The sequence below is a fragment of the Mycobacterium sp. SMC-4 genome, from assembly GCF_025263265.1.
Lineage (GTDB): Bacteria > Actinomycetota > Actinomycetes > Mycobacteriales > Mycobacteriaceae > Mycobacterium.
The window spans coordinates 4,571,779-4,629,449 of the sequence record NZ_CP079869.1; the positions used below are offsets into that span (position 1 = coordinate 4,571,779).

The window sequence follows — 57,671 nt, forward strand, 5'->3', positions numbered from 1 at the left end:
CGTCGGGCTGCCCGCCGGTCTGCGGCTGGCTGTGGACAACGCGATCGCCAACGCGGTCAAGCACGGCGGCGCCAACCGGGTGCAGCTGTCGGCGGTCAGCTCTCGTGCCGGTGTCGAGATCGCGGTCGACGACGATGGTGTCGGCGTTCCGGAGGAGGAACGCCAGGTGGTCTTCGATCGGTTCTCCCGCGGTTCCACGGCATCGCATTCGGGATCCGGGCTGGGCTTGGCGTTGGTGGCTCAGCAGGCCGAGCTGCACGGCGGAACCGCGTCGCTGGAGGCCAGCCCGCTGGGTGGGGCCAGGCTGCTGCTGCGGCTACCCGGGCATACCTAGCTAGCGGGTGGCCAGCAGGTCGATGACAAAGATCACGTCATCGGGTGGCCAGCAGGTCGATGACAAAGATCACGTCATCGGGTGGCCAGCAGGTCGATGACAAAGATCACGTCATCGGGTGGCCAGCAGGTCGATGACAAAGATCAGCGTCTTACCGGACAGCCGGTGCCCGCCGCCCGCCGGGCCGTAGGCCAGCGCCGGTGGCACGACCAGCTGGCGACGACCACCGACCTTCATCCCTGGAATGCCGTCCTGCCAGCCTTGGATGAGCCCGCGCAGCGGGAACTCGATCGACTCACCGCGGTTCCACGAGCTGTCGAACTCTTCGCCGGTGTCGTACTCCACGCCGACGTAGTGCACCTCGACATTGGCGCCGGCGACGGCCTCGGGACCGTCGCCGACCACCAGATCGCTGATCACCAGTTCGGCGGGTGGCGGGCCGTCGGGAAACTCGATCTCGGGCTTCTGCCCGGATGGGGAAGTCATCAGGTCAGCCTACGTGTGTTCGCGAAAGTGCCCTCACGCTAGTTGTGGTCGCTCGGTGGCGACGCTGAGTGCACTCTCGCGGCGGCGACGAGGTGTCGAGATCGCGGTACCGGGGCAGACTGCAGGTGTGGTCAAAGACGAAGACATCCTCGCCCGGGTGAACGAGCTCGTCGCCGAGGAACAAGAACTGCGGTCCAATCTCCAGCACGGCGAGGCCGACCAGTCCGAGGAGAACCGGCGGCTGCGCGCTGTGGAGGTCCAGCTCGACCAGTGCTGGGACCTGCTGCGCCAGCGGCGGGCATTGCGCGATGCCGGCGGGGATCCGCGCGAAGCGCAGGTACGGCCGGCCGACGAGGTCGAGGGTTACTTGAACTGACCCGCTACTGCGAACCGTCGGGCGGGCAGTTGATCGACACGTAAGCCGCCGGCGGTGCAGCGGTGTCGATGCTGGTGACGGTGCACTGGGACAGCGGGATGTTCGACGGTGTGCCGGCCACCCAGTTGATGTGCACGTTGAATCCCTGATTGGTCAGATCGCGGATGGTGTCACCGGGGGATTCCGATCCGGCCGCCGGTTGTGCCAGCGCACCCGGTGCGACCATGGCCGAACCCACCCACAGGGCCGCGACCAGCAGGACAACGATGCGTCGTGTGGTGATTGCCATCGTGCTCCTCGTCGAAGACCTGCGCTGATCGTCGTGTCTTTTCTTCGTGGCAGTCGTCCCGGCCGTTACCCACCTGGCGGAACAGCGGGAGCGGGGGGCTCCAGCGGCTGGTTCAGCGTGGTCAACGGGCGCTGGCCCAGTAGTGCACCGTCCAGTCCCCCGGCTTGGTAGGTCTCCCAGAGCCGCCGGAGGTAGTCGGCTGCTCCGACGTCGGCATGCTCGCGCCCCGGTTCCACGCCGAACATCTCACCCTCGCCCGGCGCGGAGGGCACAAGATGCTGGGGCAACAGGTATTGATTGTTGAGCGGGTTGAGGTTCGGCGGCGCAACAGGGGCCGTGCCGGGCGCGGACGGAACGGGGTGCTGGCCCAACGCGAGTTCGGCGCCGGGGGGCCCGAACGGCGTCAGCCCCGGCGGCAGCCCGCCGACGCCGACGGGTGATCCGCTCTGCGCCAGGGGAAACAGGGGGTGCGCCGGCGGGGGTGGTGGTGCGGCGACCGGCGGCGGCGCGGGCGGGGGGTCGACGGGCGGTACCGGTTGGGCCGCGGCCGTTGGCACCAACGCCAGGATGGCCGACAGCGGGACGAGCATGGCCAGGATCGCAATCGGAGCCACGTCACACCGCCTTCGCCACGCCGTAATAGGCGACGATGTCATCTGCGGTGTCGGTCGAGCTCGTCAAGATCGCATAAGAGCGCAGAAACGACTGACCGATACAACCGTCGATCTTGATGTGCGCGTCTTTGACGGTGACCCGCGGGTCGGTGCCGGTAAAATCCTTCTGCGTGAGCTGGACGGTGATCACCTCACCGGGCTGGGGGAACACCTCGATCTGGGCGGTCACCGGGGTCCGCACAGAGTCGAGTAGGCCGATCGCATTCAGTGACGGCCAAAGGCCTACCGAGCCGTTCAGCTTGACCACATTGAGGCTGATCCCGCATCCGATCTGGTAGCCCACCTCAAGCGTTCCACCACTCAGTTCCTCGCTGCCGGAACCCTTCACGCTGCCGGTGAAGGTGCCGGCGACGAGGTACTCCCGCGACGACAGCGCTGTCGTCAACGGAGCCACGGCGACCTGGACCTCGTCCCGCGCGGCGACCGTGAGTTCCCACCCGTCGGGGGTGACCACGGTTCCGGGCGCAGCGGAGGGCACCGCGCCGTCCGGTGGTGTCGCCAGGCCGGCCACCGGCGCCACGCCGGCATCGGGTTGCGCGCCGGTGTCGGGCTGCGCACCGGCATCCGGCTGCGCCGCCACGGTCGGCATCGGAAGAACGAGTACGCACACGGCGGCAATGAGGCTCAATACTCGTGAGGTCACCGACATCTCACACCACCGTGATCTGACCGGCGTAGGTGACGATGTCGGAGGTATCGGCGGTCGAACTGGTGAAGGTGGCATAAGACTGCATGAAGGACTGGCCGACGCACCCGTCGACCCGAACCCGGAATCCGTTCACGGTGACGCGCGCGTGATCACCTGTGAAACTCTTCTCCCCCACCGGGACCAGTGTGACGGTGCCCGGCCGCAGGTTCACCTTGACCTGGCCGGTCAACGGGAACTCGACATTCGGGTCCAGACTGAGCCGCGGAGTGGTGCCCGCGATGCCGAGCAGCTCTACCGGGCCACCGATGATGCCGCAGCCGATCCGGTACCCGACCACCAGCGAACCGCCCGACAGTTCGGTCCTGCCCGTGCCGCTGACCTCGCCGGTGAACGTGCCGCCCACCAGGTACTCGCGGGAGGTCAGTGCAGTCGTCAACGGGGGCACCGGTTCGTGGGTCTCGTCCTTGGCTGCGACTGTCAGGTTCCACCCTTCCGGGGTTTCCAGATATCCCGGGGGTGACGACGGCACCGCTGAGGCCGGCGGGGCCGACTCCACCACCGATTCCGTCACGACGGGCCCGGTATCGGGCGCCGGCTGCGCAACCCCGTGCGCCGTCACCCCGAACGGGGCCAACACGCCGGCGACCGTCAGCACGACCGACAACACTCGCATGCACCCAACGCCTTTCGACACACCCATTGCATAGCCGATCAAAGGGTACGGTGTCCTGGCAGCTAATGCCGGGGAACGAGGGGGCAGTTTGTCGTGTGCCGAAACGTCATTCGCCGGTCGCGGCCAGGAGGACCGCTCGTCATCGCCGCGTCCGGTTTCGCGATGGCCTCGCTGATGGCGGGGCCTTCGGCGTCGGCCCAGCCCGAGCCCGCGGCCCCCGAGGCAGTTGCGGCGTGCACGCAGTTCGCCCGCGCGCTCGACATGGCCGCGCTGAGTTACTCCGATTTCGCCAACGCACTCGCACTCGGCGACGTTCGCCCGGACTATTCCGACCCCGTCGTGTCCTCCAGCAATGTGTACGGTCGCACCGGACTGCGCGAAGCGGTGAGCACGGCGGCGAGCGCGTCGCGAACACCTGGACTGGCACCGCAGATCGCGGCGCCGATGCGGTCCTGGGTGTTGAGCGCGACCAAGCTTGTGGTGCTGATGGGGCTGCATGTCGGCGTCGACCGGTTCAACAGCAACGCTGCCGAGATCAACGCAGACACCGAGGCCGTGCAACAAGCCTGCGCCGACGCCGGCACACAGGCTTAGCCGACCACCACCGACATGGCGCAGCCGCACCTCGACGCCGTCATCATCGGCGGGGGACACAACGGTCTGGTCGCGGCCGCATATCTGGCCAAGGCGGGACTCAGCGTCCGGGTGCTCGAACGTCTCGACCAGGTCGGCGGCGCAGCGGTGTCCGCCAACGCGTTTGAGGGCGTCGACGCCCGACTGTCGCGCTACTCGTATCTGGTGAGCCTGCTGCCCGCACGCATCATCGAGGACCTCGGCGCCCGGGTCGACCTGGTTCGCCGCCGTTACTCGTCCTACACGCCCGACCCCGCCACCGGCGGTCGCACCGGGTTGCTGATCGGACCGTCGTCGACCTTCGACGCCATCGGCGCCGCCGAAGACCATCCCCGGTTCGTCGAGTTTTACCGCCGCTGCGGCAGCGTCACCGAGCGACTGTGGCCCACTCTGCTGGAGCCCCTGGGCACCCGCAGCCAGATCCGCGCGTCGATGCCGGACGAGCGCGCGTGGGCGATGCTGGTCGACGAACCGATCGGGTGGGCGATTATCGATGCCGTACACAGCGACCTGGTCCGTGGCGTCATGGCAACCGACGCGCTGATCGGGACATTCGCCCGGATGGATGAGGCGTCGCTGAAGCAGAACATCTGCCTTCTGTATCACCTGATCGGTGGCGGCACCGGCGACTGGGATGTGCCGATCGGCGGGATGGGCGCGGTCAGCGGCGCGCTGGGTGCGGCCGCCGCAGGATTCGGTGCCGAGATACTGACCGGTGCAGAGGTTTACGCCGTCACACCGGATGGCGAGGTGCATTACCGCCACCGCGACGACGACCACCGTCTGACCGCCGAGCACATCCTGGCCAATGTGACGCCCGCTGTGCTGGCCGGGTTGCTCGGCGAACCCGAGCCCGAGCCCGCGCCGGGCTCACAGGTCAAGGTCAACCTACTGTTGCGTCGACTGCCACGGCTGCACGATCCCTCGGTCACCGAAGAGCAGGCTTTCGGCGGCACCTTCCACATCAACGAGAACTACCACCGGCTCGACACCGCCTACCGGCAGGCTGCCGAAGGTCACGTTCCCGATCCGCTGCCGTGCGAAATCTATTGTCACTCACTGGCCGACCCGACCATCCTGTCTGATGCACTGCGCCGGTCAGGCGCCCACACCCTGACGGTGTTCGGGCTGCACACTCCACACCACCTGGTGTCCGCACACACTCCCGAACGGTTACGGGATGCCCTCACCGCCGCGGCACTGGCATCGCTGAACTCGGTGTTGGCCGAACCCATCGAGGACCTGGCGATGAGAGACTCCGCCGGGCGGTTGTGCATCGAAACCAAGACCACCGCCGACCTGGAACAGACGTTGGGTATGACCCGCGGCAACATTTTCCACGACGCCTTGTCGTGGCCGTTCGCCGAGGATGACGACGAGTTGGTGACGCCGGCCCAGCGGTGGGGTGCGGCCACCGCCCACGAGCGAATCCTGTTGTGCGGATCGGGCTCCCGCCGCGGTGGGGCGGTATCGGGAATCGGTGGCCATAATGCGGCCATGGCGGTGCTGGAGGGTTAACAGCCGAGCATTCTGTCCAGGATCCGGCGCAATGTCCTCAATTCGTCGGTCGCGAGGTGTGATACGACTGCCGGTGCCGGATCGTGTACGGCGTCGACGGCGTCGAGCACCGCCCGCCCCGACGCTGTCAGCGACACCTTCTTGCACCGACGGTTGTCCGGGTCCACTTCGCGGACCACCAACCCGCGGTCCTGCAGGTCGTTCACCGCCACCGTGGCAGCCGGCGCGTCGATGGCCGCGGCTGCGGCGAGCTCCTTGACCGTCATGGACGAGGCGCGCAACCGCATGAGAATGCGAATCCTGCTGAACGGCAGGCCGGCTCGTTCGATGACAGCACGCTTCCATCCGTCGCGGTGGTTGTGCACGAATGCCGCGAGGTCGCGCCATACCTCGTCGGCGAGCGGCTTACCGGACATGGGCACCACTGACCGGATCCACCGTGCCGGACACCAACGGTGCCAGCCGTTCGGCCGAGCGCACGGCGCGGCCCGAGGTGGAGAACACACCGAGCGCGAGGATGACCCCACCCAGAGCCGTGCAAACCAACCACAGGGGCCGCGATGCCGCGGCGAACCCGGCTCCTCCGGCATCCATCGCCGGACCGGCGACAGCACCGCACAGCGCGACCCCGATACTCACCCCGACCTGACGGCTGGTCGAGGTCACCGCCGATGCCGCCCCGGCACGATCGGTCGGCATACCGCTGACCGCGGCATTGGTGATCGGGGCGTTGACCATGGCGAAACCGACTCCGAAAACTGCGAATACGATCGTCAGTGACCACACCGGAGTCGTGGCGCTGAGGAACACCAGCATCGTCGACGCCACGGCGATCAACGTCCCCGAGACCACCAGTGACGGCCGCGCACCGAAGCGGGCCACCAGGCGTCCCGACAACGGGGAGAACAGCACTGCTCCCACAGCGATCGGCAGGTAGATCAGCCCGGTGTGCATTGCCGAGTATCCGCGCTCCTCCTGCAGATACAACGACATCATGAACAAGAATGCGCCCCATGCCGCGAAAGCGCTGACCGCGGTGACCGTCGCCGAGCTGAACGGGATACTGCGAAAGAAGCGTAGGTCCAGAAACGGGTCGGTGCGGCGTGACTCGTAGGCTACGAAAGCGACGAACGCGACCGCGGCGGCGACGGCCACACCGAGCACCCGCGGGTCACCCCAGCCGAGCACCGGCCCTTCGATGAGCGTGTAGACCGTGCCGAACAGGAACACCACCGCCAGCCCCTGGCCGACCGGGTCGACCGAACGCATGGTGACCGACCGGCTCTCCGGCACGAACACTGCGGTCAGCACCAGCGCCGCCGCGCAGATCGGCAGATTGATCCAGAACACCGATCGCCAACCGACCGAGTCGATGAGCAGGCCACCGACGATCGGGCCGAGCGCCATCGAGATGCCGACCACGCCACCCCAGATGCCCAGCGCCCGCGCGCGTTCCTGACGACCGGTGAAGATCTGCGAGATGATAGACAGCGCAACGGGATTGAGCATCGAACCGCCGATACCCTGAAGCAGTCTGGCAGCGATCAGCGTCTCGACCGTCGGCGCCAGGCTACAGGCCAGGGAACCGAGCGCGAAGATCGTGAGGCCGGTCTGAAAGACGCGCCGACGGCCCAACCGGTCTCCCGCTGCCCCCGAGAGCATCAACAGCGAAGCCAGGACCAGCGTGTAGACATCGACGACCCACTGCATCTGGGCGGTCGACGCCGACAGGTCGCTGCGGATGGTCGGGATCGCGATGTTGACGATGGTCGCGTCCATCGACACGATGAGCAGGCTCATGCAGCACGACGCCAGGATGATGACCTTGCGCCGGGGTGTCATCGCGGCGACCGTCTCCGTCACCCAATGATTGTGAAACTACAACTGTTGAGCGGGCAAGCACCGTGGGCTGTGACGTTCAGCGCACAACAGGGTGTTTCTGCAGCCGCGGATCAGCGGGTGTCGACGTCGGCGTAGTCGCGCTCGGTGTAGCCGGTGTAGATCTGCCGCGGGCGGCCGATCTTGTTCGGTTCGCCGTGCATCTCCCGCCAGTGCGCGATCCAACCCGGCAGCCGGCCCAGGGCAAACAGCACCGTGAACATCCGCGTCGGGAAGCCCATCGCCCGGTAGATCACGCCGGTGTAGTAGTCGACGTTCGGGTAAAGCTTGCGCTCGATGAAGAAGTCGTCGGTCAGCGCAATCTCTTCGAGCTCCTTGGCAATGTCGAGAAGCTCATCCTTGACGCCGATCTTGCCCAGGATCTTGTCGGCCTGCTCCTTGACGATGCGCGCCCGCGGGTCGTAGTTCTTGTACACGCGGTGGCCGAAGCCCATGAGCTTGACGTTGTCCTCGCGGTTCTTGACCTTCTTGACGAAGGTGGCGACGTCGTCGTCGCCCTGCCGGATCTTCTCCAACATCTCCAGCACCGCCTGGTTGGCGCCGCCGTGCAGCGGGCCCCACAGCGCGTTGATCCCGCCCGAGACCGAGGTGAACAGGTTGGCCTGCGAGGAGCCGACCAGGCGCACCGTCGAGGTCGAGCAGTTCTGCTCATGATCGGCGTGCAGGATGAACAACATGTCCAGTGCCCGCACGATCTCGGGATCGACCTCGTAGGGCTCGGCAGGGAGGCCGAAGGTCATCCGCAGGAAGTTCTCGACCAGCGTCAATGAGTTGTCCGGGTACAGGAAGGGTTGCCCCTCGGACTTCTTGTAGGCATAGGCCGCGATGGTCGGCAGCTTGGCCAGCAGCCGGATCGTGGACAGCTCGACCTGTTTCGGATCGAACGGATCCAGCGAATCCTGGTAGTAGGCGCTCAGGGCGTTGACCGCACTGGAGAGCACCGGCATCGGGTGCGCGTTGCGGGGGAAGCCGTCGAAGAACCGCTTGAGGTCCTCGTGCAGCAGGGTGTGCCGCTGGATCTGGGTGGTGAACTTCTCCAATTCCTCGGCGGTCGGCAGCTCACCGTAGATCAGCAGGTAGCTGACCTCGATGAACGTCGACTTCTCGGCGAGTTGCTCGATGGGGTAACCGCGGTAGCGCAGGATGCCGGCGTCACCGTCGATGTAGGTGATCGCGCTTTTGGTCGACGCCGTGTTGACGAAACCGCCGTCGAACGTCGTGTAGCCGCTCTTGGCCAACAACGAGCCGAGCGCGATGCCGTCGGCGCCCTCGGATGCGTTGACGATGTCGAGTTCGAGCTCCCCACCGGGATACTTCAGGGTGGCGTGCTGCTGCCCGGCTTCGGCGTTATCGGCCACTGCGGTCCCTTCACATGTCTCTGGTTCAACGCGAAATCTCGGAGTCTGACTACAGAAGGTAGTCCCATTGCCGCGGTCCCGCCCGCGGGGGTGCGGGCAGACGGTCAGACGGGTTGCCCGATCGCGGCCATTTCATTCGTGAACTCGGCATATGTCGCCTCGAACGCCTCGACGACGTCGTCGATGGTGATGCTCCTCGCCGTCGGCGCGGCATCGATCACGCCCTCCAGCGCTGTCATCAGCATCGCGCGCCACACCGATGAGACCAGCTTGACCCGACGATCCGCGGTGGCCACGCCCATACGCCGAGCCAGCGCCACCTCGATCGGGTTGGTCCGGTACTCCGCCGACGCCAGACGCAGAGTCGGCGAGGTCATCACGATCCGCAGGATCTGCAGCAGACGCTCCGAGCACAGTCCGTCGGGGCGAGCCAGCTTGGTGGCCTGGGCCATCTCTATCCAGGCGCGCCGCATCGCTTCGAAGTGCCCGAGGTGCAGTGGCTGGTGCATCAGTTCCGCGGCGGCCATGTCGAGAACTTCGTCGATGAGCGCCATCGCGACGGCGTCCTTGGTGGCGAAGTAGCGACTGAAGGTCCGTGGCGAGACATCGGCGACCGCGGCGATCTGGTCGACGGTGGTGCCGTCGAATCCCTGGCTGTCGCACAGTCCCACTGCTGCATTGATCAGCGTGGCGCGCGTCTGGCGTTTCTTACGCTCCCGCAAACCCAGCGTGCGTTCCCCCCGGCTGTCGATCATGCCCCCGATGTTATCGGGCAGGGATATGAAATCAGTGAGAAACCGGCGGACACCGACATTTGACATCGCCTGTAACCACTCAGCACGCGCGGCCTCGCTCCCGGGTGTGCGGACTAGGGCTGCAGTCGTTCGACGATCGTCCCGCGGACCCGAATTCGGTTGTGCACACGGTTCTCTCGACCCTGCCAGAATTCCACCACGTCCGGCGCGATCAGATATCCGCCCCAATTCGGAGGCACCGGAACCTCGGCGACGTCGGCGAACCTCTCGGTCACGTCGGCCAGCTGCTCGAGCAACGCGGCCCGCGACGCGATCGGTGAGCTCTGTGCCGAGGCCCAAGCGCCCAGCTGCGAACCACGCGGGCGTTTGGACCAGTAGTCCGCAGTCACGTCCTGCGACACCTTGGTCACCGGGCCGCGCAGGTGCACCTGGCGGCCCAAACCGAACCACGGGAACGTCGCCGACGCATACGGCACCGCCGCCAGCTGCCGGCCCTTGTCCGAGTCGTAGTTCGTGTAGAAGGAGATGCCCGAATCCTCGACGCTCTTGCACAACACGCTGCGTGTGACAGGGCGGCCGTCACCGTCGACGGTGCCGACCACCATCGCGTTGGGCTCGGCCAGGCCAGCGGCCTGCGCGTCACCGATCCAACTGTTGAGCAGCGCCACCCACCCGTCGGCGAGCCAGTCGGTGTCGAGGTCGATGCTGCCGTCCTTCTCCACCGATCCGTACTCGACGCGCATCCGTGCCAGATGATCAGAATCAACCACGTGACAAACGCTACGCCGGCGGTTGGCCGGTCCGGGTCTCAGCGGCCGCGGCTCGGTGTAAGAATCTGGCCATGACTGCGGTGCCGACGGACTTCACACCCGGCCTCTCCGGTGTGGTGGCATTCGAGACCGAGATCGCCGAACCCGACAAGGACGGCGGGGCGCTGCGCTACCGCGGCGTCGACATCGAGGACCTGGTCGCGCAACGAGTCACTTTCGGTGACGTGTGGGGGTTGCTCGTCGACGGCCGGTTCGGCGACGGTCTGCCGCCCGCCGAACCGTTTCCGCTACCCATCCACAGCGGCGACGTGCGGGTCGACGTGCAGGCCGGACTGGCGATGCTGGCACCGATCTGGGGTTACCAGCCGATCCTCGACATCGACGACACGACGGCTCGCGACCAGCTGGCCCGGGCCTCGGTCATGGCGCTGTCCTACGTCGCGCAGTCAGCACGCGGCATCTACCAGCCGGCGGTCCCCCAGCGCACCGTGGACGAATGCGACACCGTCACCGCGCGCTTCATGACCCGCTGGCAGGGCGACCCCGACCCGCGGCATGTCGAGGCCATCGACGCGTACTGGGTCAGTGCGGCCGAGCACGGCATGAACGCCTCCACCTTCACCGCCCGCGTCATCGCATCGACCGGGGCCGACGTCGCCGCGGCGCTGTCGGGAGCGATCGGCGCCATGAGCGGTCCGCTGCACGGTGGCGCACCTGCCCGGGTCATCCCGATGATCGAGGAGGCCGAGCGCACCGGCGACGCCCGAGCGGTGGTCAAGGGCATCCTCGACCGCAACGAGAAATTGATGGGCTTCGGGCACCGCGTCTACCGCGCCGAGGACCCGCGCGCGCGGGTGCTGCGCGCGACTGCCCAGCGGCTGCAAGCACCCCGGTACGAGGTGGCCGCGGCGCTCGAGCAGGCCGCGCTGGCCGAGTTGCGCGAACGCCGGCCGGACCGAGCCATCGAGACCAATGTCGAGTTTTGGGCTGCGGTGATCCTCGACTTCGCCCACGTACCGGCGACGATGATGCCCGCGATGTTCACCTGTGGACGCACGGCCGGGTGGTGTGCCCACATCCTGGAGCAGAAGCGGCTGGGCAAGCTGGTCCGACCGTCGGCGATCTACGTCGGCCCGCAGCCACGTAGCCCGGAATCCGTCGAGGGTTGGGAGCTGTTGACCCGGCCATGACCGCCGAACGTGCAGTATTCGGCTCCGCCGCGAACGATTTCGTCGACCTGGTACGCACCATCCCACACCAGCGGTGGGGCGACCCCGGGCTGGGCGAATGGACCGTACGCGATCTGATCGGCCACGCCTCGCGCTCGCTGATCACGGTGTACACCTACCTGAGCACACCAGCGCAGCGCGAGGACATCGTCGATGCCACAAACTATTACGTCACCGTCGCGTCCATCTCTGCCGAGATGGGTGCGCAGGCGATCGTCGACCGTGGCCGCCAAGCGGGTCGTGACCTGGGTGCAGATCCCGCCGGCACGGTCGCGGCGCTGGCATCCCGGGCAGTGGCCGCGGTGGCCGCAGTCGAGGACGACCCGCTCATCGAAGTGATCGGCGGCCACGGCATACGGCTGAGCAGTTATCTGCCCACCCGGACCTTCGAGCTCGCCGTGCACGGGTTGGACATCGCGCGCGCCGTCGGGATCGACCACACTCCGCCCGCCGCCGTGTTGGCCGAGACCGCCGCATTGGCCGCCCGGATCGGCGTCGCTCTCGGACAGGGGCCGGCCGTGGTGCTCGCACTTACCGGCCGCGCCGACCTACCGACCGGATTCTCGGTCGTCTGATGCGATGACGGCGATGAGTTTCTGATCGCATCGGTGTCAGTACCGTCGATCCCAACGTCGAAGGAGTGACCGTGACCGTCAATGCCGAAGCCAACACCCCCATGCTGGTACCGCACCTGGTCGTCGATGATGCCGCCGCCGCGCTGGACTTTTATGCCAAGGCCTTCGGCGCCGAGGAGATGGTGCGCATGCCCGGCCCCAGCGGCAAGCTGATCCACGCTGCCATGCGCGTCAACGGTGCCATGGTGTTCCTCAACGACGATTTCCCGGAGTTCAACGGGGGCAAGGCGAGCACCCCCACTGCCCTGGGCGGCGCCTCGGTGACCATCCATCTGCACGGCCCCGATGTCGACGGCCGTTTCCAGCGCGCACTGGAGGCCGGCGCCACCGTGGTCAACCCGCTGGAGGACCAGTTCTGGGGCGACCGTTACGGAGTTCTGCGCGACCCGTTCGGCCACCACTGGTCGCTGGCCGAGACGGTCCGCGAGGTCGACATGAACGAAGTGCTCGTGCAGATGAACGCCGGCGGCTGACTGACCGGGAGGTGGCTGCGCGCACGGCCGTGCGCTACGTGGGACCTTCGCCTCTAGAGACACCTCGGGCCACGGCTCACGCTGAATGAGGTGAAGACGCAGTCGATGGACCCCGGCGACAGCGCCGTGATCGACCGTGCCGGGCTGGACCGCCTGATCGCCGTGCTGCGCGAAGGCGGATACCGGGTCATCGGTCCGCAGCTGCGTGACGACGCCATCGTCCTCGACGAGCTGCATGACGGCGACCAACTGCCCGCAGGCTGGGGCGTACACACCGCGCCGGGAACCTACCGGCTGCAGCGCCGCGACGACGCAGCGGTCTTCGCCCATTCCGCCGGTCCGGGTTCGTGGAAGTCGTTCGTGCATCCGCCGCGCCGCAAGATCGCCGCGCTCGGACCGGACCTGCAGCCACAGGCCTGTGACGACGTCGTCACACCGACCGCCTTTCTCGGAGTACGCGGCTGCGATCTCGCCGCGATCGCCACGTTGGCCCGTGTTCTCGGCGGTGGCTCCCACCCTGAGCCCGCGTTCACCGCCCGGCTTGGCGCACTGTTCGTCGTCGCGGTCAACTGCACCGAGCCGGGTGGTGTGTGCTTCTGCTCCTCGATGGGAACGGGACCCGGTGTCGCCGCGGGTTACGATCTCGCGCTGACCGAGAGCATCGACACCGATGGGCACCGCTTCGTCGTCGACATCGGCAGCGACGCCGGCGCTTCGGTGATCGCCGCGATTGCGGCTCAGCCCGCAGAGCCGGCCCAGGTCGAGTCCGCCCGCGCCGCAGTGGCGGATGCAGCCGGCCGGATGGGCCGTGCCATGCCCGACGTCGACATCCCGGCGGTGCTGCGCGACGCGCGTGAATCCCCGCTCTGGGAGGACGTTGCCGCCCGCTGCCTGACGTGCGCCAACTGCACGATGGTCTGCCCCACGTGCTTTTGCACCACCACCGAGGACGTGACGGACCTGACCGGCGACCACGCCGAACGCTGGCAGCACTGGGCGTCGTGCTTCGAGCTGGACTTCTCCTATCTGCACGGCGGCAGTGTGCGGACCTCGGGAGCACACCGCTACCGGCATTGGCTCAGCCACAAACTGGGCACCTGGCACGACCAGTTCGGCAGCTCCGGCTGCGTCGGATGTGGCCGATGCATCGCGTGGTGCCCCACCGGAATCGACCTCACCGCCGAAATGGCCCGGCTCGCCGAGGAAAGGATCACCGATGATCGACAGCGGTGAGCTCGACCATTTCACGATCACGGCGTCGTTGAACCCGGCCACCCGCCAAGCCCTGGCCAGCGCCGGCCGACCGGTGAGCTACCCGTGCGGACAGCGCCTGTTCTCCGAAGGTCAACCCGCCGAACGGCTGTGGCTGATCCGCAGCGGCCAGGTCATGCTCGACAGCTGTGTGCCCGGACGCGGCGCCGTCGCGGTGCAAACCTTGGGTCCTGGAGATCTGCTGGGCTGGTCGTGGCTGGTGGCGCCATATCGGTGGCAGTTCGGCGCCCGGACCACCCAAGCGGTCGAGGCCATCGAGTTCGATGCGGCAACCCTGATCGAGCTCGCCGAGGCCGACCCGGAGATCGGCCATGCGATGACCCGGATGTTGCTCGGCGTCGTACTCGATCGGCTCCAGGCCACCCGGGCGCGCCTGCTCGACCTGTACAGCTCCCCCACCGAGCACGCCGACGGGAGTCGCCGATGACCCTCGCCGTGCCGACCGGCCGGACCGCCCACGCCGACACGATGCTGCCCCACCGGGTTGTCGGTCGGGTGGTCCATACCGCCGATACGGTGACGCTGCTGCTCGAACCGACCCGGCAGCCGACGCCGCCCTTCCAGGCCGGGCAGTTCATGATGCTCTATCGTCACGGCGTCGGCGAGATCGCCATCTCGATCAGCGGAATCCGCGCCGACGACGGGCTTTTGGAGCACACCATCCGGGCGGTCGGGGCGGTCAGTCGGGCTCTGCACGACACCCCCGTCGGCGAACTGATCGGCGTGCGGGGGCCATTCGGCACCAGCTGGCAACCGGAGTCGGTGACCGGGCGCGACCTGGTGATCGTCGCCGGCGGTGTCGGCCTGGCGCCACTGCGGCCAATGGTGCTCAGCGCGCTGAGGGCGCGCGCGGACTACCGGCGCATCGTGCTGATCACCGGGGCCCGGAGCCCGGCCGACATACTGTTCCGGAACGATCAAACCCGTTGGGCTACAACAGGGCTTGAACTACACCAGACTGTCGACCAACCCACGCCCGAGTGGCCGGGCTCGGTCGGATTCGTCACCGAGCCGCTGGCCCGCGTGAGCCTGGATCCCGTCCGCACCACGGCGTTTCTGTGTGGGCCCGAACCGATGATGCAGTTCTGCGCCCGAACCCTGATAGCCAAAACCGTTGCACCAGAGGACATTCTTATTTCACTGGAACGCAATATGCAATGCGGTGTCGAGCGCTGCGGCCACTGTCAGCTCGGCCCACTGCTGCTGTGCCGAGACGGCCCCATCGTCGACTACGCCACGGCGCAGCCGCTGCTGTCGGTTGCGGGGTTGTGATGGGCGCCCCCACCCTGGCCGTATGGAAGTTCACCTCCTGCGACGGTTGCCAACTCAGCCTCCTGGACTGCGAGGACGAGCTGCTGACATTGGCCGAAGAAGTTCACATCGCGCACTTCCTGGAGGCGTCCAGCGCGGTGACACCGGGGCCCTACGAGGTGTCGCTGGTGGAGGGCTCGATCAGCACACCCGAGGAGCAGCAGCGCATCGCCGAGATCAGGGAGCAGTCCGCCATCCTGGTGGCCATCGGCGCCTGCGCCACCCACGGGGGGATCCAGGCACTGCGCAACTTCGCCGACGTCGCCGACTATCTGTCGGTGGTCTACGCTTCACCGCAATACATTTCGACGCTCGAAACCTCCACCCCGATCTCGGCGCACGTGCCGGTCGACTACGAGCTACGCGGCTGCCCGATTGATCGTCACCAGCTCCTCGGCACCCTGGCCGCGCTGCTGGCCGGCCGCAAACCCGACCTTCCCGACACCAGTGTCTGCACCGAGTGCAAACGCAGAGGCACGACCTGCATCACGGTGTCCCAGGGCATCGCCTGCCTGGGTCCGGTCACCCATGCCGGCTGCGGAGCGCTGTGCCCGACCTACGGGCGCGGCTGCTTCGGTTGTTTCGGACCCATGACCGCGCCCAATGTGGGTGCCCTGCTGCCGATCCTGCGGATCAACGGCATGCCGACCGACGCCATCGACCGCGCCTTCGCCACCTTTGCCGCGGCGGCCCCCGAGTTCGCCGAACGCAGTCGCGATGAGTGACCGCAGTAGACGACTCCGGGTCAACGCGCTGGCTCGGGTCGAAGGCGAAGGGGCGCTTCGGGTGGTGATCTCGGGTGACACTGTCGAACGCGCCGAACTCGCCATCTACGAACCACCGCGGTTCTTCGAGGCGTTCCTGCGCGATCGCGCCCACACCGAGCCACCCGACATCACCGCCCGCATCTGCGGCATCTGCCCGGTCGCCTACCAAGTCAGCGCCTGCAACGCGATCGAGCAGGTGTGCGATGTGGCACTCGACCCGCCGCTCGCGGCGCTGCGCAGGTTGCTGTACTGCGGTGAGTGGATCTCCAGTCACACCCTGCATATTCATCTGTTGCACCTGCCCGACTTCCTCGGCTACCCCGATGCCATCGCGCTGGCCGCCGAACACCGCGAACTCGTCGAGCACGGACTGGCGGTCAAGAAGGCTGGCAACGCGATTCTCGAACTGATCGGCGGCCGCCCGATCCACCCCATCAACGTCCGCGTCGGTGGCTTCTACTCGACACCGGCTCCCGCAGATCTGGTGCCGATTACCGAGCAGCTCAGCCGCGCCCGTGATTACGCGATCGACACCGCGCGCCACCTGGCCGGCCTGGAGTTCCCCGACAGCGATCTCGACCACCACCTCGTCGCACTCACCCAGCCCGACCGGTACGCGATCGAGGGCGGCGATGTACACACCACCACCGGCCTCACCTTCCCCGCCGACCAGTTCTGCGAGCATGTCGTCGAACACCAGGTGGCGCACTCCACCGCGCTGCATGCCCGACTCGACGGAGACCGCTACCTGACCGGTCCACTGGCTCGGTACTCCCTGAACTCCGAGCACCTTTCACCGCTGGCCCGGCAGGTCGCGACCGACGTCGGGCTGGGGCCGCAATGTCGCAACCCGTTCCGCAGCATCCTGGTTCGCGCGGTCGAAGTCGTCTACGCCCTCGACGAGGCGCTGCGCCTGATCGCCGACTACGAGCGTCCCGCACGGCCCGCCGTCCCGGTGGCTCCGCGGGCCGGCATCGGACACGGTGTCAGCGAGGCCCCCCGTGGCCTGCTCTACCACCGCTACGAACTCGACGAGGCCGGAATCATCCGCGCCGCCGCCATCATCGCACCGACGTCGCAGAACCAATCGGTCATCGAAGACGATCTACGCCGGGTCACCCAGGCCAACCTGGTACTCGACGACGCTGAGCTGATCCGGTTGTGCGAGCACACCATTCGCAACTACGACCCGTGCATCTCCTGTGCAGCACACTTTCTCGAGCTGGAACGGATCCACCTATGAGCCGACCGCGCGCGGTGGTGATCGGTATCGGCAACCGCTTGCGCAGCGACGACGCGATAGGCCCCATCGTCGCGGCGCGCCTCGACGCGCTGGAGTTGCCCGGACTGCTGGTGACCGTCTGCGACGGCGAGCCTGCAGGGCTGATCGACACCTGGGCCGGTGTCGACCTGGCGGTAATCATCGACGCCATACGATGCGACCCACCCACCCCGGGCCGGATCCGGCGCGCCACCGTCGAGATGTTGCGCGGTACCCCGGCAGCCACCGGCTCACACGCCGTGAACATCCCCGAGGCGTTCCGGTTGGGCCGCGCACTCGGGCAGCTTCCCGGTGAACTCGTGATCATCGCTGTCGAAGCCGGCAGTCTCGCTCGCGGCTGCCGGCTCACCCAGCCGGTCGCGGCCGCCGCGCCCGGGGTTCTGCGCGCGGTGTTTCAGGAGATCGCGCGGGTGGGGATTGCCGAACCTATCGGCGCAACAGGCCGGCCAGCAGACGCTCATGCAATGGCGGGTCCGACGCAGTTGCCGCCACCGCGACCAGATCGGTGATCGAGGTGAACTTGTCCCGTGGACGCCGCCCGCCGCCCCGGGTCACTTCGGCGTCGTCGATCGCGCGCCAGCCGCGCGCGTCGATCATCTCCGGGTGTCGGGCGCGCACCGCACGCTCGAGCGCGGCAGGCTTGTGGACCGGATCCACCAGCACCCCGCTGTTGTAGTCGTCGACCAGGGTATGCACCGTCTGGGCAGCGCATGACTTGTTGGTCCCGATGAAACCGGTGGGTCCGCGTTTGATCCAGCCGGCCACGTAACTGCCTAGGACCGGGTGACCGGTGGCGGGATCGACGACGCGGCCCCCCTCATTGGGCACCACGGCGGCTTCTTTGTCGAAGGGCAGACCGTCAATCACCTTGCCGCGGTATCCGATCGAGGTCAGCGCCATTGCCGCAGAGATGTCGGATGTCTGATCGGTTCCGGTCACGCTGAACCGGACGCCGGTCACCTTGTGCTCACCCAGCACGCGCTGTGGAGTCAGGTGATAGGCCAACCGGATCCGCGGGCGAGTGGCCGGTCCGGCCGAGTCGCCGAGCTTCGAGAGAACCTCGAGTTTGTTGCGGGTCAACGGATCCGTGGTCTCGGCCAGTGCGGCGAGCACGAGCTCACGGTCTGCCGCGTCGAGAACCACCTCGCAGGTTGAGGTCAAACCGATCAGCTCGGGCAGCGTGAACGCCGACGCCGCCGGGCTGCGACGGGCGGCGATCACGACCTCCCGAACGCAGGACTTCCGCAGGGCGAACAGCGCGTGATCGGCGATATCGGTGCGGGCCAACAGGTCCGGATCGGTGGTCAGGATCCGCGCGACGTCGAGCGCAACGTTTCCGTTGCCGACGATGACGATGTGTTCACCGCTCAGATCCATCGCCAGGTCGGTGTAGTCCGGGTGGCCGTTGTACCAGGCCACCACCTCCGTCGCGGTCGCGGTGCCGGCCAGGTCGATACCCTCGATGTCGAGTCGGCGGTCATTCGGCGCGCCGACCGCGTAGAGCACTGCGTGGTGATGCTCGAGCAGTTCCTGGTGGCTGATGTGCTCGCCGACCTCGACATTGAGGTAGAACGCGAAGCCCGGTGACCGCGAGATCCGATCGAAGAGCCTGGTGACCCCCTTGGTGTACTGGTGGTCCGGGGCCACCCCGGCGCGCACCAACCCGTAAGGAGTGGGGAGCTTTTCGAACACGCTGACCTGAACACCACGCTGGGTCAGCAGCTCGTCGGCGGCGTACATCGCCGCGGGTCCGGATCCGACGATCGCGACGCGCAACGAACCACCGGCGCGCCGATGGACCACCGGCGCCTCCTGCACAGGTGCAAGTTTGGACGTCGGCGGCAGTTTGCCCTCGCGTTTGGGGTAGAACGCAGCATTCAGTTCGACGAACGGCAGCTGCGACGGCGCCAGTTTGGTGTCCGGCGCGATCGCCCCCACCGGGCAGGCCGAGACGCAGGCCCCGCAGTCGACACACGCGTCGGGGTCGATATAGAGCATCTCGGCGGTCGCGAAGCCGGGCTCGTCGGGTGTGGGGTGGATGCAGTTCACCGGGCAGGCGTAGACACAGGACCCGTCGCTGCAACACGACTGGGTGACGACGTGGGGCACTGGTAGATCCCGCCCTAGGCTGCGCTGACGACGTGCTGGCGGGCCGGTTCGCTGCGGTAGCGACTCGGCGGTCCGTCGATCTTGCAGATCCGCCACATCAGTTTCGCCAGTGGATTCATCAGCCCGGTGTCGTGACAGAGCATCCGGACATCGCCGAACATGTCACGCAGGAACTGCCGGGCAGCGGGCGTGCCGAAGAAGATCTCCTTCTTGACCGAGCGCGGAATGTCGAACTCGCGCCAGAACGACTTCGGCGGTACCACGATCGCCTGGCACAGGATCCGCATGATGACCGGAACATAGAGCGACAACATGAACCGCTCCGCACGACCCAGGTGAGGCACCCGCTTGCGCAGATACTCGTGGGCGAACGAGATGTGGCGGGCCTCCTCGGCCACGTGGATGGCCATCACGCGCTCCATGATCGGATGCAACGACTTGCCTTCGCGCAGCACGGCTTTCTGGGTGTGGTCGATGGGCTCTTCGCCGGCGAGCACACCGAAGAAGAACGGGACCGGCCTGGGACCGGCCACCAGCGGGATCACCTGGGACAGCCACTTGAGCACGCGGGGCATGCCGGGTACATCGACACCGATGCGGTTGACCATCTCCTGGAACATCATCGTGTGGTTGCACTCTTCGACCGACTCGTGCAGGCAGTACCGGTACTCGGGTGACCCGTTGGGAACCCAGAACGCGTAGTTCATCAAGCCGCGGATCAGGATCGACTCGAAGTGCAGACCGACCTTGGCAACGTTGGATTGGCGCCACATCCCGATCTCGATCTGACGCTCGACCGGTTGGGCCTGGTACCACGGGTGCCGGCCGATCGGGTCCGTCGCGGGCAGGATCCACCGCTCGTCGTTGGGGATCACGGAGAACTCCGGTGAATCCCAGTCGATGTCGGTGTACGGATTGAAATTGCGCCGCACCGACCCTTCGGACAGGGTCTGCAGGGTCTCGGCATACGCTCGGTCCTCCGGACCGTCACCGATTTCCATGTTCTTTCGCCACCGGCGCACGAGGCGCGTACGTGCGGTCTTGACTGCCATGGGGTGGCCTCCCGTCACTCGGGGCTGGTTTACATTCGTCGGGTTGATGTCTAGTAACAGTACCCACGGTCCCAGGAATTAACCAGGCTTTTCTCGACGCTGTGCCCCAACCGGGTAATCCGCATCACATGTGACGCACATCACTGGGTTGTGTGCGTCACGCCGATCGCCGGCCACGTCGGATGCGTCGATCGGTGGCGATTCGCAACCGCCTGACCGTCGGTTTTAGGCTGACCACCATGGCCGAGAAACTGACCATCCCCGCCGACCTCAAACCCGCCGACGGCCGCTTCGGCTGCGGACCGTCCAAGGTGCGTCCCGAGCAGCTCCAGGCGCTGGTCGCCGCCGGTCACCTGTTCGGCACCTCGCACCGGCAGGCGCCGGTCAAGAACCTGGTGGGTCGGGTTCGCGACGGACTACGTCAACTGTTCTCACTGCCCGAGGGCTACGAGGTGGTCCTCGGCAACGGCGGCTCCACCGCGTTCTGGGATGCCGCCGCGTTCGGCCTGGTAGACCAGCGCTCCCTGCACCTGACCTACGGAGAGTTCAGCGCGAAGTTCGCCTCGGCGGTGGCCAAGAACCCGTTCGTCGGCGATCCGATCGTCGTCAAGGCCGATCCGGGCAGCGCACCCAGTCCGCAGTCCGACCCTTCGGTGGACCTGATCGCCTGGGCACACAACGAGACCTCGACAGGTGTGGCCGTTCCGGTGCAGCGACCCGACGGGTCGGGCGAGGCGTTGATCGCGATCGACGCCACCTCGGCGGCCGGCGGCCTGCCCGTCGACATCACCCAGGCCGATGCCTACTACTTCGCGCCGCAGAAGAACTTCGCCGGTGACGGTGGCCTCTGGATCGCGATCCTGTCGCCGGCCGCGCTGGCCCGGGTCGACGCGATCGCCGGCTCCGGACGCTGGGTTCCGGAGTTCCTGTCGCTGCCGATCGCGATCGACAACAGCGTCAAGAACCAGACCTACAACACGCCGGCGATTGCGACCCTGCTGCTGCTCGCCGAGCAAATCGACTGGCTGCTGGACAACGGTGGGCTGGACTGGGCGACCGCCCGCACCGCCGACTCGTCGTCGCGGCTCTACACCTGGGCCGAGTCGTCGACGTTCGCGACCCCGTTCGTCACCGACCCTGCGCTGCGCTCCCAGGTCGTCGGCACCGTCGACTTCGCCGACGACGTCGATGCGGCCGCTGTCGCCAAGACGCTTCGCGCCAACGGCGTCGTCGACACCGAGCCGTACCGCAAACTCGGCCGCAACCAGCTGCGGGTCGGCATGTTCCCGGCCGTCGAACCCGACGACGTCAGCGCGTTGACCGCATGCATTGATTGGGTCGTCGAGCGGCTCTGAAAGACGCGGCGGCATCGCCGCGTGTCACCGCCGGTTACGGATCGGTAACGCAGTAGGGTGACCTGGATATCGGGCTAGGCGCCAGCCCGGAGGAGGTCGCAATGAGAGAGCTCAGAGTCGTCGGACTCGATGTCGACGACACCCGCGGCACGCGGATCATCTGCGAAACCGATGAGCCCGCGGAGAAGTTCATCCTGCGTTCCGATGAGCGTCTGAGGGCTGCCGTGCGCGGCGACCGCGCCGCGTCGAATCAAACCACGATCAATGTCGAGGTCCCGAACATGCTGCGACCCAGGGAAATCCAGGCGAGGATCCGGGCCGGCGCCTCGGTCGAGCAGATCGCCTCGGCTGCCGGGGTGGACCCGGCCCGGGTCGAACGGTTCGCTCACCCTGTGCTGCTGGAACGCGCCCGCGCTGCCGAACTGGCCACCGCCGCACACCCGGTGCTGGCCGACGGCCCCTCGGTGCTCACCCTGCTGGAGACTGTCACCGCCGCGCTGATCGCACGGGGCCTGGACCCCGATTCCACCACCTGGGACGCCTGGCGCAACGAGGACAGCCGCTGGACCGTGCAGCTGGCCTGGACGGTGGGCCGCTCTGATCTGCAGGCCCACTTCCGCTACGCGCCCGGCGCGCATGGCGGCACCGTCACCGCCTTCGACGAGAACGCCGCCGAGCTGATCGACCCGAACTTTACCCGCACGCTGCGCCCGATCGCGCCGGTTGCCCAGCTCGCACTCGAAGAGCCCGAGGCACCACCCGCGCCGGTGGCCAAGCCCGAGCAGCCGGCACCGGCACAACAGCAGACACCCGACCCGCAGCCGCCCAAGACGGTGGCCAAGGCGCGCCCCCGCAAGGCCCGGCCGGCGGTGCCGGCATGGGAAGACGTGCTGTTAGGCGTTCGCTCCAGCGGCGGCGAGCGCTAACAAGGCCACCCACGCGCCCGCCACGCCGACACCGCCGCCGAGCACGAACCACCGCCACACCGGGCGCCGACGCCAGCCCCAGACCGTCGGCGCCAGCCCCCCGACGGCGACAAGATTGAGACCAGCGGCCAACAGCGGATGCACCCGTGCCAACCCGATGCTGAGCACGATGACCGCGGTCGCAATGACCGCCGCGACGAACGCGGCAACCGTGAGCCCCGTAGCCCACGGCGTCGAGTCTTCGCTCACGGGGTCACCGTAGCCCGGAGCCGGTCGCGCTCGTAGAACGCCAACGCCGCGGCGGTCGCGACGTTGAGCGAGTCGGTTCCCCGCGACATCGGGATCCGCACCCGCACGTCGCTGGCGCGCATCGTCGACTCCTGCAGCCCCGGGCCCTCGGCGCCGACCAGAATCGCCACCGGTCGGTCCGCCCGCAGTGGCATCGCCTCGGCCAGGGTCGCCGCGCGCGGATCAGGCGTCATCGCCAGGATCGCGAAACCCTTCTCGCGCAACAACTCCACATCGGCCGGCCAGTTCGCCGCACGAGCAAAGGGCACCAGCAGTGCATGCCCCATCGACACTCGCACCGCACGCCGGTACAACGGATCGGCGCATCCGCTGCCGAATACCACCGCGCCCACCCCCAGCCCCGCGGCATTGCGGAAGATCGAGCCGAGATTCTCGTGGTCGTTGACGCCTTCGAGCACCACGACGGTGTGCGCACCGGCAACCACCCGAGCGACCGTCAACTCGGGCGCCCGCGACGCCGACGCGAGCACACCGCGGTTGAGGTGGAAGCCGACCACGTCGGCCATCACCTCGGCGCTGACCCGGTAGAACGGCACATCGACGCCGTCCAGACCGGATCCGAGTTCGTTCAGCCGTCGGTCGGTGCCCAGCAACGCGCGCGGGCTGAACCGTGAGGCCAGCATGCGTTGGACCACCAGAACGCCTTCGGCGATCACCAGGCCCTTGCCGCTGGGCAGGTCGGGACGACGATCGACGCTGTTGAGGTCCCGGAAGTCGTCGAGGCGGGGATCTGTCGGATCCTCGACGTCGATGATCTCAATGGCTTTGCCGGTCATGCCGTTTCGTGTCCCACCGGCGCTCCTTCACGGCGTCGAGACTACCCAGGCCCGACGCGGGATCCGATACCGTGGTCGACAATGGACGAAACCGTGCAGCCGCCCGCACTGCCGGCGCCGCTACTGTCGCCGTGGCCGATGATCGCGGTGATCGGCCTCGGCTGGGTGGTCGCTGCGGTGCTGGCGTTCACGGTCGACGCGTTACACAGCTGGCGACCGGTCACCCTGGCCGGGCTCGGTGTGACAGTGGTTGGCACATCGATTTTTCTGTGGCAACGTCACGCCGTGCGCCGCGGATCGCGCGGCGCCCAGCGCGGCTTGACCTGAACGACACGAAGGAGAAAGCGCCATGCCAGCGCCCAAACTGCAAGCCCAGATCGACATCAACGCCCCGGTCGAGAAGGTCTGGAACCTGGTGTCGGATGTCACCAAGATGCCGCAGTGGAGCCCCCAGTGCCGGTACATGAAGGCGCTCGGCGGCGTACGCCCGGGTGCCCGGACCATCAATTTCAACCGGCGCGGTCTGCTGTTCTGGCCGACGACCTCACGCATCACCGAAGTGGTTCCGGAGCAGAAGCTGGCTTTCCGGGTCAACGAGAACAACACGGTGTGGACCTACGAGCTGGAACCCACCGAAGCCGGGACCCGGCTGATCGAGACCCGGCACGCCGAGAACGGCACGTCGGCGATGTCGAATTTCCTGATCAACCGGCTCATGGGTGGTGTGCCCAGTTTCGAGGACGAGCTGGTCGACGGGATGAACGCGACGCTGACGCGGATCAAGAACGCCGCGGAAAACTAACTGTCGCCCGGGTTGACGAAGTCGAGCACGCCGTCGTCGAAAGGGTCGTGCAGCGGCGAACCGGCCCCCTGCGGGACCGGGGTGTCGGAGTGCGCTCCGCACCCGTACTCAGCGTCGACGACGTGGCCGTCGGCGGCGAGCTCGTTGGCACACACCCCGAACAGAACGCCCAGTGCGCCGCCGAGCGGCACGTAGAACCCGCAGTCGCGGCACACCCGCCGCGTGGAGCGGGCCATCGCCGAACCGGGCCCGAATTCGCCGTCATGCCAACGCTGTGCGGCGTCGTTGCGTCCCCACAAGCTGAGGACCTGACGACGACCCAGCCCGACTTCCAGCGCGACGTCGTCGACCAGCGGATCGCCGGTGGCGACGTAGCCCGGTGACAGGCGGGGGTCGTCTGCGGGCGGAGCGAGCAGGTCGCCCGGGCTGAGGTCGCCGGGACGGACGCGCTCCTCCCAGGGCACCCACTTGGGCGCCAGCAGCGCGGTGGGCCCGGGTACCAGCACGACCTCGCTGATGGTGGCGTACTGGGCGCCGGGACAGGCAGCCACCACGACCGCCCACTGCCATCCCCGGTAGCCAGGCATCTCGGCCAGGAACCGGTGGGTGGCCGAGGTGGGATCCTCGAAGCTCGCGCCGAGATATTCGCCGACGGTCTGCTCGCCGCTACCCTCCACGATCGCGGAGCGTGCATCGTCGACCGCCCCCAGGAGTACCGCCGCCACATCGGGGGGCACGTCCTGGGCCGGTGCCACGTCAGGCTGAGACTCGGTCACGCTGTCCATCGCCCCCAATACTGCCCGAAGACGACCCACGGAAGCCACACCGGTCGGCTGCGCGCCGACAGTCGGCGGTATGGGGGAGAATCGATGCGTGAGCGCCGATCGACCCGACCAGCACGACCCCGAAGGTCGGTACGGCGCCCGCTACTACCCCCCGCGACCGCCGGCCGGCGAACATCCCGGGATGGCCAATTACCCCAGCGACCCGGCTCCGGGACCCGCTGCACCGCGGCCGCACAGCTCGACCGGCGCGAACGGAAACCGCTGGCTGCCACCGCTGAACGACCGGGGCGAGCACCGCGGCGGCGGCCGCCGATTCGACACCGAACCGGATCGTGCGCGTCCCGGATCGGCCGAGCGGGTGACCGTGACGCGGGCCGCCGCCCAGCGCAGCCGCGAGATGGGCTCGAAGATGTATGGCCTGGTGCACCGGGCCGCCACCGCCGACGGTGCCGACAAGTCCGGATTGACCGCGTTGACGTGGCCGGTGGTCGCCAACTTCGCCGTCGACGCCGCGATGGCGGTGGCACTGGCCAACACGCTGTTCTTCGCCGCCGCCACCGGGGAGAGCAAGAGCCGGGTCGCGCTCTACCTGTTGATCACCATCGCGCCGTTCGCCATCATCGCGCCGCTGATCGGCCCGGCACTGGACCGCCTGCAGCACGGTCGGCGGGTCGCGCTGGCCGCGTCGTTCGTGTTGCGCACCGTGCTGGTGCTGGTACTCATCGCCAACTATGACAGCGCCACCGGCAGCTTCCCGTCGTGGGTGCTTTACCCGTGCGCGCTCGGGATGATGGTGCTGTCGAAATCGTTCTCCGTACTGCGCAGCGCTGTCACCCCCCGCGTCCTGCCACCGACCATCGATCTGGTGCGCGTCAACTCCCGGCTGACCATGTTCGGCTTGCTCGGTGGCACTTTGGTCGGCGGCGGTGTGGCCGCCGCCGCCGAATGGGGGTTCCAGCTCCTCCAGATGCCGGGAGCGCTCTACGTCGTCGTCGCGGTGTCGGTGGCCGGCGCAGCACTGGCCATGCGCATCCCAAGGTGGGTCGAGGTCACCGAGGGTGAGGTGCCCGCCACCCTGAGCTACCACGGTCACTCGGCCGGTCACTCGGCGGGCCGCTCCGGTGACCTCCGCCGCGATGCGGCCGACCCCGTCACGCAGAAGGCCCGCCAGCCGCTGGGCCGCAATGTCATCACCGCGCTGTGGGGTAACTGCACGGTCAAGGTGATGGTCGGCTTCCTGTTCCTCTATCCGGCGTTCGTGGCCAAGGCGCACGACGCCAGCGGGTGGGAACAGCTGCGCATCCTCGGGTTGATCGGGGCGGCCGCGGCGATCGGCAACTTCATCGGAAACTTCACCGCGGCCCGCCTCCAGCTCGGGCACCCGGCACAGATGGTCGTGCGCTGCGCGGTCGCGGTGACGGCCATGGCGCTGGCTGCCGCGGTGACCGGCAACTTGCTCGTCGCCGCGGCGGCCACCCTGATCACCTCCGGCGCCAGCGCCATCGCGAAGGCCTCCCTGGACGCGTCGCTGCAGGACGATCTGCCGGAGGAGTCGCGGGCCTCGGCCTTCGGCCGATCGGAGTCGCTGCTCCAGCTGGCGTGGGTCGCCGGAGGAGCCACCGGGGTGCTGATCTACACCGACCTGTGGGCCGGATTCACGACGATCACCGCAATCCTGATCCTGGGCCTGGCCCAGACCGTCCTGAGCTATCGCGGGGAGTCTCTGGTTCCCGGATTCGGCGGCAACCGTCCGGTGCACGCCGCCCAGGAAGGTGTCCGGGCAGACCCGGCGGCGGTGTCCCGCTCATGAAACGCGTGCTGGCCTCGCTGATCGCCGTCGCGGTGGTCGCGTCGGTGGCCACCGGGGCACTGGTACGGCAGCTCTCCCGCCACCACGCTGCTCATGGGTCGGACCTGCCGCAGATCTCGGCATATTCTCACGGCAATCTCACCCGGGTCGGGCCCTACCGGTTCTGCGAGGTGCTCAACCCCACCGACTGCATCGTGCCCGCTGAGCAGGGCGAACTGCCCGTCACCGGCCGCTACCCCGTGCAGTTGTCGGTGCCGTCGGGGATCGCCCAGGCACCGTGGGTGCTGCTGCGGGTCTATGAAGACGACGCCATCACCGAGGAGTTCCGTCCCGGGACCCGGCTGGCAGCGACCATCCCGACCCTGGACCCCTTCTTGGGGCGACTGACAGGTATCGCCGTGCATCTGCCCACGCTGGTCCGCGACGAGGAGGGCAACGAGTTCCCGGTGCCCCACGCCGAATGGTCGGTGCGCACCGTCTGGTCTTAGCCGGCCGAATGCTCGAGGGGAACACGTTCGCCCTCGAGCGTCGGACCGGGGGCCGTGCCCTCACCGAACGGCTTGCCGCCCAGCGCCTCCCGACCGTGCGGGGTCAGCCAGTCGGACAGGTCCGGGCCCTTAGGGACCACGCCGGTGGGATTGATGTCCGAGTGCACGATGTAGTAGTGCTGCTTGATCTGCACAAAGTCGATGGTGTCGCCGAATCCCGGCGTCTGGAACAAGTCTCGGGCGTAGGCCCACAACACCGGCATCTCGGTGAGCTTGCTGCGGTTGGTCTTGAAGTGACCGTGGTAGACGGGATCGAACCGGGCCAGGGTGGTGAACAAGCGCACGTCGGCCTCGGTGATGGTCTCACCGACCAGGTAACGACGATCGGCCAGTCGTTCGCTGAGCCAGTCCAGGGCGGTGAACAACCGGTCGTAGGCCTTTTCGTAGGCGCCTTGGGAACCCGCGAAACCGCACCGGTAGACGCCGTTGTTGACCTCGGTATAGATGCGCTGCGCCACCTCGTCGATCTCGTCGCGCAGGGGTTCGGGGTAGAGCTGCGGCGCCCCCTGCCGCTGGTAGTCGGTCCACTCTGTGGACAGGTCAAGAGTGATCTGGGCGAAGTCGTTGGTCACCACGGCACCGCTGGGGATGTCCACGATCGCCGGCACCGTGACCCCTTTGGGGTAGTCGGGGATGCGTTTGTCGTAGGCCTCGCGTAGGTACTCGATGCCCAGGACCGGGTCCCGGCCGCCAGGGTCCAGGTCGAAAGTCCAGCTGCGGTCGTCATGAGTCGGGCCGCAAAAGCCAATCGAGAGAACATCTTCGAGGCCCAGCAGCCTACGCACGATGATCGCGCGGTTGGCCCACGGGCAAGCGCGCGCGACGATGAGCCGGTAACGGCCCGGCTCGACCGGGTAATGGTCGCGCCCGTCAGCGGTGATCCGGGTGGTGATGTAGTCGGTGTCCCGATTGAACTCGCCGTCTGAGGACGAGTCGGCAACGTAGCTCATGGACCACTCATACCCCGCCCGTGCTCCGGTGACCCGCGAAAGTGCTGACCGGGTAGTGACAAGCGAAACCCGACGACGACCAGTGCACTCTGGCGACTTCGGACAGTCAGCTGTCCAGTTCGCTCGCCACGGCTCGGACAACCTCCGACACCCGGCGGGCCACCTTGCGATCTGGGTAGCGCCCCTTGCGCAGCTCCGGTTGCACAGCACTCTCCAGCAGCGTGATCATGTCCTCGACCATGCCGTGCAACTCGTCGGGAGTGTGCTTCTTCTTCTCCGCGGCCGCGGCTTCGCGGCGGGTCCGGCTCAGGCTCGGGGGTGGATCGATCAGCTTGACGCTGAGCGCCTGCGGACCACGCCGCCCGGCGGCCACACCGAATTCGACACGCTGCCCGGCCTTGAGTCCCTCGACACCGGCGGGCAACGCCGAAGAACGCACGTAGACGTCCTCGCCGTCTTCCTGCGAGAGGAACCCGAAGCCCTTCTCCGCGTCGTACCACTTCACCCGGCCGGTCGGCACTGCACTCACCTGCTGTCTGTCTGCTGTCAACACTTCGTACCTGACGGGTACATAAAGTAAGCGTCCCGCATTCCCGGGACGCGTCGTGCAAGATCCTACTCGGACGCCCGCACGGCAAGCACCCCCTTATGTCGGTAGGCTGCTGGCACCGCCGGAGGAAGATAATGCGCCTGATACTCAACGTGATCTGGTTGATCTTCGGTGGACTGTGGCTGGCTTTGGGCTACCTGCTCGCCGCCCTCATCTGCTTCGTCCTGATCATCACGATCCCGTTCGGGTTCGCGTCGCTGCGCATCGCGCTCTACGCTCTGTGGCCGTTCGGCCGGACCATCGTCGACAAACCAGGCACCCGCCCCGGTGCTTTGATCGGCAACATCATCTGGATCATCGTTGCCGGAATCTGGCTGACGATCGGGCACATCGTCAGCGCGGTGGCCATGGCCATCACCATCATCGGAATCCCGCTTGCCCTGGCCAACCTGAAGATGATCCCGGTCTCGCTGATGCCGCTGGGCAAGGAGATCGTCCCCGTGGGCACTGTGAATCCGGCCGACGACCGGTACTTCGGAGCCGCCCGGTGACCGTCGTATCGCTGGGAGTGCCGTCGGTCCACCGACCTGTGGGCCCCGCACCCGTTGACGGCCCACTGGTCGACACCTACGGCCGCGTGGCCACCGACCTGCGCGTGTCGCTGACCGACCTGTGCAACCTGCGGTGCACCTACTGCATGCCCGCCGACGGCCTGGACTGGCTGCCGGCCGACCAGAAGCTGCACGCCGACGAACTGGTTCGTCTGCTGCGCATCGCGGTCACCCGCTTGGGCATCACCAGCATCAGGTTCACCGGCGGCGAGCCGCTGGTGGTGCCACACCTGGAGGACCTGGTGGCCGCGACCGCCTCGTTGCGTCCGCGCCCGGAGATCACGCTGACCACCAACGGAGTCGGGCTGGCCAAGCGGGCCGGCCCGCTCAAGCAAGCGGGTCTGAACCGTATCAACGTGTCGTTGGACACCGTCGATGCGGCGCGGTTCGCGGCCATCACACGCCGGGACCGGCTGACTGACGTGGTGGCAGGGCTGCGAGCGGCCAAGGGCGCCGGTCTGGACCCGGTCAAAGTCAACGCCGTCCTCGACCCGACCTCCGGGCTCGACGACGCGGTGTCCCTGTTGCGTTTCTGTCTGGACCACGGGTATCAGCTGCGCATCATCGAGCAGATGCCCCTCGATGCCGGCCATTCGTGGCAGCGCGACCGGGTCCTGACCGCCGAGGCGATTCTGAACGCTTTGCGCCGGCACTTCGCGCTGCAACCGGACTCTGCTCCGCGTGGTTCGGCGCCCGCCCAGTTGTGGCAGGTCCTCGATGGAACGACGGTCCTGGGCAAGGTCGGGATCATCGCTTCGGTGTCTCAGGCTTTCTGCGCGACCTGTGACCGCAGCCGGCTCACCGCCGACGGGCAGGTGCGCAATTGTCTGTTCGCGCGGGACGAGACCGACCTGCGTGCGCTGCTGCGCTCGGGGGCCGACGACGCGGCCCTGGAGGCCGCCTGGCGCGAAGCCATGTGGACCAAGGCCGCTGGGCACGGAATCAACGACCCGGACTTCGTTCAGCCGGCCCGGCCGATGAGCTCGATCGGCGGATGAGAGTGCGATCAGATGTCTCGGTGCGGGTCACGGTGCGCTATTTCGCGGCGGCCCGCGCAGCGGCCGGCGCCGAGGCCGAGCGTATCGAGTTGCCTCCCGGGTCGACCGTCGCCGATTTGGTGAGCCTGCTGTCCGACCGCGATCACCAGTTGGCCACGGTGTTGCGGCGCTGCTCGTATCTTTGCGATGGATTGGCGGTCCGGGACACCTCGACCGAACTCGGCGCAGGCCAGACCGTCGACGTGCTTCCACCGTTTGCCGGGGGTTGATGCCCCGACCGCCGCAGTCTATTCCGTGATTTACATCACATAACAGCACGGTCACGGGATGGCTACGACGGGACGAACTCACCGCGCACCTGCAGGAACGACGATCCGTCCTGCGTATTTAGAGTTTTTTTAGTATTTGCCCGGGTCGTGGACACGGCGCCGAGCAAAAGGTGACGGCGTCTGAACCAGCCGTTACCGTCTTCACCGGGCCATCGATCCCCACATTTCGATGGACCTGCCGCACACCGATTGCGCCGAGCTCCATCCGTCGGCGTGCGGGACCCCAGACACACCATGGATGGAGGCGGGGGACCCACCGGTCCACCGAGATACGGGACCAGGAGCCGATTTCGGCTCCTTGGGGTGAAGCCGGCAGCACGCCGGCCGGGCTACCTCTTGAGTCCGAACCCGACAGCTGACCTCGCGGGCGCTCAACGAGAGGACCACACGCACATATGAGTGGACGGCATCGCAAGCCCGCCCCTTCTGCTGTCAACGTCGCCAAGATCGCCTTCACCGGCGCTGTGATCACCGGTGGCGGCCTGGCCCTGTCCGGGACGGCCGGCGCGGCCACCGACGCCGAGTGGGATCAGGTTGCCCGCTGCGAATCTGGCGGCAACTGGGCGATCAACACCGGCAACGGCTACCACGGCGGACTTCAGTTCGCGCCCGGCACCTGGTCCGGCCACGGCGGCGGCGAGTTCGCCCCGGCCGCGCACATGGCCACCAAGGAAGAGCAGATCGCCGTCGCTGAGCGCGTGTTGGCTACCCAGGGCAAGGGAGCCTGGCCGTCATGTGGCGGGCCGCTGTCCGCGGCGACTCCGCGCAACGTGGTGGCCGAAGAGCCGGCCCCGATCCACCCGCTGGGCCTCGACGGCGTGGTGCTGCCCGCGTCGCATACCGATCCGTTCGCACCGCCTCCCCCGCCGCCTGCACCAGAGATGGCACCACCGCCGGCCGCGCCGCTGGACGCGCCACTGCCCCCACCACCGGCCCCCGACATGGCACCGGCACCGATCGACCCCTTCGCACCACCGCCGGCCGCCCCCCTCGACGCGCCACTGCCCCCACCACCGGCCCCCGACATGGCACCGGCACCGATCGACCCCTTCGCACCACCGCCGGCCGCCCCCCTCGACGCGCCACTGCCGCCCGTCGAACCGGATGTCGTGACGATCGCCGACTGGGACACCCAGAGCCCGGCACCGGCCGATCAGCCGCAGCTGTGGTCGGTGCAGGCCGGCCAGGTCGGCAACGTGCCGCTGCAGCCCGCGCCGGCCAACCCGGCACTGCCGCCGCTTCCACCGGCCCCCGCGCCCGCCCCCGCCGTCGCAGCCCCCGCGCCGACCGACCCGTTGGCCCCGCTGTCCGCCGTCGAGGTGCCCGCTGCCGCGTATGACCTCGCCAACCAGGCCGTCACCGGCAACGTGACACTGCCCGAGGGCGTTCCGCACCTGGCCAGCCCCGACAACCTTCCCCCGGGCACCACGATCGACCGGGCGCAGGTGCCGGGCGACAGCGCCAATGTCACCTACCTGCGGGAGATTTGGCACGCAATCCAGACCCAGGAGATTTCGGGGAGGGACGCCCTGCTGGCGCTCACGCAGCGACCGCTGACGACGCCGGATCCGGGTGGGCTGCCGCCGAACCCGCCGGCACCGGTGGTTCCGCCGGCAGGTGCTCCGGCACCGGTGCTGCCGGCGCCGGTTCTGCCGCCTGCCTGATCAGGCCGCTGCCTAACCGCCTTATCAGGCCGCTGCCTAACCGCCTTATCAGGCGGAGTTGACCCACTCGTCGGTCCCGTCGGCGAAGAACTGGTGCTTCCACACCGGCAGCCGTTCTTTGACCGCGTCGACCAGCCGGGCGCAGGTGACGAACGCGGCGCCGCGATGATCCGCGGCGACCGCTGCCACCAGGGCGGCGTCGCCGATGTGCAGCTCTCCGACCCGGTGACTGACGGCGATCGCGCGCACCCCGTCAGATTCGGCAGCCACCTCAGCGGCGACCTGCGCCAGCGTCTGCTCGGCCGATGGGTGGGCCGAATACTCGAGCCGGGTGACCGGGCGTCCGCCGTCGTGGTCTCGCACCACCCCGGCGAACGTCACCACCGCGCCGGCCGCATCGTGAGCGACCAGGGCCTCGTGCTCTGTGGTGGCGATCGGCCGCTCGGTCAGTACCGCGCGCAAGACGGTGGTCATTGGCTGTGGTCCTTACCGTGGAGCTGGTCGAGAGCGTGGTCGAGCACGTCGGCCAACACCGACAGCCCGTCGCGGACGCCGCCGAGGGAACCGGGAAGGTTCACGATCAGAGTGCGGCCGGCCACCCCGCAGACACCGCGCGACAGCACAGACGTCGGCACCTGCGGCAGACCGGAGCGCCGGATCGCGTCCGCGACGCCGGGGATCTGGTAGTCGAGCAGCGCGGCGGTGACTTCCGGGGTGGCGTCGGTGGGCGAGATACCGGTCCCACCTGATGTCACGATGACGTTGGGGGTGGCATCCAGCGCGCCGCGCAGGGCGTGGGCGACGGCGTCACCGTCGGCGACAACCACCGGTGGTCCGGTCACGATGCCGCGCTCGTTGAGCCAGTCGACGATCACCGGTCCACATCGGTCCTGATAGATCCCCGCCGAGGCCCGAGTGGAGGCGATGATCACCGCTCCGGACCGCGTCACGCGTCCCTGACCCAGGTGCCGGTCTTGCCGCCCTCTTTGCGCACCACCTGGATCTCGTCGATCCGGGCCGCGCGGTCGACAGCCTTGATCATGTCGTAGAGCGTCAGCGCCGCTACGCTCACCGCGGTCAGCGCCTCCATCTCCACGCCGGTGCGGTCGGTCGTGCGTACCGACGCGGTGATGCCCACCGCACCTGGATCGTCGTGCACCCCCACGACGAAGTCGACATCGACGCCGGTGATCGCCAGCGGGTGACACAGCGGCACCAAGTCACTGGTCCGTTTGGCGGCCAGGATCCCGGCGATCCGCGCGGTGGCCAGCGCATCGCCCTTGGGCAGGCCGTTGGCGGTGATCAGATCCACGACGTCGGGACGGGTGCGCAACACGCCCGCAGCCACCGCGACGCGCTTGGTGGCGTCTTTGGCGGTGACGTCGACCATGTGAGCCGCGCCCGTCTCGTCGAGATGGGAGAGGCCCTCACCCACCGTCAGCGCCCGCTACCGGTTGATGACGGTCGAAGACTGGATGAACGGCAGCTCTTCAGCGGGCAGCGGGAAGGTCACCTCGCCATACGGCGACAGGGCGCCGGTGCGATCGGCGGCCAATTCGCTGACCGCGTGGTCGTCGGGATCCACCGTGGGCCAGCCTGGGTCGACATATCGGGTCTTCTTGTCATCAGCCACACTGCCATTGTGGCAAACGACTCGTCGTCAGGCGAGGTCGGGCAGCTGCTTTACGCTGGTCAGCAATGAGTGCGAACGCTCCAGGCGTGCCGTTGGGCCCCTGGTTGGCCGATCTTGAGGACGAGCGGCTGATCCGGCTGCTACGGCTTCGACCCGACCTCACCCAGCCCCCGCCAGGGACGATAGCTGCCCTGGCGGCCCGCGCAGCGGCACGCCAGTCGGTGAAAGCCGCCACCGACGATCTGGACTTTCTGCATCTCGCCGTGCTCGACGCGCTGCTGACGCTGGGTGCTGACTCCGGAGCGGTCCCGGTGAACACTCTGACCGAACGCCTCGGCGAACGTGCCGGCGCAGACGAGGTGGCCGGCGCCGTCTCCGCGCTCCAGGAACGCGCCCTGGTATGGGGATCAGCGACCGAGATCCGCGTCGTCGCCGAAGTCGCCGCCTGCCTGCCGTGGTACCCGGGCCAGGCCACCCTGGAATCCGGTGCGCTCCCGCCGACCGACCTCCGGGCTGCCCTTGACGACGCGGACGACACCAGCCGCGACCTGCTCGACAAGTTGCTGGAGGGCTCCCCCATCGGCCGCACCCGCGATGCGCTGCCCGACGCCCCGCCCGACCGGCCGGTACAGCGACTGCTGGCGGCCGGACTGCTTCGTCGACTCGACGCGGACACCGTGATCCTGCCGCGCCTGGTGGGCCAGATTCTGCGCGGGGAGAGCCCAGGACCGATCAGCCTGTCCCGCCCCGACCCGACTCGTTCCCAGACCTCGGCGTCCGACGTGGACGCCGTGGCCGCCGGCGCCGCGCTGGACCTGATGCGTGAAGTCGAGATGATCGTCGAGGTTCTCGGCACCACACCTGTGCCCGAGCTGCGTAGCGGCGGGCTGGGTGTGCGCGAAGTCAAACGGCTGACCAAACTGACCGGCATCGGGGAAAGCCGACTGGGACTGATCCTCGAGATCGCCGCCGGGGCCGGCCTGATCGCCTCCGGCGTCCCTGAACCTGACACCACCGACGGGGCGGGCAACTCGTGGGCACCGACGGTGGCCGCCGACCGGTTCATCGAAGCGTCCTCGGCCACCAAATGGCACCTGCTGGTGTCGACCTGGCTGAATCTGCCCAGCCGGCCCAGCCTGGTCGGCACCCGCAGCCCCGAGGACAAACCGTATGCGGCGCTGTCAGATTCGTTGTTCTCGACAGCCGCGCCGCTGGACCGCCGGTTGCTGCTCGACGTGCTGGCCGAGCTGCCGGTGGGCGCCGGCGTGGATCCCGCGAGCGCATCGGATGCGCTGGTGTGGCACCGCCCGCGCTGGTCGGCACGACTGCAGCCGGGTCCGGTCGCCGACCTGCTGACCGAAGCCCACGCCGTCGGAGCGGTCGGACGAGGCGCACTGGCCGGACCGACCAGGATGTTGCTCGACGGCGGCGACGACGAAGCCGTCATCGCCGCGATGGCACGGGCACTACCCGCGCCGATCGACTATTTCCTACTGCAGGCCGACCTCACGGTCATCGTCCCCGGCCCGCTCGAACGCGAGCTCGCCGAGCAGCTGGCCGCAGTGGCAACCGTCGAGTCCGCCGGCGCAGCCATGGTATATCGCATCGGCGAGGGGTCGGTGCGCCGCGCCCTCGACAGCGGCAGGACCGCCGGCGAACTGCACGCACTGTTCGCCAGGCATTCGAAAACTCCTGTGCCACAGGCACTGACATACATGATCGATGACGTCGCCCGCCGCCACGGTCAGCTTCGGGTGGGCATGGCGGCGTCGTTCGTCCGGTGCGAGGACCCCGCACTGCTGGCCCAAGCCGTCGCCGCGCCGGCGACCGAGTCGGTGGAGTTGCGGCTGCTCGCCCCCACCGTCGCGGTGTCCCAAGCCAGCATCGCCGAAGTTCTGAATGCGTTGCGGGACGCCGGTTTCGCGCCGGCGGCCGAAGACTCCACCGGTGCGATCGTCGACCTGAGCGCCCGGGGGGCTCGGGTACCGACGCCGGGACGCCGGCGGGGCTATCGTCAGCACACCCCGCCGACCGACCAAACCCTGGCTGCGATCGTGGCGGTCCTGCGCAAGGTCGCGGCGGCACCGTCGTCGGGGATACGGATGGATCCCGCCGTGGCGATCTCGGAACTGCAGCACGCCGCCCACCACCAGGAGTCGGTGGTCATCGGCTACGTCGACCCGGCCGGCGTGGCCACCCAGCGGGTGGTCGCCCCGATGAATGTGCGCGGTGGACAGCTCACTGCCTACGATCCGGCCTCCGGCCGGGTACGCGAGTTCGCCATCCACCGCGTCACATCAGTGGTGTCGGCCGACCCCGGCTGATCACTTCCAGATCGTCACCAGCACCGTGCCCGGGATCAGATTGCTGACATTGGAGTCGTCGGTGACGTAGACCTCCAGAGCGCGAGTCTTGCTCAACTCAAGGAAGCCCGCGCCCGACGACGTCGCCCGGAACGTCACGGCCTCCAGCGCCGCCCGGTACTGCGCGATCGTGGCGGTGCCCGACAGCGTGAGCGTGCGGGTGCCCGCGTCGTAGTTCCCGGTGATCGGATTTCCGTTGAGACCCGCGAAGCTCAGGGTGTCACCGCTGATGAATCCGCTGCTGATCCTGACCGTGGCACCGGTCATCACGCTGGAGTCCAGATCGGTGATCGTCGCCAACGCGATCGGATTGACGTTTGTGTTCGCCTTCGGGAATCCCGGAAGCAGCGGTCCGCTGACCGTCACGAACGGGCGTTCGGGGTTCTTGACGAACACCTCCGCCGAGGCGGGAAGCACCGAGCTGACCCCGGAGTCGTCGGTGATGTCGATGGACACGAAGCGGGTGAGCAACGCACCGCCGGTGGCCTCGAATCGCACCGACTGCAGTGCGGCCCGGTACTGATCGATGGTCGCCAGGCCTTCCAGCGTCAGAGTGTCGGTACCGTTCCACGTCGCGGTAATGGGGTTGCCGTCGATCGGGGTGAAGGTGAGCTTGTCCCCGGCTTGCCGGAGCAAGGTGATCTTCAGGGTGGCCTTCGTCATGTGCGTGGAATCGAGGTCACCGATCAGCACGGTCGGGGCAAGGATGACGCCGTTCTTGCCGATCGTGTAGGTCGGCGTGAACGACGGTGCGGTGATGGTGGGCGGCAGTGGCAGCAAGGTGTTCACGAGCACGACTCCAGGCAACAGGCTGCTTGCGCCACCGGCCGCGGTGACGTCAATCGTCACCGAACGGGTCAGACCCAGCTGAGTTGCGCTGAATCCGATGTCCTTGAACACCTGCTGGTACTCGCTGACGCTGGCAACACCGGACAGCGTCAGCGTGTAGTTGTTGGTCTGTGTCACGGTGATCTTGTCCGAACCGGCTCCCAGGTAGCTGAGCAGGTCACCCGACATCCGGGCCAGCGCCTCGATGCTCACCGTCGCGCCGGACAGCATGTCGTTGGCATTGAGGATTCCCACCGACGACACAATCCGCACCGGGGACTTACCCAGGGTGTAGAACGGCGCTCCGACGGGTAGCACGATCACCGGCATTTCCAGCGCGGGGACGACGCCGACGAGTACGAAAGTCGGCAACAGGTTGTCGACCCCGGCCTGATCGGTGACGTTGATCTCGACGGTGCGGCTGAGCAATCCGACTTGGGTCGCGCTGAAGTCCACTGCTTTGAGCGCGGCTTCGAACGCAGCGATGGAGGCGTTGGCTCCGTCCACTCCCGTCAACGTCAACGTGTAGGTCGCGGCATCCCAGCTGCCGACGATTGTCGAGCCCGGCACGTCATAGCCCAGCAGGTCCCCTGGCTGGGCGCCGACGATCTTGAGCACGACGCGACTGAGCTCGTTGGAGTCGAGGTCGACGATCTCGGCGATGGACAGCAGTTTGCTGGGGTTGCTGCCGATCTGGTACGGCAGGCCGGGCACGGCCACCAGCGACGGCGGAAGGGCGACCGCTGGCAACACCGAGGCCAACACGACGGTCGGCAGCAGCGGGGTGTTGTCGTGCTCGTCGGTGAGGCTGATGCTCACCGTGCGGGGCAGCAGACCGGCCAGGCTGGTGTCGGTGGCGCTGAACGTGACGGCCTTCAACGCGGCCTCGAAGGCGGCCAGCGATGCGCCGTCCTCGGCCAGCAGCGTCAGCGTCCGGGTGGCCTCGTCCCAGCTTCCCTCGATCACGCTGCCGTCCGGCTTGACATAGCCCAACAGATCCCCGGGCCGATAGCTGCCGAGCTCGAACTGCAGCACCGCCTGCTTGAGCAGCTGCGAATCCGGGTCGATGATCTCGGCGAGCGAGAGCAGCTTGACCGGGTTGCCACTGCCGAGTTGGTAGGGCAACGAACCGAGCGCGACCAGCGTCGGCGGCAGCTGCAGGATCGGGTTCACTTCGAACGACACCGTCTGAGTGAAGTTCTCGGCCTCGGCGAGGCCGAACGCGCGGGCGATGCTGTGCAGCAGTCTCTGCACCGCGCCGAGCGCGCCGGTGAGGTTCTCGGAGTCGTCGCGGACGATGATGTCGAACTGCACGGGCTTGGGGTCGCCAGAGATTATCGTCGTCGGGGTGTAGATGAACTTCCCGGTGATGATGTCGCGGAAGACGAATCCGCCTGCGGGCTGGATGATGTCGTAGGTCAGCCGGTCACCGTTGGGGTCGTAGGCGTCGAGGTCGATGATGACCTGACCGGTGATGATCTGTTCGGTGGTGACACTGCGCACCACCGGTGTCTTGTTGAAGAACGTGTGACTGATCAGCCGCCGGACCCAGGCCAGGATTGCGTCGTTGATGGGATTGGAGACCGGGAGGTTGTTGTTGAGCACCGTGCCGACGGCGCCGGCAACGGTGAACTCGGCCACCTGCTGGACGACCCGCGATTCGGACGCGGTCAGAGAAGGCACCGCGGTTTGAGTCGCGGCCCGTCGCGGCTGAACGTCCTGGACCGTGGTGGTGACGGTCTCGGTCTCGGTGCCGGTCGGCGAAGACGCGTCATCAGTGGTCTCGTCAGCGGTGGTGTCGCCTTGGTCGGTGGTGCTGTCGGCGACCTGGGTGGCGGCGGTGTCGTCATCGGGCTCGGCGGCGGTGCTACTGAAGACCAACGTGGCCGTGCCGGGATCACCGGCACCCGACGCAGTGGTGGCGGTTTCCTCGTTCGCGTCGGTATCGACCGATGCCGCGTCCAGGTCGGCCTCTTTGAGCTTGGCCGCGGTCCGTGATCGCGTCTCGGCGCGCTCGGCCCGTTCACCGCGGACCCGCGGTCCGCTGCGCACCGACGGTTTCGAGGACTCGGATCGATCCCCGGAGGCCGACTCCGACGTCGACGTCGAGTCCGATGAAGACGATGAGGACGACGAAGACGAGCTCGACGACGAATCCGAGTCCGAATCGGCGTATGCGACCGGGGTGGCAGAGTTCGCGATGGCAAACCCGATTCCCAGCGACACCGCCAGCGCGCCAACCCGTCCGATGTGGGTCGCGTATCGGTTGGTGACCTTGCGCGCGTGCTTGGGTCGACGACCTCGCTCGGCATCGTCGAGGAGGTCACGCGCCGCCCAGAACCCGGAAGCCGAGCCGGCGGCGAGAGTGCGGTGTCGAGCTGGTTGTGCGGTCATTTGTCGTCGGCCTCCATTGGTCGCTGAATCCCCCTCAGCTGTCCCCCGCGCTACCTCCGGTCGAGGGCCGATCACAGCGAGCTCAGGCACTGGTCTCGTCATCACGTCCCCGTCGTCGAGATGTCTGTCGGTAGCCGAACGCGCGCTGGCGCTTGCGTTCGTCAAGATGAGATTAGAGCAAAATATTGACGGGATGAGTAAATCAGACAAACTTGGTTCCGTCCAGAACAAACCAGCATAACGCAGCAAGCGCTCTGGCCAGGGAATATGAGTGTGCAGCAACTCGTAGAAATATGAGACTGCGCGTAGCGAATGGGCCCGAGATTGCTCTCACGAGACGGTGCGTCGCAATGTTTGGCCGGCGTGGCCCGAGCCTCCGACGAGACTGCCGAACGTGCGGTGACGACATCGCCTGGATAATGGACCAACGTGACTCTGAACCGGTATCAGCAGCGAGGTCAAGCGTGACCGACGGACCGCTGATCGTCCAGTCCGACAAGACCGTCCTGTTGGAGGTCGATCACGAGCAGGCACAGGCGGCTCGTGCGGCGATCGCTCCGTTCGCCGAGCTGGAGCGGGCCCCCGAGCACATCCACACCTACCGCATCACCCCCCTGGCGTTGTGGAACGCACGCGCCGCCGGCCACGACGCCGAACAGGTCGTCGACGCCCTGGTGACCTACTCCCGTTACGCGGTGCCGCAGCCACTACTCGTCGACATCGTCGACACCATGGCCCGCTACGGCCGGTTGCAGCTGATCAAGCACCCCGCACACGGCCTGACCCTGGTCAGCCTCGACCGCGCGGTCCTCGAGGAGGTCCTGCGAAACAAGAAGATCGCCCCGATGCTGGGCGCACGCCTGGACGACGACACCGTCGTGGTGCACAACAGCGAGCGCGGTCGGGTCAAACAGATGCTGCTCAAGATCGGCTGGCCGGCCGAAGACCTGGCCGGCTACGTCGACGGCGAGGCGCACCCGATCGATCTGGCCCAGGACGGTTGGCAGCTGCGCGATTACCAGCAGATGGCCGCCGACTCGTTCTGGGACGGCGGGTCCGGGGTGGTGGTGCTGCCGTGTGGCGCCGGCAAGACCCTGGTCGGTGCCGCGGCAATGGCCCGGGCCGGAGCCACCACGCTGATCCTGGTGACCAACACAGTGGCCGGTCGGCAGTGGAAGCGCGAGTTGGTGGCGCGTACCTCTTTGACCGAGGACGAGATCGGCGAGTACTCGGGCGAGCGCAAGGAGATCCGCCCGGTCACCATCGCCACCTACCAGGTGATCACGCGCCGCACCAAAGGCGAATACAAGCATCTGGAGTTGTTCGACAGCCGCGACTGGGGCCTGATCATCTACGACGAGGTGCATCTGCTGCCGGCACCGGTGTTCCGGATGACCGCCGATCTGCAGTCGCGGCGCCGGCTCGGGCTGACGGCGACACTGATCCGAGAAGACGGTCGCGAGGGCGACGTCTTCTCGTTGATCGGGCCCAAGCGCTACGACGCACCGTGGAAGGACATCGAGGCCCAAGGCTGGATCGCACCGGCCGAATGTGTCGAGGTGCGGGTCACGATGACCGACAACGAGCGGATGCTCTATGCCACCGCCGAACCCGAGGAGCGCTACAAGCTGTGTGCCACCGCCCACACCAAGATCGCGGTGGTGAAGTCGATTCTGCAGCGCCACCCCGGCGAACCGACCCTGGTGATCGGCGCCTATCTCGATCAGCTCGACGAACTCGGCGTCGAGCTCGACGCGCCGGTGATCCAGGGATCGACGAAAACCGCGGAGCGCGAGGCCCTTTTCGACGCGTTCCGGCGGGGTGAGATCCGCACCCTGGTGGTCTCCAAGGTCGCCAACTTCTCCATCGACCTACCTGAAGCCAGTGTGGCCGTGCAGGTTTCAGGCACGTTCGGGTCGCGCCAGGAGGAGGCCCAGCGGCTGGGTCGATTGCTGCGCCCCAAGGCCGACGGCGGCGGAGCGGTGTTCTATTCGGTGGTGTCGCGCGACAGCCTCGATGCCGAGTACGCCGCGCACCGGCAGCGCTTCCTGGCCGAGCAGGGTTACGGCTACGTCATCAAGGACGCCGACGACCTCCTGGGGCCCGCGATCTGACCGGGCTCAGATCAGGACGAAGTTGTTGGTGATCTCGACGAGGTTGCTCACCAGACCGTACTGGTCCCACACCTCGATGGTGACCGTGCGGTTCAGCAGCCCGGTCAAAGGCGCCTTGTCGATGGCGACCTGCCGAAGCGCTGCCTGGTACTGACTGACCGTGCCCTGGCCGGTGAACGTCAACGTGCGCGTCGTCGGGTTGTACGTACCGGTCACCGGACCGACGTTCTGAAAGAGCAGGCTGTCACCGGAAGGACCCGCGGTGAGCGTCACGACCATCTCCGACAGGTAGTCCGAGTCGTCGTTGATGGTCGCCGTGGCACTGATCAGGGGCATTCCCAGGAAGATCCCGGACAGGGTGGGCGTGAAGACCGCCCACACTGTGGGCGCCGTGTTGGCGCGCACGGTGATGTACGCGCTCACCGGGGCGCTGGTGGCCCCCTGAGCATCGGTGACCGTGAATGTCACGGTCCTGAGTGCCGACTCGGCGTCAAATGGGGTCGAGAGCGACACCGACTGCAGCACCTGCGAATACTGCAGGGCCGTACCTGATCCGGTCAACGTCAACAGTCCGGTGTCGGCGTTGTAACTGCCGGTGATGTTGCCTACCGCGGTGAAGGTCAACACATCGCCGGCGGTGAAGTTGCCGGTGATCTGGGCCGTGGCACCGGACATGTGCAGTGAGTCGAGATCGATGATCGAGATCGACGTGATCGGTTCAGGCGAGTTACCCGCGGTGTAGCTCGAGCTGAACAGGCCGGTGATCACCAACGGCGGAATGCTCGTCGGCGCTGCCAGCACGGTCACTGCGACCGTGCCCGGAAGGCTGTTCGCCCCTTCGATGTCGGTCACGACGAACGACACCGTCTTGATCGAGGCCAGCGCCGACGAACCGGTGGACAACTGCACCGATCGCAGTACCTGCTGATAAGCGGCCAGTGAGGCGTCCCCGCTGAGGGTCAAGATGCCCTGGGCGGCGTCGTAGGAGCCGGTGATGCCCGACCCCGGGGTGAACGACAAGGTGTCTCCCGCGGCGAATCCTCCCGCGATCCGCACGACGGCACCGCCCAGCATCGACGAATCCAGATCCAGCAACACCAGCCCGGAATCGACGGTGACAGCGCTGTTTCCGGCGGTGTAGTTGAGGTTGACCACCGAGGTGATCACCAGCGGAGGAATACTGACCGGCCCGCTGAGGACCGTCACCGCGACCAGGCCGGGTGCGCTGTTGTTGTTCTCGACATCGGTGACGACGAACGAGATCGACTTGATCGTGGCCAGTGCACCGGAAGCCGAGGTGTAGGTGACCGAGCGCAGGATGTCCTGGTACGCGGACTTGGCTGCGGTCCCGGTGAACGTCAGGATCCCGGTCTGCGAGTCGTAGCTGCCCATGATGCCGGCCTGCTCGGTGAAGCCGAGGATCTCCCCTGCTGCCGCGCCTCCGATGATGCGCACCACGGCTCCGGAGATCTGCGCCGAATCCACATCGAACAGCAGCAGATTCGGGTCCACCGGCACAGCGGCGCCCCCGGCGGTGTAGTTCACGTTAACGACCGAGGTCACCACCACCGGGTTGGCCAGGGTCGGCAGCGACAGCACGGTCACCGCAACCACCGCGGGGGCGCTCACCCTCTGGTCATCATCGGTGATGGTGAAGGTGATGGTTCTGATCGAGGCCAGTGCCGATGATGTCGTGGAGAACTGCACCGACCGCAGCAGCGCCTGGTAATCGGCGGCCGAGGCGTCACCTTCGAAGGTCAGCACCCCGTTGTTGTAGTTCCCGGTGACTCCCGAAGGGAGCGGACCGAAGGTCAAGGTGTCACCGTCGGCGGGGTTGGCGACCGCCACCGTGGCCCCGGTCATCACCGACGAATCCGGGTCGAGAACAAGAAGATTCGGGTCGACGGCGACTCCGGATCCGCCGGCGGTGTAGCTCACGCTGACCAACGACGTCAGCACGACCGGGTCGGCCAGGGCGGGCAGGCCGAGCACGGTGACCACCGTCGCCGCAGTGACCGCATTGTCGTTGTCGTCGACATCGGTGACCGTGAAGAGAATGGTTTTCAGACCAGGCGCTGCCGAGGTCAACGTCACCGACGCCAACAACTGTTGGTAGGCGGAGAGCGAAGCGCCGCCGGTGAATATCAAGACGCCGTCGACGACCTCGGCAGCCACGCCGTCCGGCAGGGTGGCCGTGTAGCCGAGCACATCACCGGCCGCCGGGTTGCCGATGGTGATTGTCGCCGAACGGATCTGGGAGGAATCGAGATCCGAGATGAGCACGATCGGGCTGACCGTGATCGGTTGACCGACGGTTCCGGTGGTCAACGGCGTGACCAGTACCAGCGGCGGGATCTCGGTCGGCAACCCGAGCACGGTCACCACAGTTCCCGCCGGCACGGTGCTGGTATTGCCCTCGAGGTCGGTGACGGTGAAGCTCACCGACTTCAGCCCCGCAACCGTCGAGGTCAACATGACCGACTCCAGCAGAGTTCGGTACTCGGCGAGCGAGGCCGGTCCGGTGAAGGTCAGCACACCGTCGGCGTAATCGGCAAGTACCCCCTCGGGCAGCGTCGCGGTATAACTCAGCGAGTCTCCCGGCACGTAGTTGCCGATCGACACGGTCGCCGAACCCAGCTGCTCGGAGTCCAGATCGCCGATTGCGACAATCGGACTCACCCGGATCGCGGTGCCCACCGTGCCGTTGGCCACCGGTGCGACCAGGACCAGCGGAGCCACCGCGGTCTGTACCCCGACGACCGTCACCACGGTGCCCGCCGGCACCACGTTCGCGTTGTCCTGGGTGTCGGTGACGGCGAAGCTGATGGCCTTCAGACCGGGGGCCTCAGAGGTCAACGTCACCGATGCCAGCAGTGCCTGGTACTCGGCCACGGTGGCGTTGCCGGTGAACGTCAGGACACCGCCATCGAATTGCCCCACCACGGTGGGCGGCAGCAGGCCCGCGGCGAAGTCCAGAACGTCACCTGAGCTCCAGCCGGCGATGGTCACGGTCGCAGCGGCGATGTGCGAGGAGTCGAGATCGGTGATCACCACGACCGGACTCACCACGACGGGATCGCTGACGGTGCCGATCGCGGTGGGCATCACCACCACCAGCGGTGCGATCGTGACCGGCAGCGCGGCCACGGTGACCACAGTGCCGGCCGGCAGGATGCTGGCGTTGTCGTCGGTGTCGGTCACGGTGAAGCTGATCGTCTTCAGGCTGGGACCTGCGGCGGTGAATGTCACCGACTCGAGCAGTCTCTGGTAGTCGGCGATCGAGGCAGTCCCGGTGAAGGTCAGCACGCCGTCGACGAACTCCGCCTGCACATCGTCGGGCAGCTCAGCGGTGAAGCCGAGGACATCTCCGGGTGTGTAGCCTTCGACAGTCACGGTGGCCGAACTGATCTCGGGTGAATCGAGGTCGGTGACCACCACGATCGGACTCACCGTGATCGCGCTGCCGACAGTTCCGGCCGCCGCGGGTGCCACGATCACCAAAGGGGTCACCTGGATCGGGGCGCCGACTACCGTCACGATGGTGGCGGCCGGGATCTGGCCGACGTTGTCGTCGGTGTCGGTGACTGCGAAGCTGACGGTCTTCACCCCGGCACCGGTGGCAGTCAGCGTCACCGAGGCCAGCAGCGCCTGATACTCGGCCACGGTGGCGTCCCCGGTGATGGTCAGTACCCCGTCGAGGTAGACCGCTGACACACCCGACGGCAGGACCCCGGTAAGGCCCAGCACGTCCCCGGCCTGATGACCGACGAGTGTCACTGTCGCAGAGCGGATATGGCTTGAGTCCAGATCGGTGATCAGCACGATCGGGCTGACCGTGATCGCCGATCCGGCCACACCCGCGGCGGCCGGCGAGACCACCAGCACCGGGGGGATCGACACCTCGGGCAGCCCGATCACCGTCACCAGGGTGCCCGCGATCACCGAGCTCGTGATGCCCTGGGCGTCGGTGACCGCGAAGCCGACGGTCTTCACCCCGGCACCGGTGGCGGTCAGCGTCACCGAGGCCAGCAGCGCCTGGTATTCGGCGATGGTGCCGGTTCCGCTGATCGTCAACACACCGCCGGCATAGTCGGCGTCGAACCCGTCGGGCAGGGCTGCGCTGAGATCCAGCACATCTCCGGCGCCGGCACCGGCCACCGTCACGGTGGCTGATTGAAGCTGATCGGAATCCAGGTCGGTGATCACCACGACCGGACTCACTGTGATCGCCGATCCGGCCACACCCGCGGCCACCGGCGAGACCACCACCACCGGCGCGATCGACACCTCGGGCAGACCGACGACGGTCACCACAGTGGCGGCCATGATGGTGCTGGTCTGGCCTTCGAGGTCGGTGACGGTGAAGGTGACGGCTTTCAGTCCAGGGGTCTGCGAGGTCAGCGTCACCGCGGCGAGCAGCTGCTGGTAGACCGCGGTCGAGGCCGCACCGGTGAACGTCAACTCACCTGCTGCGTAATCGACGTCCACCCCGTCCGGCAGGGTGCCGTCGAAGTTGAGCACGTCTGCGACGTCGCCATTGGCAACCCTGACGGATGCCGATCCCAACTGATCGGAATCCAGGTCGGTGATCACCACGATCGGACTCACCACGATGGCCGACCCGGTCGCGCCCGCCGCCACCGGCGCGACCACCACGACCGGCGCGACGGACACACCCGGCAGGCCGACCACCGTCACCACGGTGCCGGCCGGCGCCACGTTGGTGTTGCCCTCCAGGTCGGTGACCGCGAACGTCACCGTCTTGACGCCGGCACCGGCCGAGGTCAGCGTCACCGACCGCAACAACGCCTGGTACTCGGCGACGGTGGCGTCGCCGGTGACCGTCAACACGCCGTCGGCATAGCCGGCCTGCACACCCGGGGAGAGACCGGCGGTGACATCGAGCACATCCCCGTCCTGGTAACCGTCGACAGTGACTGTGGCCGAACCGATATGGGAGGAGTCCAGATCGCTGATCACCACGACGGGGCTGACGGTGATCGCTGTTCCCGCAACTCCGGCGGCGATCGGGCTCACCACAACCACCGGGGGGTAGGTCAGCTCCGGGAGCCCGATGACGGTCACCACGGTGCCCGCCGGTACCACGTTGGTGTTGCCCTCGAGATCGGTGACCGCGAACGTCACCGTCTCGACGCCGGCACCGGCCGACGTCAGCGTCACCGACCGCAACAACGCCTGGTACTCGGCGACGGTGGCGGCGCCGGTGAACGTCAACACGCCGTCGGCGTAGCTGCCGAGAATGCCGGCGGCCAGCGCAGCGTCGAAGTCGAGGAGGACACCGTCTGCTGAACCGCCGACGGTGACTGCCGCCGAGGCGATGTGCGACGAATCCAGGTCGGTGATGACCACCACCGGGCTCACCACGATGGCCGATCCGGTCCGGCCCGCCGCCACCGGGGACACGACGACCACCGGTGCCAGCGTTGCGCCCGGCACCCCGAGCACCGTGACGACGGTGCCGGCAGGCACCGCGTTGGTGCCACCCTCGATGTCGGTGACGACGAAGGTGACCGATTTCAACCCGGGTTGCGTCGAGGTCAGCGTCACCGACCGCAACAACGCCTGGTACTCGGCGACCGTGGCGTCGCCGGTGAACGTCAACACACCGCCGACGTAACCGGCCGTCACCCCCGGCGGCAGTGTGCCGTCAAAGCCGAGCACATCCCCGTCCTGGTAACCGTCGACGGTGACCGTCGCCGAACCGAGGTGGGAGGAATCCAGGTCGCTGATCACCACGACGGGGCTGACGGTGATCGGTGTACCCGCAACTCCTGCGGCGATCGGGCTCACCACCACCACGGGCGCCAATGATGTTGCCGGAAGGCCGATCACCGTCACGACAGTGACCGCCGGGACCACACTGTCCACTCCGTCGGCGTCGATGACCGCGAAGCTGACCGCCTTCACCCCGGCGCTCTCCGAGGTCAGCGTCACCGACCGCAACAACGCCTGGTACTCGGCGACCGTGGCGTCGCCGGTGAACGTCAACACACCGCCGACGTAACCGGCCGTCACCCCCGGCGGCAGTGTGCCGTCAAAGCCGAACACATCCCCGTCCTGGTAACCGTCGACGGTGACCGTCGCCGAACCGAGGTGGGAGGAATCCACGTCGGTGATGACGACCACCGGGCTCACGGTGATCGCCGAGCCGGCAGTGCCGGCGGCCACCGGGGAGGCGACGACCAACGGAGGAAGGGACACGCCCGGTACCCCGACCACGGTCACGACGGTGCCGGCGGGCGTGAGGTTGGTCGCGCCGCCGGCGTCGGTGACCTCGAAACTCACCGTTCGGATACCGATGCTCGTCGACGTCAGGGTCACCGACCGCAACAGCGCCTGATAGTCGGCCACCGAGGCGGTGCCGCTGAACGTCAGTAATCCGTTGGTGTAGCTGCCGAGCACCCCGGGCGCCAGCGTCGCGTCGAAGTCGAGCACATCCCCGTCTTGGTATCCCGCAACGGTGACGACCGCAGATCCCAGGTGGGAGGAGTCCACGTCGGCGATGACCAGGATCGGGCTGACCGAGATCACCGAACCGGTAGTGCCTGCGGCGACCGGTGCCGCCACCACGACCGGGGCGAGCGAGGTCTCCGGCACGCCGACGACGGTCACCAGCGTGACCGCCGGCACCACGCTGGTGACGCCCTCCAGGTCGGTCACCGAGAAGGTGACTGTCTTCAGGCCCGCGGTCACGGAGGTCAGCACCACCGACTGCAACAGCGTCTGATACTGCGCCACGGTCGCGGCTCCGGTGAGAGTGAGCACACCGTCGGCGTAGGAGGCCTGCACACCCTCGGGTAGCACGGCGTCGACGCCGAGCGTGTCGCCGTCGGCAGGATCATCGAGTGCCACTGCGGCAGAACCGATGTGCGAGGAGTCAAGGTCGGCGATGACGGTGAGCGGGCTGACTCTGATGGCGCGGCCCACTGCTCCGGCGGCCACCAGCGATACCACCACCACCGGTGGGATGTCCGACACCGGCAGACCCAGCACCGTCACCGCGGTCCGTGCGGCGATGGCGTTCTCGTTGAACAGGGTGTCGGTGACGGTGTAGCTGACCGACTTCACTCCCGCCGTCTGCGAGGTCAACGTCACCGAGGCCAGCAGCGCCTCGTACTGGGCCAACGACGCGATACCGGTGAAGCTGAGCACACCGTCGGCGTAGTCGGCCTGCACGCCGGAGGGCAGCGCTGCGCTGTAGCTGAGAATGTCGCCGGAATCGGCGTCGTCGATCCTGACAGTCGCTGAACGCAGGAAGCTCGAATCCAGATCGGTGATCACCACGACCGGGCTCACCGTGATCGCCTGGCCCACCGTGCCGGCCGCCACCGGAGAGACCACCACCACCGGATCCACCGACAAGTCCAGTAACCCCACTACGGTCACGACGGTGACCGCGGGAACGATGCTGGTGATGCCCTCGGCATCGGTCAGCGCGAAACTCACCGTCTTCACTGCCCCGCTGGTCGCCGTCAGAGTGACCCGCTCAAGCAACGCCTGATAGTCAGCCACCGACGCACTTCCGGTGAGAGTGAGCACACCGCCGGTATAGGAGGCCTGAACGCCCGCAGGCAGGGCGCCGGTGACAGCCAGCACGTCGCCCAAGTTCGGATTGCTGATCGTCACGGTGGCAGAACTCATCTGGGTGGAATCGGGATCGGTGAGCACCACGATCGGGCTGACCACGATCGCCGAACCCGCGAGTCCGATGGCTATCGGCGAAACCAACACCAGTGGGGGCACGTCGGCCGACAGACCGACCATCGTGACCAGCGTGCCCGCCGACACCACATTGCTGACACCATCGAGATCGGTGACGCTGAAACTCACCGCCTTCAGTCCCGCCGACTCCGACGTCAAAGTCACCGACGCCAACAGGGCCCGATACTGCTCCACGGTGGCGCTACCGGTGAGGGTGAGCACCCCACCGGCGTAACTGGCCTGCACACCCGAGGGCAAGGCAGCATCCACGGCCAGTACGTCGCCGACACCGGCGTCGGCGAGAGTCACTGTCGCCGAACCGAGATGAGACGAATCCAGATCGGTGATCACCACAATCGGGCTGACCGTCGTCGGTGATCCGACGGTGCCGGCGGCCACCGGCGAGACCACCACCACCGGGGGTATCGACACCCCGGGCAGACCGACCACCGTCACCACCGTGGTGGCAGGCAGCACGCTGGTGGCGCCCTCGGCATCGGTGACGGTGAACGTCACGGTCGTCACGCCGGCTGCGGTCGACGTGAACGTCACCGATTGCAGCAGAGCCTGATACGCCGCCGCAGTGGCGTCGCCGGTGAACGTCAGACTGCCGGCGCCGTAGCTGACCTGCACGCCGGTGGGCAAGGCGGCCGTGAAGTCCAACACGTCGCCGACGCCGGCGTCGGCGACCGTCACGGTCGCAGAGCCCATCTGGGTGGAATCGGGATCGGTGAGCACCACGATCGGGCTGACCACAATCGCCGAACCCGCCACTCCGGCAGCTACCGGCGAAACCAACACCAACGGGGGCACATCGGCCGACAGGCCGACCATCGTGACCAGCGTGCCCGCCGACACCACATTGCTGACACCATCGAGATCGGTGACGCTGAAACTCACCGCCTTCAGTCCCGCCGAGTCCGACGTCAAAGTCACCGACGCCAGCAACGCCCGATACTGCTCCACGGTGGCGCTACCGGTGAGGGTGAGCACCCCGCCGGCGTAACTGCCCTGCACACCCGAGGGCAAGGCAGCATCTACGGCCAGCACGTCGCCGACACCAGCATCGGCGAGAGTCACTGTCGCCGAACCGAGATGAGACGAATCCAGATCGGTGATCACCACAATCGGGCTGACCCTGACCGGTGATCCGATCACACCCGCCGCCACCGGCGAGACCACCACCACCGGCGCGATCGACACCCCGGGCAGACCGACCACCGTCACCACCGTGCCGGCGGGCACCACGCTGGTGATGCCGTCGACATCGGTGACCGAGAAGCTCACGGTCTTCACACCGGCACCTGGTGCGGTCAGCGTCACCGAGCGCAACAGCGCCTGGTAGTCGGTGATGGAGGCGACGCCGGTGAAGGTCAGCACACCGTCGGCGTAACCGGCTTGCACGCCCGTGGGCAGCGTCGCGGTGAAGCCGAGGAGGTCGCCGGCGTTGGGATCGTTGAGAGTGACCCGGGCCGAGGCCAATTGGGTTGAGTCGGGATCGGTGATGACCACGACCGGGCTGACCACGATCGATGATCCGGTCACCCCTGCAGCGACCGGAGACACCAGCACCAGCGGCGGGACCTCGGTGGACAACCCCACCAACGTCACCAGTGTGCCGGCCGGCACGACGCTGGTCACACCCTCGATGTCGGTGACGCTGAAACTCACCGTCTTCAAACCTGCTTCGGCCGACGTCAATGTCACCGACCGCAGCAGCGCCTGATACTCCTGGACCGACGCCGTCCCACTGAACGTCAGCACGCCGTCGGCATAATGCGCCGTAACATCGTCGGGCAGCGGCCCGAAGGCAAACTGGTCGCCGGACCCGGCATCGTCCAGAGTGATTGTGGCCGAGCTCAGCTGGCTTGAATCGACGTCGACGATGACCAGCACCGGGCTCACCGCCACCGGCGAACCGACCGAACCTACCGCCACTGGGGACACCACCACGACCGGAGCGATCGAACCACCGGGCACACCCACCACGGTCACCACGGTTCCCGCCGGGACCGTGCTGGCGTTGCCCTCCAGATCGGTCACAGCGAAACTGATCACCTTCACCCCGGCAGTGTCGGAAGTCAGCGTCACTGAAGCGAGCAGCTGCCGGTAGTCGGCGAGGGAAGCCGTGCCGTCGAAACGCAGGACTCCGGCGCTGTAGCTGGCCAGCACACCGTCGGGAAGGTCACCGACGAAGCCGAGCACATCGGTACCGCCGGCATCGGCGAGAGTGACGGTGGCCGAACTCAGTTGATCGGAATCGCCGTCGGCGATGACCACGATCGGGCTGACCGTGATGGCCGAACCGGTCCGACCGGCGGCCACTGGCGACACCACAACCAGCGGTGGCGCCTCGATGGTCAGCCCGACGATCGTTACCAGGGTCCCGGCCGGGACCGTGCTGGTGTTGCCCTGCACATCGGTCACAGCGAAACTGATCGCCTTTACTCCGGCGGTGTCGGAGGTCAGTGTCACCGACTCCAACAACGCCCGGTAGGTGGCGATCGAAGCATCTCCGGTGATCGTCAACACGCCGCCGGCATAACCGGCCGACAACCCGCCCAGTAGCGCGGCGTCGAAGCCGAGCGTGTCACCGGCACCAGGATCGGCGATCTGCACTGTTGCAGAACCTAATTGAGTCGAGTCCAAATCAGTGATGATGACGACGGGGCTGATCCTGATCGGCGATCCGGCGCGGCCGGCAGCCACCGGGGACACCACTACCAGCGGAGGCACCTCGGTGGACAGCCCGACCATGGTCACCAGCGTCCCGGCCGGAACCACACTGGTGTTGCCGTGGGCATCGGTGACGCTGAAGCTGATGGCCTTGACGCCCGCCCCCGCCGAGGTCAGCGTCACCGACTCCAGTAGCGCCCGGTAGGCCGCCACGGTCGCGGTTCCGGTGAACGTCAACACACCGCCGGTGTAACCGGCCGTCACGCCCGGCGGCAGCGTGCCGTCGAAACCGAGGACGTCACCTGAGCCCGCATCTGTCAGGGTGACTCGCACCGATCCCAATTGCTCGGAGTCCAAATCGGTGATGACCACGATCGGGCTGACCCTCACCGGTGTTCCGATGACCCCAGCCGCCACCGGCGCGACGACGATCACCGGCGCGATCGCCGCGACGGGTACGCCCACCACGGTGACCACGGTGCCGGCCGGCACGGTGTTGATGTTGCCGTCGACATCGGTGACCGTGAAGGTGATCGCCTTCAGACCCGCGGTGGGCGAGGTCAACGTCACCGATGCCAACAGCGACTGATAGTCGGCGACCGATGCGTCGCCGGTGAAGGTCAGCACACCGTCGAGGTAACTGGCCACGACGTTTCCCGGCAGCGCCGCGTAACCGAGCACATCGCCGGCGTCGGCATCCTGGATAGCCACTGTCGCCGAACGTATTTCGTCGGAATCCAGATCGGCGATCACGACGACCGGACTGATCCTGATCGCTGTTCCGGCCACCCCGGCCGCTACCGGGGACACCACCACCAGTGGAGCTACCGTGCTCGCAAGACCGACGACCGTCACCACCGTACCGGCCGGAACCACGCTGGAATTGCCCTCGAGATCGGTGACGGTGAAACTGATCGCCTTCAGTCCTACCGACGGCGAGGTGAAGGTGACCGACTGCAGCAGGGTCCGGTAGTCGGCGACGGTCGCCTCACCGGTGAAGGTGAGTACCCCGCCGACATAGGAGGCCGAGACCCCGGCGGGCAGGGCGCCGTGGCTGAGCACATCACCGACTGCGGCGTCCTTGACCGTGACGGTGGCAGAACGCAATCGCGTCGAATCCAGATCGGTGATCACCACGATCGGGCTCACCACGATCGGCGCTCCGGTACTGCCGGTGGCCACCGGCATCACCACGACCAGCGGTGGCACCTCGGTGGGGAGGCCCAGGATCGTCACCACGGTGGTGGCGGGCACCGCGCTGGGGTTGCCCTGCGCGTCGGTCACCGTGAACGACACCGACTTGAGCCCGGCGCCCGACGCCGTCAGGGTGACCGTGCGCAACAGCTGCTGATAGTCGGCGAGGGTGGCTTCGCCGGTGAAGGTCAGGACGCCGTCGGCATAACTGGCAGAGATTCCCGACGGCAGTGTCGCGTGGCTGAGCACATCATCGTCGGCGGCGTCATTGACAGTGACGGTGGCAGCGAGCAATCGCGTCGAGTCCAGATCGGTGATCACCACGATCGGGCTGACCACTATCGGCGCTCCGGCACTGCCGGTGGCCACCGGGGTCACCACGATCAGCGGTGGCACGTCGATCGGCAAACCCAGCACCGTCACCGCGGTGATCGCCGGCACGGTGCTGACGTTGCCGTCGTCGTCGACCACCGAGAACGACACTGCCTTGAGGCCCGGCGCCGTCGACGTCAACGTCACCGACTGCAGCACGTGCTGATAGGCCTGCGCCGACGCGTCCCCGGTGAAGGTCACCCACCCGTCGCCGGTCGTGACGGTCATCCCGCTCGGCAGCGCTCCCCAACCCAGCACATCCCCGTCCGCCGGATCGGTGATCCGCACGGTGGCCGAGGCCAGGATGTCGGAGTCGATGTCGGTGATCACCACGATGGGAGTCACGGTGATCGGCTCGTTCGTGCGCCCGGTGACGACCGGGGCGACAAGCACCAGCGGCGGCAACTCGACCGGTAGCCCCACCATGGTGACCACCGTGGCCGCCGGCACCGTGTTGGCGTTGCCCTGGTCGTCGACCACCGCGAAAGACACCGTCTTGAGGCCGGGACTGGTGGACGTCAACGTCACCGACTGCAGCAACTCTTGATAAGCCTGCGCCGACGCCGCGCCGGTGAACGTCAGGACCCCGTCGACGTAGGTGGCCGACACCCCCTCGGGCGCGCCGCCCCAGTTCAGCACGTCGCCGGCATCCCCCACGGTGACCTCGACGGTGGCCGAAGCCAGACTCGGCGAGTCCAGATCGGTGATGACGACCACCGGGCTCACCCGCACCGGGGTTCCGACGGTGCCCACTGCGACGGGAGTCACCACCACGATCGGCGGCACCTCGACGATCGGGTTGACCGTCACCGAGACCGAGAGGGTCACCTCGTCGGGTTCGGCCAGCCCGATGATCCGGGACAGCGTGTGGAAGATGCTCTGGATGACCCCGCACAGGCCGGTGAGGTGTTCCGACGAGTCGCTGATCGTCACCCGGAACGTGTCCTGCAGCGGCTGTCCGGTGACCACGGTTGTCGGGGTGTAGATGAAGGTGCCGGTCAGCGGATTCCTGGTGACGAGTCCGTGCGAGGGCTGCACGATCTTGTAGGTCAGCGGGTCGCCGTTGGGATCGCGGGCGTTGAGGTCGAATTCGACCTGACCGGTGAGCAGTTGGTGGCTTTCCACCGGGCCCCACACCGGGGAACGATTGAAGAAGGTGTGGGTGATCTGTCGACGGACCCAGGCCAAGAACGCATCGAACCAGGGCGCCCGCGCCGGAGCCGTGGGGTCGGCGAACGGCGTCACCAGACTCGACACCAGAGTGGTCATCACGCCGACGGTCTCGACGCTTTCGTCGGCGGTCGAGGCCGATGCGACGGGCACCGTGGCGCCGTTGGTGGTGGCGGACTCGGTGACGGTGGACGAGGCGGCGGTCACATCGTTGCCGGCATCGGTCAGGTCGACCGTGATGGACTCGGGCTGCGGGGTTTCGCCGTCCGCGACCGCGCCGGCGTCGGATTCGTTTGCCGATGGGGTGGTTTCGACGGTTGCGGCCTCGTTGTGCGACTCAGGTGCCGGTTCGGAATTCGACGCATGACGGGTGTGGCGGCGCTGCGCCTCGCCCTGGGGGCTCACATCGCCGGTCGAAGGCGTGTCCACCACCGGTTGGTCACCGCCAGGGACCGCGTCGGACGGCTCCGGTTCGGCACCGACGTCGGGATCATCGAGATCGGCACCGAGGTCGGGATCGTCGAGGTCGGCCTCGTCAAGATCTGCATCGTCGAGGTCTGCGGAATCGTCCAGCTGGTCGTCGCGGTCAGCGACGCTGCCGGTGCGTTCGGGCGAGACCCGGTCGGTGCCCGACCTGCGCGGCCCGGACGTCGACCGGTCGCTGTCACGGCTCGCCGAGACCGACGAGTCGCTGTCGCTGTCGGCGTAGGCCACGCCGGAAGAATGCGCGACGGCGAATCCGATTCCGAGGGACACCGCCAGTGCCCCGACCCGCCCGATCGGCAGCGCGTACTTCGGGGGCAGCGGTCGTGCGTGTTTGGCCCGGCGGCCGGCGAGCGGCACCAGATCGCCGACGGTCCAGAACTCACGTTCCGATCCGGGCTCCCGACGCGAGACTCGGTGACGGGCCGGGGTCGCACACATACTGCTCCTCCATTTGCTGCGGTGGCACCCCCCGCGGCTATTCAGTTGGTCAACGACGCGGTCGAGACAACGGGCAGGTTCGCCGTAAGCGAACGAACACGTCGCGCCTCCCCGCGCGACGAGTTCGCCGCCGCCCCGCCTTCCACCCTCAGGCTGGGTTTGCTGGGAAAGCACAGGAACGTCCCGCTTAGGCCCAGTACACCCGAGCTTAAGACAGTTTCGCGACGGCAATAGCGAAATCCCAGCAAATCTTTCATCTGGAAACAGCTGGCGAAGTCAGCTATCTACGTTTCAGCGCTCTATACCTGTTAGATGCGCCCTGCAGTTGAAATCGAGCAAATTAACTAGAGCGACAACACAGTGGTCGAGACACTAGACCGCTATCCAGCTGCGGAGGCACTCTCATACCGGCGCTCCACCTGGGCCTATCGCGGATCACTGCGACCCAGGTGGCAGCCAATGGCGTTGGAGTTCGCGCTGATCTTGAACTCGCAAAGTCACAACACGCGTCGCAACCGGCAGCTCGTGCGCGAGCAACGGCCGCCCCTCGCTGGCCTTTCACCCGAAAAGTTCCCGAACGCCAGCGAGGGTTATCAAATTGACGACAGCAGTAGTATTTGCCAGCGCCCGGCGAATGGCAGGATGCGTCAGGACAGCGCGGGGACGACCTCGCGTTCGAACCGCTCGATGCTCGCGCGGTCGTAGGCCGCTTCCGGGAAGTAGCAGATGACGTAGCCGCAGCCGAGATCGCGCAGCTTCTGCAACGACTCCACCAGCTGCTCGGGGGTCCCGCTTCCGGCCTGCGGCGTACTCATCGAGTTCAGCATCGCGTCAGCGGCCGGCTCCCCGGTGAGGTCACTGATCCGCGACCGCACCCGCCGCAGCCGGTCCTGCACCTCAGCCTCCGACGTGCCGAGTACCGCGTTGATGTTCACGCTGCGCACGATGGCGTCGAAATCGGTGCCGACGTCGTCGCAGTGCCCGGCGAGCACCCGTGACTTGTGGGCGAATCCGTCCGGGTCTGCGGTGAAGTTGGTGTACTGGCCGTACTTCGCGGCGATCCGCAGGGTCTTCTTCTCCCCGCCACCGGCGATCCACAAGGGGATCCCGTCGCGCTGCAGCGGTTTGGGTGCCACGATGGCACCGTCGACCTGGTAATGGGCACCGTCGAAGGTGACCACGCCCTCGCGCCACGCCTCGGACATGATCTGCACGCCCTCGTCGAGACGGTCGAGCCGGACGCCCGCGGACGGGAATCCGTATCCGTAAGCCCGCCACTCGTGTTCATACCAGCCACCACCGATACCCATCTGTACCCGACCGC

At 67.3% G+C, this 57,671-nt stretch carries 49 protein-coding genes and 1 riboswitch (2 of these 50 only partly in view); of the genes, 25 read left to right on the forward strand and 24 right to left on the reverse strand.

Going from position 1 to position 57,671, the window contains the following annotated elements; genetic code table 11:
* A protein-coding gene (locus tag KXD98_RS21775) for a HAMP domain-containing sensor histidine kinase (RefSeq protein WP_260760373.1) crosses the window boundary here: on the forward strand, positions 1–334 show its final stretch. 1,001 nt of this gene lie to the left of the window's left edge; only the last 334 of its 1,335 coding nucleotides appear in the window; its start codon lies off the left edge, out of view; the stop codon is at positions 332–334.
* A gap of 111 nt (positions 335–445) precedes the next feature.
* Here KXD98_RS21775 and KXD98_RS21780 read toward each other — a convergent pair whose 3' ends face one another.
* Positions 446–820, reverse strand: a complete 375-nt coding sequence (locus KXD98_RS21780) for an FKBP-type peptidyl-prolyl cis-trans isomerase (protein WP_260760375.1) — start codon at positions 818–820, stop codon at positions 446–448.
* A 127-nt stretch (positions 821–947) separates the two neighbouring features.
* Here KXD98_RS21780 and KXD98_RS21785 point away from each other — a divergent pair, with 127 nt between their 5' ends.
* A complete protein-coding gene (locus tag KXD98_RS21785) occupies positions 948–1,196 on the forward strand; it encodes a DUF2630 family protein (RefSeq protein ID WP_260765343.1) in 249 nt (82 codons plus the stop codon).
* Between the two features lie 4 nt (positions 1,197–1,200).
* On the opposite strand, the gene KXD98_RS21790 is transcribed toward KXD98_RS21785, so the two are convergent.
* The 4 genes from KXD98_RS21790 to KXD98_RS21805 form a co-directional block, all read right to left on the reverse strand.
* Positions 1,201–1,485: a hypothetical protein gene (locus KXD98_RS21790; RefSeq protein WP_260760376.1), complete on the reverse strand. Its 285-nt coding sequence runs from the start codon at positions 1,483–1,485 to the stop codon at positions 1,201–1,203.
* Between the two features lie 65 nt (positions 1,486–1,550).
* Complete coding sequence (locus KXD98_RS21795) at positions 1,551–2,099, reverse strand: hypothetical protein (protein WP_260760377.1); 549 nt, start codon at positions 2,097–2,099, stop codon at positions 1,551–1,553.
* A 1-nt stretch (position 2,100) separates the two neighbouring features.
* Positions 2,101–2,748: an MspA family porin gene (locus tag KXD98_RS21800; RefSeq protein ID WP_260760379.1), complete on the reverse strand. Its 648-nt coding sequence runs from the start codon at positions 2,746–2,748 to the stop codon at positions 2,101–2,103.
* Positions 2,749–2,809: 61 nt separating this feature from the next.
* Positions 2,810–3,481 carry an MspA family porin gene (locus KXD98_RS21805; RefSeq protein WP_260760380.1) on the reverse strand — a complete coding sequence of 224 codons (672 nt, stop codon included), beginning with the start codon at positions 3,479–3,481 and terminating at the stop codon, positions 2,810–2,812.
* A gap of 162 nt (positions 3,482–3,643) precedes the next feature.
* Here KXD98_RS21805 and KXD98_RS21810 point away from each other — a divergent pair, with 162 nt between their 5' ends.
* On the forward strand, positions 3,644–4,075 hold the full coding sequence (locus KXD98_RS21810) for a hypothetical protein (RefSeq protein ID WP_260760381.1): 432 nt from the start codon (positions 3,644–3,646) through the stop codon (positions 4,073–4,075).
* Between the two features lie 15 nt (positions 4,076–4,090).
* Positions 4,091–5,632, forward strand: a complete 1,542-nt coding sequence (locus KXD98_RS21815; protein ID WP_260760382.1) for an NAD(P)/FAD-dependent oxidoreductase — start codon at positions 4,091–4,093, stop codon at positions 5,630–5,632.
* Here KXD98_RS21815 and KXD98_RS21820 read toward each other — a convergent pair.
* The 5 genes from KXD98_RS21820 to pdxH all read right to left on the reverse strand — a co-directional run bounded on the left by KXD98_RS21820 (position 5,629) and on the right by pdxH (position 10,387).
* A complete protein-coding gene (locus KXD98_RS21820) occupies positions 5,629–6,048 on the reverse strand; it encodes a MarR family winged helix-turn-helix transcriptional regulator (protein WP_260760383.1) in 420 nt (139 codons plus the stop codon). The two genes, KXD98_RS21815 and KXD98_RS21820, sit on opposite strands and share 4 nt — an antisense overlap.
* The gene (locus KXD98_RS21825) at positions 6,038–7,474 is read right to left on the reverse strand and encodes an MFS transporter (protein WP_260765344.1); all 1,437 of its coding nucleotides are present in this window, start codon (positions 7,472–7,474) and stop codon (positions 6,038–6,040) included. Before KXD98_RS21825 ends, KXD98_RS21820 begins: the two co-directional genes overlap by 11 nt.
* A 110-nt stretch (positions 7,475–7,584) precedes the next feature.
* The gene (locus KXD98_RS21830) at positions 7,585–8,889 is read right to left on the reverse strand and encodes a citrate synthase (RefSeq protein ID WP_260760384.1); all 1,305 of its coding nucleotides are present in this window, start codon (positions 8,887–8,889) and stop codon (positions 7,585–7,587) included.
* 104 nt (positions 8,890–8,993) lie between these two features.
* The gene (locus tag KXD98_RS21835) at positions 8,994–9,644 is read right to left on the reverse strand and encodes a TetR/AcrR family transcriptional regulator (RefSeq protein WP_260760385.1); all 651 of its coding nucleotides are present in this window, start codon (positions 9,642–9,644) and stop codon (positions 8,994–8,996) included.
* A gap of 113 nt (positions 9,645–9,757) precedes the next feature.
* Positions 9,758–10,387, reverse strand: coding sequence for a pyridoxamine 5'-phosphate oxidase (gene pdxH / locus KXD98_RS21840; protein ID WP_260765345.1), 630 nt, complete (start codon positions 10,385–10,387; stop codon positions 9,758–9,760).
* A 98-nt stretch (positions 10,388–10,485) separates the two neighbouring features.
* Between pdxH and KXD98_RS21845 the strand changes: the two genes are divergently transcribed.
* The 9 genes from KXD98_RS21845 (at position 10,486) to KXD98_RS21885 (ending at position 17,892) form a co-directional block, all read left to right on the forward strand.
* Positions 10,486–11,604 carry a citrate synthase 2 gene (locus KXD98_RS21845; RefSeq protein WP_260760386.1) on the forward strand — a complete coding sequence of 373 codons (1,119 nt, stop codon included), beginning with the start codon at positions 10,486–10,488 and terminating at the stop codon, positions 11,602–11,604.
* Positions 11,601–12,218, forward strand: coding sequence for a maleylpyruvate isomerase family mycothiol-dependent enzyme (locus tag KXD98_RS21850; RefSeq protein WP_260760388.1), 618 nt, complete (start codon positions 11,601–11,603; stop codon positions 12,216–12,218). Before KXD98_RS21845 ends, KXD98_RS21850 begins: the two co-directional genes overlap by 4 nt.
* A gap of 101 nt (positions 12,219–12,319) precedes the next feature.
* Positions 12,320–12,751: a VOC family protein gene (locus KXD98_RS21855; protein WP_260765346.1), complete on the forward strand. Its 432-nt coding sequence runs from the start codon at positions 12,320–12,322 to the stop codon at positions 12,749–12,751.
* Between the two features lie 105 nt (positions 12,752–12,856).
* Positions 12,857–13,984 carry a 4Fe-4S dicluster domain-containing protein gene (locus tag KXD98_RS21860; RefSeq protein ID WP_260765347.1) on the forward strand — a complete coding sequence of 376 codons (1,128 nt, stop codon included), beginning with the start codon at positions 12,857–12,859 and terminating at the stop codon, positions 13,982–13,984.
* Positions 13,968–14,450, forward strand: coding sequence for a Crp/Fnr family transcriptional regulator (locus tag KXD98_RS21865; protein ID WP_260760390.1), 483 nt, complete (start codon positions 13,968–13,970; stop codon positions 14,448–14,450). Before KXD98_RS21860 ends, KXD98_RS21865 begins: the two co-directional genes overlap by 17 nt.
* Complete coding sequence (locus KXD98_RS21870; RefSeq protein WP_260760391.1) at positions 14,447–15,295, forward strand: FAD/NAD(P)-binding protein; 849 nt, start codon at positions 14,447–14,449, stop codon at positions 15,293–15,295. The genes KXD98_RS21865 and KXD98_RS21870 overlap by 4 nt, the downstream gene beginning before the upstream one ends.
* Entirely contained in the window at positions 15,295–16,059 is a 765-nt protein-coding gene (locus KXD98_RS21875) for an oxidoreductase (RefSeq protein ID WP_260760392.1), read from the forward strand. The genes KXD98_RS21870 and KXD98_RS21875 overlap by 1 nt, the downstream gene beginning before the upstream one ends.
* Positions 16,052–17,344, forward strand: coding sequence for a Ni/Fe hydrogenase subunit alpha (locus KXD98_RS21880; protein WP_260760393.1), 1,293 nt, complete (start codon positions 16,052–16,054; stop codon positions 17,342–17,344). Before KXD98_RS21875 ends, KXD98_RS21880 begins: the two co-directional genes overlap by 8 nt.
* Entirely contained in the window at positions 17,341–17,892 is a 552-nt protein-coding gene (locus KXD98_RS21885) for a hydrogenase maturation protease (RefSeq protein WP_260760394.1), read from the forward strand. Before KXD98_RS21880 ends, KXD98_RS21885 begins: the two co-directional genes overlap by 4 nt.
* Here KXD98_RS21885 and KXD98_RS21890 read toward each other — a convergent pair.
* Both KXD98_RS21890 and KXD98_RS21895 read right to left on the reverse strand, forming a co-directional pair.
* Positions 17,810–19,492 carry a 4Fe-4S binding protein gene (locus KXD98_RS21890; protein WP_260760395.1) on the reverse strand — a complete coding sequence of 561 codons (1,683 nt, stop codon included), beginning with the start codon at positions 19,490–19,492 and terminating at the stop codon, positions 17,810–17,812. The genes KXD98_RS21885 and KXD98_RS21890 overlap by 83 nt on opposite strands.
* A gap of 14 nt (positions 19,493–19,506) precedes the next feature.
* The gene (locus KXD98_RS21895; RefSeq protein WP_260760396.1) at positions 19,507–20,544 is read right to left on the reverse strand and encodes a diiron oxygenase; all 1,038 of its coding nucleotides are present in this window, start codon (positions 20,542–20,544) and stop codon (positions 19,507–19,509) included.
* A gap of 239 nt (positions 20,545–20,783) precedes the next feature.
* Here KXD98_RS21895 and serC point away from each other — a divergent pair, with 239 nt between their 5' ends.
* Together serC and sepH are read left to right on the forward strand one after the other, a co-directional pair.
* Positions 20,784–21,899, forward strand: a complete 1,116-nt coding sequence (serC, locus tag KXD98_RS21900; protein ID WP_260760397.1) for a phosphoserine transaminase — start codon at positions 20,784–20,786, stop codon at positions 21,897–21,899.
* A 101-nt stretch (positions 21,900–22,000) separates the two neighbouring features.
* Positions 22,001–22,825 carry a septation protein SepH gene (sepH, locus tag KXD98_RS21905; RefSeq protein WP_260760398.1) on the forward strand — a complete coding sequence of 275 codons (825 nt, stop codon included), beginning with the start codon at positions 22,001–22,003 and terminating at the stop codon, positions 22,823–22,825.
* Here sepH and KXD98_RS21910 read toward each other — a convergent pair.
* Together KXD98_RS21910 and KXD98_RS21915 are read right to left on the reverse strand one after the other, a co-directional pair.
* A complete protein-coding gene (locus KXD98_RS21910) occupies positions 22,793–23,074 on the reverse strand; it encodes a DUF2537 domain-containing protein (protein ID WP_260760399.1) in 282 nt (93 codons plus the stop codon). The genes sepH and KXD98_RS21910 overlap by 33 nt on opposite strands.
* Positions 23,071–23,910 (reverse strand): RNA methyltransferase, encoded by an 840-nt coding sequence (locus KXD98_RS21915; protein WP_260760400.1) that lies wholly within the window; start codon positions 23,908–23,910, stop codon positions 23,071–23,073. The genes KXD98_RS21910 and KXD98_RS21915 overlap by 4 nt, the downstream gene beginning before the upstream one ends.
* Positions 23,911–23,991: 81 nt before the next feature.
* Here KXD98_RS21915 and KXD98_RS21920 point away from each other — a divergent pair, with 81 nt between their 5' ends.
* On the forward strand, positions 23,992–24,237 hold the full coding sequence (locus tag KXD98_RS21920; RefSeq protein ID WP_260760401.1) for a DUF2530 domain-containing protein: 246 nt from the start codon (positions 23,992–23,994) through the stop codon (positions 24,235–24,237).
* Between the two features lie 22 nt (positions 24,238–24,259).
* The gene (locus KXD98_RS21925; RefSeq protein WP_260760402.1) at positions 24,260–24,712 is read left to right on the forward strand and encodes an SRPBCC family protein; all 453 of its coding nucleotides are present in this window, start codon (positions 24,260–24,262) and stop codon (positions 24,710–24,712) included.
* On the opposite strand, the gene KXD98_RS21930 is transcribed toward KXD98_RS21925, so the two are convergent.
* Positions 24,709–25,497, reverse strand: coding sequence for a DUF3027 domain-containing protein (locus tag KXD98_RS21930; RefSeq protein ID WP_260760403.1), 789 nt, complete (start codon positions 25,495–25,497; stop codon positions 24,709–24,711). The genes KXD98_RS21925 and KXD98_RS21930 overlap by 4 nt on opposite strands.
* Positions 25,498–25,567: 70 nt before the next feature.
* Between KXD98_RS21930 and KXD98_RS21935 the strand changes: the two genes are divergently transcribed.
* On the forward strand, positions 25,568–27,307 hold the full coding sequence (locus KXD98_RS21935; protein ID WP_396881820.1) for an MFS transporter: 1,740 nt from the start codon (positions 25,568–25,570) through the stop codon (positions 27,305–27,307).
* Positions 27,304–27,795, forward strand: a complete 492-nt coding sequence (locus KXD98_RS21940; protein ID WP_260760404.1) for a DUF2771 domain-containing protein — start codon at positions 27,304–27,306, stop codon at positions 27,793–27,795. The genes KXD98_RS21935 and KXD98_RS21940 overlap by 4 nt, the downstream gene beginning before the upstream one ends.
* On the opposite strand, the gene KXD98_RS21945 is transcribed toward KXD98_RS21940, so the two are convergent.
* Both KXD98_RS21945 and KXD98_RS21950 read right to left on the reverse strand, forming a co-directional pair.
* Entirely contained in the window at positions 27,792–28,805 is a 1,014-nt protein-coding gene (locus KXD98_RS21945; RefSeq protein WP_260760405.1) for a glutathione S-transferase family protein, read from the reverse strand. The genes KXD98_RS21940 and KXD98_RS21945 overlap by 4 nt on opposite strands.
* Positions 28,806–28,911: 106 nt before the next feature.
* Positions 28,912–29,325 (reverse strand): cold-shock protein, encoded by a 414-nt coding sequence (locus KXD98_RS21950; RefSeq protein ID WP_260765349.1) that lies wholly within the window; start codon positions 29,323–29,325, stop codon positions 28,912–28,914.
* A gap of 164 nt (positions 29,326–29,489) precedes the next feature.
* Between KXD98_RS21950 and KXD98_RS21955 the strand changes: the two genes are divergently transcribed.
* From KXD98_RS21955 to KXD98_RS21970, 4 genes are all read left to right on the forward strand, one after another.
* On the forward strand, positions 29,490–29,906 hold the full coding sequence (locus KXD98_RS21955) for a YccF domain-containing protein (RefSeq protein WP_260760406.1): 417 nt from the start codon (positions 29,490–29,492) through the stop codon (positions 29,904–29,906).
* Complete coding sequence (gene moaA / locus KXD98_RS21960; protein WP_260760407.1) at positions 29,903–30,964, forward strand: GTP 3',8-cyclase MoaA; 1,062 nt, start codon at positions 29,903–29,905, stop codon at positions 30,962–30,964. The genes KXD98_RS21955 and moaA overlap by 4 nt, the downstream gene beginning before the upstream one ends.
* On the forward strand, positions 30,961–31,233 hold the full coding sequence (locus KXD98_RS21965) for a MoaD/ThiS family protein (protein ID WP_260760408.1): 273 nt from the start codon (positions 30,961–30,963) through the stop codon (positions 31,231–31,233). Before moaA ends, KXD98_RS21965 begins: the two co-directional genes overlap by 4 nt.
* Before the next feature lie 242 nt (positions 31,234–31,475).
* Positions 31,476–31,679: riboswitch (cyclic di-AMP (ydaO/yuaA leader) on the forward strand.
* A gap of 9 nt (positions 31,680–31,688) precedes the next feature.
* Complete coding sequence (locus KXD98_RS21970; protein WP_260760409.1) at positions 31,689–32,957, forward strand: transglycosylase family protein; 1,269 nt, start codon at positions 31,689–31,691, stop codon at positions 32,955–32,957.
* A gap of 48 nt (positions 32,958–33,005) precedes the next feature.
* Here the strand turns inward: KXD98_RS21970 and KXD98_RS21975 are convergent, their stop codons facing one another.
* From KXD98_RS21975 to KXD98_RS21990, 4 genes are read right to left on the reverse strand one after another with little or no spacing between them, the layout of a single operon-like run.
* Positions 33,006–33,431 carry a molybdenum cofactor biosynthesis protein MoaE gene (locus tag KXD98_RS21975; RefSeq protein ID WP_260760410.1) on the reverse strand — a complete coding sequence of 142 codons (426 nt, stop codon included), beginning with the start codon at positions 33,429–33,431 and terminating at the stop codon, positions 33,006–33,008.
* A complete protein-coding gene (locus KXD98_RS21980) occupies positions 33,428–33,907 on the reverse strand; it encodes a molybdenum cofactor biosynthesis protein B (RefSeq protein WP_260760411.1) in 480 nt (159 codons plus the stop codon). The genes KXD98_RS21975 and KXD98_RS21980 overlap by 4 nt, the downstream gene beginning before the upstream one ends.
* The gene (gene moaC / locus KXD98_RS21985) at positions 33,904–34,347 is read right to left on the reverse strand and encodes a cyclic pyranopterin monophosphate synthase MoaC (RefSeq protein ID WP_260765350.1); all 444 of its coding nucleotides are present in this window, start codon (positions 34,345–34,347) and stop codon (positions 33,904–33,906) included. Before moaC ends, KXD98_RS21980 begins: the two co-directional genes overlap by 4 nt.
* A gap of 57 nt (positions 34,348–34,404) precedes the next feature.
* Positions 34,405–34,590, reverse strand: coding sequence for a hypothetical protein (locus KXD98_RS21990; protein ID WP_260760413.1), 186 nt, complete (start codon positions 34,588–34,590; stop codon positions 34,405–34,407).
* 65 nt (positions 34,591–34,655) lie between these two features.
* Here KXD98_RS21990 and KXD98_RS21995 point away from each other — a divergent pair, with 65 nt between their 5' ends.
* Complete coding sequence (locus KXD98_RS21995) at positions 34,656–36,914, forward strand: helicase-associated domain-containing protein (RefSeq protein WP_260760414.1); 2,259 nt, start codon at positions 34,656–34,658, stop codon at positions 36,912–36,914.
* On the opposite strand, the gene KXD98_RS22000 is transcribed toward KXD98_RS21995, so the two are convergent.
* On the reverse strand, positions 36,915–40,175 hold the full coding sequence (locus KXD98_RS22000) for a hypothetical protein (protein WP_260760415.1): 3,261 nt from the start codon (positions 40,173–40,175) through the stop codon (positions 36,915–36,917).
* A 464-nt stretch (positions 40,176–40,639) separates the two neighbouring features.
* Here KXD98_RS22000 and KXD98_RS22005 point away from each other — a divergent pair, with 464 nt between their 5' ends.
* The gene (locus KXD98_RS22005; RefSeq protein WP_260760416.1) at positions 40,640–42,289 is read left to right on the forward strand and encodes a DNA repair helicase XPB; all 1,650 of its coding nucleotides are present in this window, start codon (positions 40,640–40,642) and stop codon (positions 42,287–42,289) included.
* 6 nt (positions 42,290–42,295) lie between these two features.
* Here the strand turns inward: KXD98_RS22005 and KXD98_RS22010 are convergent, their stop codons facing one another.
* Both KXD98_RS22010 and KXD98_RS22015 read right to left on the reverse strand, forming a co-directional pair.
* On the reverse strand, positions 42,296–56,347 hold the full coding sequence (locus KXD98_RS22010; RefSeq protein ID WP_260760417.1) for an Ig-like domain-containing protein: 14,052 nt from the start codon (positions 56,345–56,347) through the stop codon (positions 42,296–42,298).
* A 647-nt stretch (positions 56,348–56,994) separates the two neighbouring features.
* Positions 56,995–57,671, reverse strand: partial view of an LLM class F420-dependent oxidoreductase gene (locus KXD98_RS22015; RefSeq protein WP_260760418.1) — the 3' portion only. It continues 316 nt past the right edge of the window; 677 of the gene's 993 nt are visible here — the last part of the coding sequence; the start codon falls outside the window, past its right edge; the stop codon is at positions 56,995–56,997.

Coding starts and splice junctions, on each gene's coding strand:
- KXD98_RS21780 (WP_260760375.1), bottom strand. CDS start 820: ATGACTTCCCCATCCGGGCAGAAGCCCGAGATCGAGTTTCCCGACGGC.
- KXD98_RS21790 (WP_260760376.1), bottom strand. CDS start 1,485: ATGGCAATCACCACACGACGCATCGTTGTCCTGCTGGTCGCGGCCCTG.
- KXD98_RS21800 (WP_260760379.1), bottom strand. CDS start 2,748: ATGCCGACCGTGGCGGCGCAGCCGGATGCCGGTGCGCAGCCCGACACC.
- KXD98_RS21805 (WP_260760380.1), bottom strand. CDS start 3,481: ATGCGAGTGTTGTCGGTCGTGCTGACGGTCGCCGGCGTGTTGGCCCCG.
- KXD98_RS21810 (WP_260760381.1), top strand. CDS start 3,644: ATGGCCTCGCTGATGGCGGGGCCTTCGGCGTCGGCCCAGCCCGAGCCC.
- KXD98_RS21815 (WP_260760382.1), top strand. CDS start 4,091: ATGGCGCAGCCGCACCTCGACGCCGTCATCATCGGCGGGGGACACAAC.
- KXD98_RS21820 (WP_260760383.1), bottom strand. CDS start 6,048: ATGTCCGGTAAGCCGCTCGCCGACGAGGTATGGCGCGACCTCGCGGCA.
- KXD98_RS21825 (WP_260765344.1), bottom strand. CDS start 7,474: ATGACACCCCGGCGCAAGGTCATCATCCTGGCGTCGTGCTGCATGAGC.
- KXD98_RS21835 (WP_260760385.1), bottom strand. CDS start 9,644: ATGATCGACAGCCGGGGGGAACGCACGCTGGGTTTGCGGGAGCGTAAG.
- pdxH (WP_260765345.1), bottom strand. CDS start 10,387: ATGCGCGTCGAGTACGGATCGGTGGAGAAGGACGGCAGCATCGACCTC.
- KXD98_RS21845 (WP_260760386.1), top strand. CDS start 10,486: ATGACTGCGGTGCCGACGGACTTCACACCCGGCCTCTCCGGTGTGGTG.
- KXD98_RS21850 (WP_260760388.1), top strand. CDS start 11,601: ATGACCGCCGAACGTGCAGTATTCGGCTCCGCCGCGAACGATTTCGTC.
- KXD98_RS21855 (WP_260765346.1), top strand. CDS start 12,320: ATGCTGGTACCGCACCTGGTCGTCGATGATGCCGCCGCCGCGCTGGAC.
- KXD98_RS21860 (WP_260765347.1), top strand. CDS start 12,857: ATGGACCCCGGCGACAGCGCCGTGATCGACCGTGCCGGGCTGGACCGC.
- KXD98_RS21865 (WP_260760390.1), top strand. CDS start 13,968: ATGATCGACAGCGGTGAGCTCGACCATTTCACGATCACGGCGTCGTTG.
- KXD98_RS21870 (WP_260760391.1), top strand. CDS start 14,447: ATGACCCTCGCCGTGCCGACCGGCCGGACCGCCCACGCCGACACGATG.
- KXD98_RS21875 (WP_260760392.1), top strand. CDS start 15,295: ATGGGCGCCCCCACCCTGGCCGTATGGAAGTTCACCTCCTGCGACGGT.
- KXD98_RS21880 (WP_260760393.1), top strand. CDS start 16,052: ATGAGTGACCGCAGTAGACGACTCCGGGTCAACGCGCTGGCTCGGGTC.
- KXD98_RS21885 (WP_260760394.1), top strand. CDS start 17,341: ATGAGCCGACCGCGCGCGGTGGTGATCGGTATCGGCAACCGCTTGCGC.
- KXD98_RS21895 (WP_260760396.1), bottom strand. CDS start 20,544: ATGGCAGTCAAGACCGCACGTACGCGCCTCGTGCGCCGGTGGCGAAAG.
- serC (WP_260760397.1), top strand. CDS start 20,784: ATGGCCGAGAAACTGACCATCCCCGCCGACCTCAAACCCGCCGACGGC.
- sepH (WP_260760398.1), top strand. CDS start 22,001: ATGAGAGAGCTCAGAGTCGTCGGACTCGATGTCGACGACACCCGCGGC.
- KXD98_RS21915 (WP_260760400.1), bottom strand. CDS start 23,910: ATGACCGGCAAAGCCATTGAGATCATCGACGTCGAGGATCCGACAGAT.
- KXD98_RS21920 (WP_260760401.1), top strand. CDS start 23,992: ATGGACGAAACCGTGCAGCCGCCCGCACTGCCGGCGCCGCTACTGTCG.
- KXD98_RS21925 (WP_260760402.1), top strand. CDS start 24,260: ATGCCAGCGCCCAAACTGCAAGCCCAGATCGACATCAACGCCCCGGTC.
- KXD98_RS21930 (WP_260760403.1), bottom strand. CDS start 25,497: ATGGACAGCGTGACCGAGTCTCAGCCTGACGTGGCACCGGCCCAGGAC.
- KXD98_RS21935 (WP_396881820.1), top strand. CDS start 25,568: ATGGGGGAGAATCGATGCGTGAGCGCCGATCGACCCGACCAGCACGAC.
- KXD98_RS21940 (WP_260760404.1), top strand. CDS start 27,304: ATGAAACGCGTGCTGGCCTCGCTGATCGCCGTCGCGGTGGTCGCGTCG.
- KXD98_RS21945 (WP_260760405.1), bottom strand. CDS start 28,805: ATGAGCTACGTTGCCGACTCGTCCTCAGACGGCGAGTTCAATCGGGAC.
- KXD98_RS21955 (WP_260760406.1), top strand. CDS start 29,490: ATGCGCCTGATACTCAACGTGATCTGGTTGATCTTCGGTGGACTGTGG.
- KXD98_RS21965 (WP_260760408.1), top strand. CDS start 30,961: ATGAGAGTGCGATCAGATGTCTCGGTGCGGGTCACGGTGCGCTATTTC.
- KXD98_RS21970 (WP_260760409.1), top strand. CDS start 31,689: ATGAGTGGACGGCATCGCAAGCCCGCCCCTTCTGCTGTCAACGTCGCC.
- KXD98_RS21975 (WP_260760410.1), bottom strand. CDS start 33,431: ATGACCACCGTCTTGCGCGCGGTACTGACCGAGCGGCCGATCGCCACC.
- moaC (WP_260765350.1), bottom strand. CDS start 34,347: ATGGTCGACGTCACCGCCAAAGACGCCACCAAGCGCGTCGCGGTGGCT.
- KXD98_RS21995 (WP_260760414.1), top strand. CDS start 34,656: ATGAGTGCGAACGCTCCAGGCGTGCCGTTGGGCCCCTGGTTGGCCGAT.
- KXD98_RS22000 (WP_260760415.1), bottom strand. CDS start 40,175: ATGACCGCACAACCAGCTCGACACCGCACTCTCGCCGCCGGCTCGGCT.
- KXD98_RS22010 (WP_260760417.1), bottom strand. CDS start 56,347: ATGTGTGCGACCCCGGCCCGTCACCGAGTCTCGCGTCGGGAGCCCGGA.